The organism is Agrobacterium sp. OT33 (genome assembly GCF_017313365.1).
In the GTDB taxonomy this organism is placed as follows: domain Bacteria; phylum Pseudomonadota; class Alphaproteobacteria; order Rhizobiales; family Rhizobiaceae; genus Agrobacterium; species Agrobacterium rhizogenes_A.
Map to the genome: position 1 here is coordinate 1 of NZ_JAFLMZ010000011.1, position 57671 is coordinate 57671.

Annotated in this window: 48 protein-coding genes and 1 pseudogene (1 of these 49 running past the window's edge); 13 read left to right on the forward strand and 36 right to left on the reverse strand. The window is 60.4% G+C overall.

What is annotated here, in order from left to right:
• Window positions 1–364 precede the first annotated feature (364 nt).
• The gene (locus JZX88_RS22940) at window positions 365–2311 is read left to right on the forward strand and encodes a M23 family metallopeptidase (RefSeq protein ID WP_065116401.1); all 1947 of its coding nucleotides are present in this window, start codon (window positions 365–367) and stop codon (window positions 2309–2311) included.
• 73 nt (window positions 2312–2384) lie between these two features.
• Here the strand turns inward: JZX88_RS22940 and clpB are convergent, their stop codons facing one another.
• The 7 genes from clpB to JZX88_RS22975 all read right to left on the reverse strand — a co-directional run bounded on the left by clpB (window position 2385) and on the right by JZX88_RS22975 (window position 12254).
• Window positions 2385–5009 (reverse strand): ATP-dependent chaperone ClpB, encoded by a 2625-nt coding sequence (gene clpB / locus JZX88_RS22945; RefSeq protein ID WP_206914862.1) that lies wholly within the window; start codon window positions 5007–5009, stop codon window positions 2385–2387.
• Between the two features lie 142 nt (window positions 5010–5151).
• Window positions 5152–5358, reverse strand: a complete 207-nt coding sequence (locus tag JZX88_RS26220) for a hypothetical protein (protein WP_246753541.1) — start codon at window positions 5356–5358, stop codon at window positions 5152–5154.
• Window positions 5359–5379: 21 nt separating this feature from the next.
• Window positions 5380–6165, reverse strand: a complete 786-nt coding sequence (locus JZX88_RS22955) for a DUF4167 domain-containing protein (RefSeq protein ID WP_110759163.1) — start codon at window positions 6163–6165, stop codon at window positions 5380–5382.
• A 395-nt stretch (window positions 6166–6560) separates the two neighbouring features.
• The gene (gene prmC / locus JZX88_RS22960; protein WP_206914863.1) at window positions 6561–7427 is read right to left on the reverse strand and encodes a peptide chain release factor N(5)-glutamine methyltransferase; all 867 of its coding nucleotides are present in this window, start codon (window positions 7425–7427) and stop codon (window positions 6561–6563) included.
• The gene (gene prfA / locus JZX88_RS22965; protein WP_065116397.1) at window positions 7424–8506 is read right to left on the reverse strand and encodes a peptide chain release factor 1; all 1083 of its coding nucleotides are present in this window, start codon (window positions 8504–8506) and stop codon (window positions 7424–7426) included. The genes prmC and prfA overlap by 4 nt, the downstream gene beginning before the upstream one ends.
• A 28-nt stretch (window positions 8507–8534) precedes the next feature.
• A complete protein-coding gene (ptsP, locus tag JZX88_RS22970) occupies window positions 8535–10802 on the reverse strand; it encodes a phosphoenolpyruvate--protein phosphotransferase (RefSeq protein WP_065116396.1) in 2268 nt (755 codons plus the stop codon).
• Between the two features lie 174 nt (window positions 10803–10976).
• Window positions 10977–12254 (reverse strand): aspartate kinase, encoded by a 1278-nt coding sequence (locus tag JZX88_RS22975; RefSeq protein WP_065116412.1) that lies wholly within the window; start codon window positions 12252–12254, stop codon window positions 10977–10979.
• 390 nt (window positions 12255–12644) lie between these two features.
• Between JZX88_RS22975 and JZX88_RS22980 the strand changes: the two genes are divergently transcribed.
• Entirely contained in the window at window positions 12645–14495 is a 1851-nt protein-coding gene (locus tag JZX88_RS22980) for a DEAD/DEAH box helicase (RefSeq protein WP_142858725.1), read from the forward strand.
• Window positions 14496–14595: 100 nt separating this feature from the next.
• On the opposite strand, the gene JZX88_RS22985 is transcribed toward JZX88_RS22980, so the two are convergent.
• The gene (locus JZX88_RS22985) at window positions 14596–15045 is read right to left on the reverse strand and encodes a hypothetical protein (RefSeq protein ID WP_110759197.1); all 450 of its coding nucleotides are present in this window, start codon (window positions 15043–15045) and stop codon (window positions 14596–14598) included.
• Between the two features lie 104 nt (window positions 15046–15149).
• Between JZX88_RS22985 and JZX88_RS22990 the strand changes: the two genes are divergently transcribed.
• Entirely contained in the window at window positions 15150–15791 is a 642-nt protein-coding gene (locus JZX88_RS22990) for a TetR/AcrR family transcriptional regulator (RefSeq protein ID WP_206914864.1), read from the forward strand.
• Window positions 15792–15856: 65 nt separating this feature from the next.
• Here the strand turns inward: JZX88_RS22990 and JZX88_RS22995 are convergent, their stop codons facing one another.
• Together JZX88_RS22995 and nspC are read right to left on the reverse strand one after the other, a co-directional pair.
• Entirely contained in the window at window positions 15857–17095 is a 1239-nt protein-coding gene (locus JZX88_RS22995; RefSeq protein ID WP_206914865.1) for a saccharopine dehydrogenase family protein, read from the reverse strand.
• Between the two features lie 59 nt (window positions 17096–17154).
• Window positions 17155–18252, reverse strand: a complete 1098-nt coding sequence (gene nspC, locus JZX88_RS23000) for a carboxynorspermidine decarboxylase (protein WP_065116391.1) — start codon at window positions 18250–18252, stop codon at window positions 17155–17157.
• 281 nt (window positions 18253–18533) lie between these two features.
• Between nspC and JZX88_RS23005 the strand changes: the two genes are divergently transcribed.
• From JZX88_RS23005 to galE, 3 genes are all read left to right on the forward strand, one after another.
• Complete coding sequence (locus JZX88_RS23005) at window positions 18534–18878, forward strand: YqjD family protein (protein ID WP_020009943.1); 345 nt, start codon at window positions 18534–18536, stop codon at window positions 18876–18878.
• A gap of 11 nt (window positions 18879–18889) precedes the next feature.
• Window positions 18890–19327 carry a hypothetical protein gene (locus JZX88_RS23010; protein ID WP_065116390.1) on the forward strand — a complete coding sequence of 146 codons (438 nt, stop codon included), beginning with the start codon at window positions 18890–18892 and terminating at the stop codon, window positions 19325–19327.
• Window positions 19328–19498: 171 nt separating this feature from the next.
• A complete protein-coding gene (gene galE / locus JZX88_RS23015; RefSeq protein ID WP_142858717.1) occupies window positions 19499–20482 on the forward strand; it encodes a UDP-glucose 4-epimerase GalE in 984 nt (327 codons plus the stop codon).
• Window positions 20483–20584: 102 nt separating this feature from the next.
• On the opposite strand, the gene JZX88_RS23020 is transcribed toward galE, so the two are convergent.
• Window positions 20585–21160 (reverse strand): PRC-barrel domain-containing protein, encoded by a 576-nt coding sequence (locus JZX88_RS23020; RefSeq protein WP_110759153.1) that lies wholly within the window; start codon window positions 21158–21160, stop codon window positions 20585–20587.
• 238 nt (window positions 21161–21398) lie between these two features.
• Here JZX88_RS23020 and JZX88_RS23025 point away from each other — a divergent pair, with 238 nt between their 5' ends.
• On the forward strand, window positions 21399–23117 hold the full coding sequence (locus JZX88_RS23025) for a sensor histidine kinase (RefSeq protein WP_206914866.1): 1719 nt from the start codon (window positions 21399–21401) through the stop codon (window positions 23115–23117).
• A gap of 273 nt (window positions 23118–23390) precedes the next feature.
• On the opposite strand, the gene JZX88_RS23030 is transcribed toward JZX88_RS23025, so the two are convergent.
• Entirely contained in the window at window positions 23391–24374 is a 984-nt protein-coding gene (locus JZX88_RS23030) for a sensor histidine kinase (RefSeq protein ID WP_206914867.1), read from the reverse strand.
• A 101-nt stretch (window positions 24375–24475) separates the two neighbouring features.
• The gene (locus JZX88_RS23035) at window positions 24476–25270 is read right to left on the reverse strand and encodes a response regulator (protein ID WP_065116385.1); all 795 of its coding nucleotides are present in this window, start codon (window positions 25268–25270) and stop codon (window positions 24476–24478) included.
• A 138-nt stretch (window positions 25271–25408) separates the two neighbouring features.
• Between JZX88_RS23035 and JZX88_RS23040 the strand changes: the two genes are divergently transcribed.
• Both JZX88_RS23040 and JZX88_RS23045 read left to right on the forward strand, forming a co-directional pair.
• Window positions 25409–25615: a NepR family anti-sigma factor gene (locus tag JZX88_RS23040; RefSeq protein ID WP_065116384.1), complete on the forward strand. Its 207-nt coding sequence runs from the start codon at window positions 25409–25411 to the stop codon at window positions 25613–25615.
• The gene (locus JZX88_RS23045; RefSeq protein WP_003508744.1) at window positions 25615–26181 is read left to right on the forward strand and encodes an RNA polymerase sigma factor; all 567 of its coding nucleotides are present in this window, start codon (window positions 25615–25617) and stop codon (window positions 26179–26181) included. The genes JZX88_RS23040 and JZX88_RS23045 overlap by 1 nt, the downstream gene beginning before the upstream one ends.
• Window positions 26182–26429: 248 nt before the next feature.
• On the opposite strand, the gene JZX88_RS23050 is transcribed toward JZX88_RS23045, so the two are convergent.
• Window positions 26430–26900 carry an Lrp/AsnC ligand binding domain-containing protein gene (locus JZX88_RS23050; RefSeq protein WP_003522526.1) on the reverse strand — a complete coding sequence of 157 codons (471 nt, stop codon included), beginning with the start codon at window positions 26898–26900 and terminating at the stop codon, window positions 26430–26432.
• Window positions 26901–27075: 175 nt separating this feature from the next.
• Here JZX88_RS23050 and putA point away from each other — a divergent pair, with 175 nt between their 5' ends.
• Window positions 27076–30750: a trifunctional transcriptional regulator/proline dehydrogenase/L-glutamate gamma-semialdehyde dehydrogenase gene (putA, locus tag JZX88_RS23055; RefSeq protein WP_206914868.1), complete on the forward strand. Its 3675-nt coding sequence runs from the start codon at window positions 27076–27078 to the stop codon at window positions 30748–30750.
• A 40-nt stretch (window positions 30751–30790) separates the two neighbouring features.
• On the opposite strand, the gene JZX88_RS23060 is transcribed toward putA, so the two are convergent.
• The 4 genes and pseudogenes from JZX88_RS23060 to JZX88_RS23070 all read right to left on the reverse strand — a co-directional run bounded on the left by JZX88_RS23060 (window position 30791) and on the right by JZX88_RS23070 (window position 34310).
• Window positions 30791–31612 (reverse strand): ABC transporter ATP-binding protein, encoded by an 822-nt coding sequence (locus JZX88_RS23060; RefSeq protein WP_206914869.1) that lies wholly within the window; start codon window positions 31610–31612, stop codon window positions 30791–30793.
• 8 nt (window positions 31613–31620) lie between these two features.
• Window positions 31621–32400, reverse strand: a complete 780-nt coding sequence (locus JZX88_RS23065; RefSeq protein WP_206914870.1) for an ABC transporter permease subunit — start codon at window positions 32398–32400, stop codon at window positions 31621–31623.
• 15 nt (window positions 32401–32415) lie between these two features.
• Window positions 32416–32517 (reverse strand): annotated as a pseudogene (locus JZX88_RS26470) (sulfonate ABC transporter substrate-binding protein); the annotation flags it as partial.
• A 263-nt stretch (window positions 32518–32780) separates the two neighbouring features.
• Complete coding sequence (locus JZX88_RS23070) at window positions 32781–34310, reverse strand: aldehyde dehydrogenase family protein (RefSeq protein ID WP_077768042.1); 1530 nt, start codon at window positions 34308–34310, stop codon at window positions 32781–32783.
• Between the two features lie 201 nt (window positions 34311–34511).
• Here JZX88_RS23070 and JZX88_RS23075 point away from each other — a divergent pair, with 201 nt between their 5' ends.
• Window positions 34512–35414, forward strand: a complete 903-nt coding sequence (locus JZX88_RS23075; protein ID WP_206914871.1) for a LysR family transcriptional regulator — start codon at window positions 34512–34514, stop codon at window positions 35412–35414.
• A gap of 12 nt (window positions 35415–35426) precedes the next feature.
• Here the strand turns inward: JZX88_RS23075 and JZX88_RS23080 are convergent, their stop codons facing one another.
• Window positions 35427–36407, reverse strand: coding sequence for a glutathione S-transferase family protein (locus tag JZX88_RS23080; RefSeq protein WP_206914872.1), 981 nt, complete (start codon window positions 36405–36407; stop codon window positions 35427–35429).
• 104 nt (window positions 36408–36511) lie between these two features.
• A complete protein-coding gene (locus JZX88_RS23085) occupies window positions 36512–37399 on the reverse strand; it encodes a DMT family transporter (protein WP_065116377.1) in 888 nt (295 codons plus the stop codon).
• A gap of 381 nt (window positions 37400–37780) precedes the next feature.
• Here JZX88_RS23085 and JZX88_RS23090 point away from each other — a divergent pair, with 381 nt between their 5' ends.
• On the forward strand, window positions 37781–39112 hold the full coding sequence (locus tag JZX88_RS23090; protein ID WP_174032880.1) for a UDP-glucose/GDP-mannose dehydrogenase family protein: 1332 nt from the start codon (window positions 37781–37783) through the stop codon (window positions 39110–39112).
• An 85-nt stretch (window positions 39113–39197) separates the two neighbouring features.
• Entirely contained in the window at window positions 39198–40220 is a 1023-nt protein-coding gene (locus JZX88_RS23095) for an NAD-dependent epimerase (RefSeq protein WP_206914873.1), read from the forward strand.
• Window positions 40221–40222: 2 nt separating this feature from the next.
• On the opposite strand, the gene JZX88_RS23100 is transcribed toward JZX88_RS23095, so the two are convergent.
• The 16 genes from JZX88_RS23100 to JZX88_RS23175 all read right to left on the reverse strand — a co-directional run.
• Window positions 40223–41269, reverse strand: coding sequence for a glutathione synthase (locus JZX88_RS23100; protein WP_206914874.1), 1047 nt, complete (start codon window positions 41267–41269; stop codon window positions 40223–40225).
• Between the two features lie 10 nt (window positions 41270–41279).
• Window positions 41280–43157, reverse strand: a complete 1878-nt coding sequence (locus JZX88_RS23105; protein ID WP_206914875.1) for a flavohemoglobin expression-modulating QEGLA motif protein — start codon at window positions 43155–43157, stop codon at window positions 41280–41282.
• Entirely contained in the window at window positions 43154–43984 is an 831-nt protein-coding gene (locus tag JZX88_RS23110; protein WP_206914876.1) for an N-formylglutamate amidohydrolase, read from the reverse strand. Before JZX88_RS23110 ends, JZX88_RS23105 begins: the two co-directional genes overlap by 4 nt.
• A 372-nt stretch (window positions 43985–44356) precedes the next feature.
• Window positions 44357–46693, reverse strand: a complete 2337-nt coding sequence (locus JZX88_RS23115) for a glucose/quinate/shikimate family membrane-bound PQQ-dependent dehydrogenase (protein WP_142858694.1) — start codon at window positions 46691–46693, stop codon at window positions 44357–44359.
• Between the two features lie 104 nt (window positions 46694–46797).
• Window positions 46798–47139, reverse strand: a complete 342-nt coding sequence (locus JZX88_RS23120; RefSeq protein ID WP_206914877.1) for a hypothetical protein — start codon at window positions 47137–47139, stop codon at window positions 46798–46800.
• A 75-nt stretch (window positions 47140–47214) separates the two neighbouring features.
• Entirely contained in the window at window positions 47215–47520 is a 306-nt protein-coding gene (locus JZX88_RS23125) for a hypothetical protein (protein WP_206914878.1), read from the reverse strand.
• Between the two features lie 155 nt (window positions 47521–47675).
• Window positions 47676–48716 (reverse strand): helix-turn-helix domain-containing protein, encoded by a 1041-nt coding sequence (locus JZX88_RS23130; protein WP_210347589.1) that lies wholly within the window; start codon window positions 48714–48716, stop codon window positions 47676–47678.
• A 123-nt stretch (window positions 48717–48839) separates the two neighbouring features.
• Window positions 48840–49625, reverse strand: coding sequence for a 3-hydroxybutyrate dehydrogenase (locus JZX88_RS23135; protein ID WP_206914879.1), 786 nt, complete (start codon window positions 49623–49625; stop codon window positions 48840–48842).
• Between the two features lie 4 nt (window positions 49626–49629).
• Window positions 49630–51585 (reverse strand): acetoacetate--CoA ligase, encoded by a 1956-nt coding sequence (locus JZX88_RS23140; RefSeq protein WP_206914880.1) that lies wholly within the window; start codon window positions 51583–51585, stop codon window positions 49630–49632.
• Window positions 51582–52466 (reverse strand): 3-hydroxyisobutyrate dehydrogenase, encoded by an 885-nt coding sequence (gene mmsB, locus JZX88_RS23145; RefSeq protein ID WP_206914881.1) that lies wholly within the window; start codon window positions 52464–52466, stop codon window positions 51582–51584. Before mmsB ends, JZX88_RS23140 begins: the two co-directional genes overlap by 4 nt.
• A gap of 13 nt (window positions 52467–52479) precedes the next feature.
• Entirely contained in the window at window positions 52480–54075 is a 1596-nt protein-coding gene (locus JZX88_RS23150) for a GMC family oxidoreductase (protein ID WP_206914882.1), read from the reverse strand.
• A gap of 74 nt (window positions 54076–54149) precedes the next feature.
• Complete coding sequence (locus JZX88_RS23155) at window positions 54150–55157, reverse strand: branched-chain amino acid ABC transporter permease (protein WP_110759126.1); 1008 nt, start codon at window positions 55155–55157, stop codon at window positions 54150–54152.
• A 1-nt stretch (window position 55158) separates the two neighbouring features.
• Window positions 55159–56046 carry a branched-chain amino acid ABC transporter permease gene (locus tag JZX88_RS23160; RefSeq protein ID WP_065116364.1) on the reverse strand — a complete coding sequence of 296 codons (888 nt, stop codon included), beginning with the start codon at window positions 56044–56046 and terminating at the stop codon, window positions 55159–55161.
• A 2-nt stretch (window positions 56047–56048) separates the two neighbouring features.
• Window positions 56049–56750 carry an ABC transporter ATP-binding protein gene (locus JZX88_RS23165; RefSeq protein WP_206914883.1) on the reverse strand — a complete coding sequence of 234 codons (702 nt, stop codon included), beginning with the start codon at window positions 56748–56750 and terminating at the stop codon, window positions 56049–56051.
• 1 nt (window position 56751) lies between these two features.
• Entirely contained in the window at window positions 56752–57537 is a 786-nt protein-coding gene (locus JZX88_RS23170) for an ABC transporter ATP-binding protein (protein ID WP_206914884.1), read from the reverse strand.
• Window positions 57538–57562: 25 nt separating this feature from the next.
• Window positions 57563–57671 carry the 3' end of an ABC transporter substrate-binding protein gene (locus tag JZX88_RS23175; RefSeq protein ID WP_206914885.1) on the reverse strand. The gene runs 1100 nt beyond the window's last position, so 109 of the gene's 1209 nt are visible here — the last part of the coding sequence; its start codon lies off the right edge, out of view — the gene reads right to left on this strand; its stop codon occupies window positions 57563–57565.

The window sequence follows — 57671 nt, forward strand, 5'->3', positions numbered from 1 at the left end:
TCACCTCAAACAAGTCAACAGCACAAATCACAAAAAATAAGAAAATTAGGCAAGTTATTGGTTTTTAAATGTAATTTCGTTTTCATAAGCGCAATGACATAAAAAGGACCCACCGCGCCTCCGGTTTTGCACAGGAGAACGCGGCCCCCGGCAGCAAGGTGGGGTTCACGCCTTCTTTTGGCCCGGTTCCTCGCTAATTGCTTTGCCAACGAAACGTTAATACGGGCATGCCCATGCGTGTCCCTAATATAGCGTGTTGCGACATATCTCCGGCTGCGTCGATGGATTTGACTCGGGGCTTTGAAAGTTGCACACCTTCGCCTGAAGTTTCTGGAGAGCGCATGACCGACGGGGCACAGCTGGTATGACTGCGGATCGCAACGTGATCCGGTCGCTAGGCACGGAGCCGCCAATTCTGGCGGAAGGGCGCCGTGCACCCGATCGTCGCGAGATTTCGCTGCGATGGCTTTCCGGCACGTTCCTGACCGGCATTACCTCTTCCATATTGATGGGCGTGGCTCTTTTCGCGGCCCTTGACGGCCGCCAGCAGCTGGCCATTCCCGCCGAAGCCTTCGCAAAGGCGGATATGGGCAACAACGCCACCGAAGCTGCCCGCCGCGGAACGCGCCTCGTTGCCCCCAATATCGCGGCACGACCGTCCGACCGCTCGATCATGGAAGTCTCCACCGTCATCAATGAGGGCGACAAGGAAGTGGTCCGCAAGGTCCCCTTCTCCCACGTCAAGATTCCGCTGGCGGCGAATTACGCCAAGCAGGACGATTATCCCGCTTTCGACCCCTTGAATATTTTCGCGAGCAATGACGACAAGGACGCGGCGGCACCGGCGCCAAGCCGCACCGGAACGATCTACGGCTCCGAAGTTGAGTCCGAAGTCAGCCTGAAAACCGTCGCCTTTCCCGTCCAGCACTCCAAATATGCCTTCGCCGGCTCCTTGAGCTTCGACGAGGTCGAGGAAGCGGTTCGCTCCAACGGCTCGATCCTGACGGACGGCAATGAGCAGCTTGCCGCGCTTTATTACATCGATCCCCGCCGCTTCGACAATGACGAAGGCGACGTCGACATCACCGCCGGCCTTGCCGCCCGTGTCGTCGAACAGAACATGTCGGTATCGACCCCGCAATCGGCCACGGTTCCGGTCAAGGAATATGCCGACGACGTGATCCCTGCGCGCCAGACCGAGACCATCGAGGCCGCCCTGTTCGGCGCGGGTTATTCGAAGGCGCAGTCTTCCGAAATCGCCGGGCTGCTCTCACCGCAAATCCAGTCCAACAATGTCGAAAGCGGCGATGTGCTGCGCGTCGGCATTCTCCAGGAAGACGAAAAAAGCGATATCGTGCGCGTGAGCCTTTACCGCAAGGGCCGCCACATGGTGACCATGGCCGTCGATGACCGCAAGCGTTTCATCAAGGCCAGCGAACCACCGAAGCTCGACGCGGTCGCGACCGCCTTCGACAGCGCGCCCGCACCTGCGGCCGGCCGCGATCTGCCGAGCGTCTATGACGGTGTCTACCGCGCCGCTCTCGCCTATGGCATGAACCAGAGCATGGTCTCCCAGCTTATCAAGCTTCTGGCCAGCAGCGTCGATTTTCAGGCGCAGCTGAAGCCGGCGGATACGCTGGAGGCTTTCTTCTCCGTGGAAGATGCGGACGGCAAGGCCACCGACAAGTCTGAGCTGCTTTACGTCAACGCCAAATTCGGTGACAACGAGACGCGGTTTTACCGGTTCCAGAATCCGGAAGACAACAGCATCGACTATTTCGACGAAAACGGCAAAAGCATCCGGCAGTTCCTGTTGCGCAATCCCGTTCCGAACGGCCGCATGACATCCGGTTTCGGCATGCGCCGCCACCCGGTCCTGAAATTCAGCCGCATGCATACCGGCACCGACTGGGCTGCCGCCCGCGGCACGCCGATCATCGCGACCGGCAACGGCACAGTCGAGAAAGCGGGTTGGGCCTCGGGCTACGGCAACCAGACCCTGATCCGCCATGCCAACGGTTATGTCTCTTCCTATAATCACCAGAACGCGATCGCCAAGGGCGTCACGGAAGGCGCAAAGGTAAGACAGGGTCAGGTGATCGGTTATGTGGGATCAACCGGCCTTTCGACCGGCGCGCATCTGCATTACGAGCTGATCGTCAACGGCACCAAGGTTGACGCCATGAAAGTGCGCCTGCCTGGCGGCAAGTCGCTTTCCGGCGACGCGCTGGCGCGTTTTTCCGATGAAAGAAAGCGGATCGACAATCTGCTGAATATTGACGAAAAGCCCAATCAGATGGCGAGCCGCTGATCCGCAACAGATTGCGGCCGTTCCTGCAATCCCGCCATATGAAAAAGGGCTCCGTTTCCGGAGCCCTTTTGTTTTATGCGGCATCGGCTGTTTCGGCCTCGGCCTCGCCCTTCGGCGGCTTGACCTTGAACAGCAGCCGGTCGGTACCCGACGTCACCTTGACCCGCGAACCATCAGGAACTTCGCCGCCGAGGATCATTTCGGCAAGCCGGTCCTGAACCGCCTTCTGGATCACCCGCTTCAGCGGACGTGCGCCGTAAGCGGGATCGTAACCCTTGTTGGCAAGCCAGCTGCGGGCATCCTCATCCAGTTCGAGCGAAATCTTGCGATCGCCGAGCAGCGAAACAAGCCGCTTCAGCTGGATTTCCACGATGGCACCCATTTCGTCGCGCCGCAGGCGATGGAAGAGGATGATATCGTCGATACGGTTGAGGAATTCCGGACGAAAATGCGACCGCACCCGCTCCATCACCAGTTCGCGAACCGACTCCACATCGTCATTGTCGCCCATCTGCGTCATGAATTCCGAACCGAGGTTCGAGGTCATGATGATGATGGTGTTCTTGAAGTCGACAGTGCGGCCCTGGCCATCCGTCAGACGACCATCATCCAGCACCTGCAGCAGGACGTTGAAGACGTCAGGATGCGCCTTCTCGATCTCGTCGAACAGCACGACCTGATAAGGCCGGCGACGAACCGCTTCCGTCAGGGCACCGCCCTCCTCATAACCGACATAGCCGGGAGGTGCGCCGATCAGCCGGGCAACGGAGTGTTTCTCCATATATTCCGACATGTCGAGGCGAACCATCGCGGTTTCGTCGTCAAACAGGAAGCGGGCCAGTGACTTGGTCAACTCGGTCTTGCCCACGCCCGTCGGGCCAAGGAAAATGAACGAGCCGATCGGGCGGTTGGGATCCTGCAGGCCGGCACGCGAACGGCGCACCGCCTTGGAAACCGCCTGAACGGCCTCACCCTGTCCGACAACGGACTTGGCAAGCTCGTCTTCCATGCGCAGCAGCTTTTCGCGCTGACCCTCCAGCATCTTGTCGACCGGAATGCCGGTCCAGCGGGAAACGACATGGGCGATATTATCCGCCGTCACCACTTCCTGAACCATCGAGCCGGCACCGCTGCTGTCACGCGCTTCCGCCGCAGCGAGTTCCTTTTCGATGCCCGGAATGATGCCGTAGGTCAACTCGCCGGCGCGCTGGAACTGGCCGTTGCGCTGGGCGATCGCCAGTTCGTTGCGGGCCTCGTCCAGCCGCTTCTTGAGATCGGCGGCGTGGCCGAGCTTCTGCTTTTCCGCCTGCCAGCGGGCCGTCAGCGCATCTGCCTTTTCTTCCGTATCGGCCAGTTCGTCCTCGAGCTTCCTCAAGCGATCGACCGAGGACTGGTCCGTCTCCTGTTTCAGCGCCTCGCGCTCGATCTTGAGCTGAATGATGCGGCGATCCAGTTCGTCCAGTTCTTCCGGCTTGGAATCCACCTGCATGCGAAGACGCGAAGCGGCCTCGTCCATCAGGTCGATTGCCTTGTCGGGCAGGAACCGGTCGGTAATGTAACGGTTGGAAAGCGTCGCAGCCGCAACCAGGGCCGAATCCGAGATACGGACCTTGTGGTGCTGTTCGTATTTTTCCTTCAACCCGCGCAGGATCGAAATCGTGTCCTCCACGGTCGGCTCATCCACCAGAACGGGCTGGAAACGGCGGGCAAGAGCCGGGTCCTTTTCCACATGCTTGCGATATTCATCGAGCGTGGTGGCGCCGACGCAATGCAGTTCACCCCGGGCAAGGGCGGGCTTCAGGAGGTTGGAGGCATCCATCGCGCCATCAGCCTTGCCGGCGCCGACCAGCGTGTGCATCTCGTCGATGAACAGGATGATGCCGCCATTTTCAGCCTGCACTTCATTAAGTACGGCCTTCAGGCGCTCTTCGAATTCACCGCGATATTTCGCACCGGCGATCAGCGCGCCCATATCGAGCGCCATCAGCTTCTTGTCCTTCAGGCTTTCCGGCACGTCGCCATTGACGATGCGCAGCGCAAGGCCCTCGGCAATCGCCGTTTTACCGACGCCCGGTTCACCGATCAGCACGGGATTGTTCTTGGTGCGGCGCGAAAGGACCTGAATCGTGCGACGGATTTCGTCGTCACGGCCGATCACCGGGTCGAGTTTACCCTCACGGGCTTCTTCCGTCAGATCGCGCGCGAACTTCTTCAGTGCGTCAAAACCCTGTTCGGCATTGGCGCTATCGGCCGTGCGGCCCTTGCGGATGTCGTTGATGACCTGGTTGAGCGCCTGCGCTGTTGCGCCTGCCTTCTTCAACGAAGCCGAGGTGGACGCCGAACTTTCAATCGCAAGCGCCTGCAGCAGACGCTCGACGGTGACGAAACTGTCGCCGGCCTTCTTGGCAAGATCTTCCGCAGTCGAAAACACCTTGGCGAGCGGAGCCGTGAGCGACAGGCCGCCATTACCGCCGGAAACCTTGGGCAATTTCGCCAGCGCAGCATCATTGGCAAGGCGCGCTTCTTTCGCATCGCCGCCTGCGCGCTCGATCAGGGATGCAGCCATGCCCTGCTCGTCATCAAGCAGGACTTTCAGAACGTGCTCCGGCGAAAACTGCTGATGGTTTTCCGCAAGCGCAAAGGTCTGCGCCGATTGCAGAAAACCGCGAACACGTTCGGAGTATTTCTCAATATTCATAGTCGAACCTCCATTGACCGGCCCGCCCGCTTTCGGCACGGCACCGGGTGTTAGGGTTGAGGCTCCCTCAAAGGCAAGCCCCGCTACGACAGTCGCGCTTAAAGGATTTCACGATCGCCGCCTCTCGATGGACCGTTACCGCTCAATGCGGCTTCCGTCCTTCCTGCACGGATATGGGAGGCATTTTCACTGGTTTAAAGGGGAGGAACACCACCGTTCCAGAAATTTTAGCCGGATTTGACGGACGCCAGCGTCGCATCGTGCATTCGCCTCCTTCGGCCACCGGCAAGCTACGCGCAAATACACCCGAAAAACAAAAAACTCCGGCAAGCCGGAGTTTTTCGATCATCTGTCGATTTGAAATCCCTGCTTATTCAGCAGCATTTTCAAGAGTGGCGGGTGCTTCCTCGCCGGCCGGCGCGTCTTCACCCTCGGCACCTTCCGCGGCTGCGGCGCGGCGCGGACGCCGCGGACGCGGGGTGGCGGCACGGCGGGTCTTCGGAGCACGTTCGGTTGCGGGCGCTTCCGCCTGCTGCTGCTCTTCTTCCACCGCCACTTCCATCGGCGTACCTTCGATCACCGGCTGCGGCGCCTGGCTGGCGTCATAGACCGGCGGTTGCTGTTCGGCGGAAACCTGCGGCTGGCGCGGCTGGCGTTCCTGCCGCTCGCGGCGATCCGGGCGCTCCCGGCGGTCCTGACGAGGCTCGCTCCGCTCGGCGCGCTCCTGGCGCTCCGGCTGCTGGCTGCGCTCCGCCTGTTCGGCAGGCTGCTGCGATGCAACGACGCCGTCGTCGCCATCATTCACATCCATGTCGTCAGAATCCGCAGCATTGTATTCACCACGATCGTCACGCTGGAAACGTTCCTGCATCTGGGCCTGAGCCGTGGCAATGATGCGATTGTAATGCTCTGCGTGCTGCAGATAGTTCTCCGCGATCACGCGGTCACCAGAACTCTGCGCATCCCGGGCAAGGGCGGCGTATTTTTCCGCTATGTGCTGGGCTGTACCGCGAATCTTAACATCGGGGCCGGAACTGTCATAAGTCCTGGTGAGCGGATTGCCGCCCTTGCGGTTGAAGTTGTTGTTACCGCCACCATTGTTATTGTTGTTGTTTCCACGCCCCCGGCCGCGCTTGTTTTGCTGTCCTGGCCTCATCAATTGCTCACCTGAATTCTGTTTTGCTGACAATCTGGTTGTTTTCATGCAATTCCGGACGGAAAACCGCTGGAAATTTTTCCTGAAATTGCTCCGTCACGCGTCCTGCCGAAGATAACCCCGGACAAGACCTCGCGAATGACGACCGGTCGCGCAAATGCTGCACCGAGCCGCCTGCGAACAAAGTTTACTGATTCACATGCCGGAAACGCCCAGCCTTTCAGGGCTCTCAAAAGAACCCGCTTCGGGACTGACCCATACCCTGACGAATCTGCGTTCGTCCTCAGCCACCCGGCATGTGGCCGCAAACTATCCCGCTTCCCGCGGAAATCCAAGCCTTTTCTTTTGCTGTGCAAAATATCCCTGCAAAAAATCCGCAGCCATATCGTGAAGAACTATCTCCGGAAGATCAAAACTCTGTCGTTGCCGCCATAATCCTTCACGGCGTCCAGAAGAGAGAAACCGTGGGAAGCAAATATGGCGGAAACATCAAGCCTTTGATCGAAACCGATCTCCACACCGACGATCCCGTTTTCCACAAGAAAACGACCTGCATCGGCAGCAATAAGGCGGTACGGTGCAAGGCCGTCCTGACCTCCGTCCAGCGCCGCCATCGGATCATGATGACGAACCTCTCGGTCGAGCGTTGTAACGATATCGCTTCTTATATAAGGCGGATTCGACACAATTATGTCAAAGCGGCCAGAGATTTTTTCGAACCAGTCGCTCTGCCTGATCTCGAAACGCGCTTCGAGCCCGTTTCTGGAAGCGTTTTTCGCAGCCGTTTCCAGCGCGTCAGCGGAAATATCGCTGCCGATACCGGTCGCTCCGGGGGATTCCTTCAAAAGCGCGAGGCAGATCGCCCCCGTGCCCGTGCCCAGATCCAGCACGCGGGCGCTGCCCTTTTGGGAGACCGCCTCTTTTAATGCCGGCAACACCGTGTCAACGAGAACCTCCGTATCCGGACGGGGCTCAAGCGTCTCTTTCGACAGCAGAAGATCGAGACCATGAAACTCCCGGTGGCCGAGGATGCGATGAACCGGCTCCCCCCCGGCCCGCCTTTCGACCATGGCAGCGATGCGGGCCTGCTCTTCGCACGTAACCGGATGGTCGGGCTTCATCACGAAATCGGTCAATGAAAAACCGATGATCTCCGCGATCAACAGACGCGCATCGAGAAACGGATCGGACACGCCCGCCGCCTGCAGCCGTTTGCGGGCGGCGGCAAGTTCGGCCGAAACGGTTCCTTCAGCGCCGCTCAAGGCTGCTGTTCGCCAAGAAGTGCGAGCTGGCCGGCCTGGTAATCGGCGATCAGCGCATCCACAAGCTCATCGATTTCGCCTTCGATCATCCGGTCGAGCTTGTAGAGGGTGAGGTTGATGCGGTGATCGGTGACGCGCCCCTGCGGGAAATTATAGGTGCGGATGCGCTCGGACCGATCACCCGAACCGACCTGGCTCTTGCGGTCGGCCGAACGTTCGCTGTCCACCTTCTGGCGCTCGATGTCGTAAAGGCGCGAACGCAGAACCTGCATGGCCTTGGCGCGGTTCTGGTGCTGGGATTTCTCCGAACTGGTGACGATCAATCCCGTTGGAAGATGGGTGATACGAACCGCGGAGTCGGTGGTGTTGACGTGCTGGCCGCCAGCGCCGGAAGCGCGCATGGTATCGATGCGGATGTCTTCCGGGCGGATCTCGATGTCGATGTCTTCCGCTTCCGGCAGCACCGCAACCGTGGCGGCGGAAGTATGGATGCGGCCGCTCGCCTCCGTTTCCGGCACACGCTGAACGCGGTGCACGCCGGATTCGAATTTCAGCTTGGAGAACACCCCTCGCCCGCTGATCGTGGCGATGATTTCCTTGTAACCGCCCGCTTCACCTTCGCTGGCGGAAAGAACTTCCACCTTCCAGCCCTTGGTCGATGCGAAGCGCTCATACATGCGGAACAGATCGCCGGCGAAAAGTGCCGCCTCGGAGCCGCCGGTGCCGGCGCGGATTTCAAGGATCGCGCTTTTTTCATCGGCCGCATCCTTGGGAAGCAGCAGGACCTGCATGTCCTTCTCAAGCTCGCCGATGCGGATCTCGATCTCCGGCAGTTCCATTTCCGCCAGATCGCGCATGTCCCTGTCGGTTTCCCTGTCGGCAAGCAGCGCCTCAAGATCGGCAGCCTCGGCAATTGCCTTCTCATAATCGCGGATCTTGTTCACCACCGGCTGGAGTTCGGAATATTCCGAGGCCAGCTTCACATAGACATCCGCTGCCGGGCCGGCCGACATCCGCGCTTCGATCTCTCCGAAACGCCTTTCCAACTCGCGCATTTTTTCGACGGGAAGCTTCGCCACCAGTCACTCCGATAATGAAATAAGTCTTTTAAATGGGAATGGAATGCGTTGCGGCAAAGCGTAACAACACCTCGCGCCCGCTTTCCAGCGAATTATGATCGTCGAGCACGGCATTCAACTCATCGGCCAGACGCGCGGCGTCGAGACCGAGCAGCATGGCCTTGACCGGGCCGATTGCCGTTGGCGACATGGAAATCGACCGGAAACCGAGACCGATCAGCGCCATGGCGGTCAGTGGCTTGCCCGCCATCTCGCCGCACAGCGTGACCGAGGTGTGATGCCTTTCGCCGGCCCGGACGATATCGCGCAGAATGCGCAGGAACGGCTTGCCGAGATTGTCGAAACGATCCGAAACCCTTGCATTGCCGCGATCGACCGCCATGGAGAACTGGAACAGGTCGTTCGAACCGACGGAAACGAAATCCACCTCCTGCATCAGCTCGTCGAGCTGCCACATCAGCGAAGGCACTTCCAGCATCGCGCCGAACTGCAGCTTTTTCGGCAGCGCATGGCTGAACTTCGAAAGATGCTGCACTTCCTTCTGCAGAAGATCGCGAGCGGCGCGGATTTCGGACACTTCCGTCACCATCGGCAACATCATCCGCAGTTCCGCTCCGGAGGCAGCCCGCAGCAACGCCCGCATCTGCGTGCGCATGAGGCCCGGCCGGTCGAGCGACAGGCGGATCGCCCGCCAGCCCAGCGCCGGGTTTTCCTCTTCCTGGCCGCGCATATAAGAAACGACCTTGTCGCCGCCGATATCCAGCGTGCGGAAGGTGACGCTCTTGCCCTTCGCCTGCCGCAGAACGGAGCGATAGAACGCCTCCTGCTCCTCGCCCTTCGGCATGTTGGAGGCGATCATGAATTGCAGCTCGGTGCGGAACAGGCCAATGCCGTCGGCGCCGGATTCGTCAAGCTGCGGCAGGTCTACCAGAAGGCCCGCATTCATCTTCAGATTGACCTTCTGGCCATCCTTGGTGATCGGCTCGACATTGCGCAGCGCGCGGAACTGCTCCTGCCGCCGGGCGCGAAGCCGCACTTTTTCCTCATAGGCGCGCTGCAGGTCCGACATGGGGCGCAGATGCACCTGACCGTCATCGCCATCGATGATGATGGGATCGTTGTTTTCGGCGAGTGCGACAATACCGGTCGCCTGGCCGATGATCGGAATGCCCATGGCACGCGCCACGATGACGACATGGCTCGTCACCGCGCCATCTTCCAGCACCAGACCGCGCAATTTTTCACGCGGATAATCGAGCAACTCGGCAGCGCCCATGGCGCGCGCAAGCACGATGGCGTCGAGCGGGAAATCCTGCTCCGGTCCACGTCCGCCGAAACCGATCAGCTGCCGCAGCAGCCGGTTGGCGAGATCGTCGAAATCATGCATGCGCTCGCGCAGATAAGGATCGGTCAGGCGCATCATGCGCGCCTTGGTGTCGCTCTGCACCTTCTCGACCGCCGCTTCCGCCGTCAGGCCGTTGCGGATCGCCTCTTCCATGCGCCGCACCCAGCCCTGATCATGGGCGAACATGCGGTAGGTCTCGAGAACCTCGCGGTGCTCGCCTTCGGTCGGCACGTCGCGGCGCTGCAACATGTCGTCGATGGAGAGCCGCAGCGAACCGATGGCATCGGCAAGACGCCGGATTTCCGTATCCGCATCTTCATTGAGCAGATTGGTGACGACGATGCGGGGATCGTGCAGCACGACGTGACCAAGACCGATACCCTCACCATAGGCGTCGCCATCGATGGAGACGGCGCGCGTCAGGTCCAGCTCCACGCCGGGGCGGGTGATCTTCTTCAACTCGCCGCTCGCCACTATTTCAGCGATAAGCATCGCGGTTGTCTCGAGCGCTTCAACTTCATCCTCCCGGTACGTTCGGCTGGCCTTGTTCTGGACCACAAGAACGCCAAGAGTGCGACCGGAGCGCAAAATCGGCACGCCGAGGAAGGAATGATAAATTTCCTCACCGGTTTCAGGAAGATAGCGGAAAGCGGGATGCGCCTGCGCATCGGAAAGATTGAGCGGCTGGGCGGAAGCGGCGATGGTGCCGACAAGACCTTGCCCCATTTTCAGCTGGGCAAGATGCACGGCATCCTTGTTGAGACCTTCGGTGGCGTAAAGCTCCAGCACGCTGTCGGAACGCAGCACGTAGACCGAGCAAACCTCCGCCACCATGTTGCTGGCAATCTGACGGACGATCTGGTCCAGACGATCCTGCGGTTCAAGGTGCTCCGCCATCATTTCGCGCAGCCGCTTGAGCAGGACGCGCGGACCTGCGGAAAGGTCTCTCATCGCGTTTGCTCCCCGACACTTCCGATCCGAATGTCATAATATTCGAGAATCGAAACGTCATTTAAAAATTTATAGCGCCAGAAGCGCGTCCCGCAAGGGACACGCTTTCATGAAACGCCACATCGGAAGAACGCAACTCCGAAGAATCGGAGTATCGGGAACCGATGTCTCGGCTTAGCTCTTATCGAGACCGTAGGCGGAATGCAAAGTGCGAACCGCAAGTTCGGCATAGGCGCCGTCGATCAGGATCGAAATCTTGATCTCCGACGTGGTGATGGCCTTGATGTTGATGTTCTTCTCGGCAAGTGCCTTGAAGGCGCTTGCGGCAACGCCGGCGTGGCTGCGCATGCCGATACCGATGACCGAAACCTTGGCGAGACCCGTCTCGTTCTGCGCGACATCGAAACCGATCTGGGCCTTGTTGTCTTCCAGAACCTTGAGCGCCTTGGCAACGTCGCCCGAAGGAACGGTGAAGGTCATGTCGGTGCGCGAGCCGTCTTCGGAGATGTTCTGCACGATCATGTCGACATTGATATGCGCTTCCGCGAGCGGACCGAAAATCGCGGCGGAAACGCCCGGACGGTCTGCCACGCGGCGCAGCGAGATCTGTGCTTCATCCTTGGCATAGGCGATGCCGGTTACGACTTCCTGTTCCACGATTTCATCCTCGTCACAAATCAAAGTACCGGGCGGGTTGATGAGGTCGCCCATGCCCGGCGCATCGGGATCCTCGAAACTGGAGCGAACGAAGGTGCGCACCTTGTGTACCATGGCAAGCTCGACTGAGCGAACCTGCAGAACCTTCGCGCCGAGAGAGGCCATTTCGAGCATTTCCTCGAAGGCGATCTTCTTCATGCGGCGAGCCTTGGGCTCGATGCGCGGATCGGTGGTGTAGACGCCGTCGACATCGGTATAGATGTCGCAACGGTCCGCCTTGACGGCCGCGGCGATGGCGACAGCCGAGGTGTCCGAGCCGCCCCGACCGAGCGTCGCGATGCGATTATCCGGGCCGATGCCCTGGAAACCGGCAACGACGGCGACCTGTCCCTCACCCATGCGCTTGACGATATCAGACCCGTCAATCTCGAGAATACGGGCGGCGCCATGCGCATTGTCGGTACGGATCGGGATCTGCCAGCCTTGCCAGGAGCGTGCATTGATGCCCATGGATTGCAGGGTGATCGCCAGCAGACCGGAGGTGACCTGCTCGCCGGATGCGACAACCGCGTCATATTCGCGCGCATCATAAAAAGAGGCGGCGTTGGTGCCGGCCACTTTCGCAGCATTCTGCACCCAGTCCACCAGCTCGTTGGTTTTGCCGGACATGGCGGAAACGACCACGGCCACTTCATGGCCGGCATCCACTTCGCGTTTCACATGCCGTGCGACATTGTGAATGCGTTCGAGGTTCGCGACGGACGTGCCGCCGAATTTCATGACAATGCGAGCCATAGCCTTGACCAGTACCATCCCATTTTCCCGCCGGCTCGTTCAAAGAGCGGACGGACAAGAACAAACCCAGTCGGCCCTTCCTGACAAAGAGCCTCAAGTTGCGGGTCTCTTAGCGAAAAGGAGGGGGGCACGCAATGCCGTTTATGAACCATGCGGTACGCCTTTTTCGCAGCGGCGGGCGTGAACAATGGCGCGATGAAAACGGCGGGCGGATAAAGCACCCGTAAAAGAGCGTACCGCAGTGCACTGTACAAACCGGCCCATTCGCAGTATGAGCGCGGCAATGCAACCGGCCAGATGGCCGAAATGGCCTGTATCGGCTGCCCCGGAGACTTTAGGACCTATTGGTTTCGGGCGGATGCGGGCAGCTTCATATCCGAAAGACGGTAGATGACAGACACCCAGGGTATCGCCCCGGCGATCGCGCAGGCGTTGGAAAAACGCGGCTATAAAGACTTGACCCCCGTGCAGAAGGCCATGCTTGCGCCGGAACTGGCCGAAAAGGACGCGCTGGTTTCCGCGCAGACCGGTTCCGGCAAGACGGTCGCCTTCGGCATTGCACTGGCGCCGACCCTTCTGCCGGAGAATGGCCGCTTCGGTCAGGCTTCCGCACCGCTGGCGCTTGCCATCGCGCCGACCCGCGAACTGGCCATGCAGGTGAAGCGCGAGCTGGAATGGCTTTACGAATTCGCCGGCGTCTCCATCGCATCCTGCGTCGGCGGCATGGATATCCGCACCGAGCGCCGGGCGCTGGAGCGTGGCGCCCATATCGTCGTCGGCACCCCCGGGCGTCTGTGCGACCACATCAAGCGCGGCGCGCTTGATCTCTCCTCGATCCGCGCCGTGGTGTTGGACGAGGCGGACGAGATGCTCGATCTCGGTTTCCGCGAGGATCTGGAATTCATTCTGGAGGAATCCCCGGAAACCCGCCGCACCCTGATGTTCTCGGCCACCGTGCCGCGCAGCATCGCCAAGCTGGCCGAAAGCTACCAGAAGAACGCAGTACGCATCGCCACCGCTTCCGAACAGAAGCAGCACGTGGATATCGAATATCGCGCCATGCTGGTAACGCCGGCCGACCGCGAGAACGCCATCATCAATGCGCTGCGCTTTTACGAAGCCCGCAACGCCATCGTCTTCTGCTCCACCCGTGCGGCAGTGAACCATCTGACGGCGCGGCTCAACAATCGCGGCTTTGCCGTCGTTGCTCTCTCCGGCGAACTCACCCAGAACGAGCGCACCCACGCGCTACAGGCCATGCGCGACGGCCGCGCCCGCGTCTGCGTGGCGACCGACGTTGCCGCCCGCGGCATCGACCTGCCGGGTCTCGAACTCGTCATCCATGCCGACCTGCCGACCAATTCCGAAACGCTTCTGCACCGCTCCGGCCGTACCGGCCGCGCCGGTCAGAAGGGCGTCAGCGCCATCGTCGTGCCGGTCAACCAGCGCCGCAAGGCAGAACGCCTGCTGGACGGCGCCAAGGTCAGCCCGGCATGGGTACGTCCGCCTTCCGCCGAAGAGATCGTCGAGCGTGATGGCGCCCGTCTTCTGGCCGATCCGTCGCTCACCGAGGCCGTGGCCGAGGACGAACGCGATTTCGTCACCAGGCTGCTCGAGCAGCACGGCGCGGAAAAAGTCGCCGCCGCTTTCGTGCGCCTTTACCACGCCGGACGTTCCGCGCCCGAAGACATCGCCGAAGTCTCGCTGGACAACAGCCGCAAGCCGCGCCGCGACAGTTTCGAGACGGTCGAAAACAACGCGCCGCGCCGCGAACGCTCCGATTTCGCTGACAGCGCCTGGTTTTCGCTGTCCGTCGGCCGCAAGCAGAGCGCCGAGCCCCGCTGGCTAATCCCCATGCTCTGCCGTTTCGGCAAGATCACCCGCCAGGATATTGGCGCGATCCGCATGCAGCAGACAGAGACCTTCGTGGAACTGGCGGCCGATGCCGTCGATCGCTTCACCTCCGCCATCGGCAAGGACATGACGCTTGAGAAGGGCATTCGCCTGAAGGCGCTCGAAGGCAAGCCGGAAATGACCGGCGGCTTCCGCGAAGACACGCGCCCGGCAAAGGCGCAGCGCAAATTCGGCAAATCGGACCATGCCGGCGGCGAACGTGACGACCGCAAGGGTGGTGACGACAAGCCCTGGAAAAAGAAGAAGCCCTTCGGCGACAAGCCGAAATACGAGGGCAAGAAGGACAAGCCCTTCGAAAAGCGTGGACCGAAGCCGACGAAGGGCTGAGGACGCCCCGGCTTTCAGGTTTATCGAGATAAAGGTCCCGTTTGCACGGGACCTTTTTTATTGCGCCATCGCAACACGACCGCTGCCGGCACTCCTGCGATCAGTCTTTGGTTGTCACTTCGACAAGAGCCGTGACCGGCTTGCCGTCGACCAGAACGGGCCGGTGGTGGTCATCTGCCAGCAGAATACCGATGACGTGCCGGCCGGTCGGGCTTGGGCAATGTCCGAACCTTGCCTTGATGAGATCACCGCCGAAGTCGCTGTTCATGCTGTTATAGGCCCGGCCGGGAATGTTGCATGTATCGCCCGAAGGGTCGATTTTCATATGCACATGGCCGCATTGGCCGTCTCCTCCACACTGCCCGGCGGGAAGCAGCTTGAAGCTGCTTTTCACGACGACGCCGATGGCCCGTTCGGGATCATGGCCCAATTCGATGACATCGCCCGCTTGCGGCCACACGATTTCCAGCTTCGGGCTGTCCTGCGCATGGGCGGCGGCGATCGGGAAAAATGCAAATGCGAGAGTGATTTTTAAAACCGGGTGCACCATTGAAATCTCCATATCTCAATGTAATCGATGCTTACATCAAGCTTCATTTCGACGCAATAAAATAATCAGTGATTACATATCGATTTGGTGCTACCCCAAGGCTTATGGAAAAAGCTCAGGACAAGAAGACGGCGCGCGACAGGCCCTACCACCACGGCAACCTTGTCGATGAGCTTGTTGCGGCAACGATCGCAATCATTGAGGAACGGGGCGCTGAAAATGTTTCCGTCCGTGAGGCCGCCAAGCGTGCCGGCGTCTCGCCAGGAGCGCCGTTCAGGCATTTCCGTTCAAAAGCGGCCTTGATGACCGCTGTTGCGGAGCAGGCCATGAACCGGCTGACGGAATCCGTCGAAACCGCGAGAGCGCAGGCCGGCGATGAGGACCCGCTTGTCGCCTTCGAAGCCATTGGCCACGGTTATCTGCGCTGGGCGCTGGCCAACCCGACGCATTTTGAGGTCATAAGTTCGCGAACGCTGATCGACTTCAATTCGTCCGATATTTTACGTGAGCAGAACGACGCCATAAGGCGCCTGATGATCAGCCTGTTGATGCAGGCGCGTGAAAACGGCCAGCTCCCCCACGGCCTCGATCTGGATCAACTCGTGCTGGGCGCCCGCGCGCTGGTCTATGGCCTTGCCCGCATGGCAATCGATGGACATTTTCCAGAATGGCATGTTGCCGAGCCCCCTTCGGAGGCAATGCACAAAACGCTGCATCTGTTCATAGGGCAGCTCACCAGAAGCTGAGGCCGCCATTAAAAAGCCCCGCTTTCGCGGGGCTCCATTGTCTCGACAGATCAGAGCACCATCACTCAGAATGTGAGCGCGCGGTCGCCGTTCTCATCCTTGATGCGGTTCGGCAGGCCGATCCTGTTCAGGAGGTTGAGGAACGGCTTCGGCGGCAACTCTTCCACATTGGCCATCTGCTTCACGTCCCATTCGCCAGTCGCGATGAGCATGGCAGCGGCGACCGGCGGAACGCCGGCGGTGTAGGAAATGCCCTGCGAGCCGACTTCTTCGTAGGCTTCCTTGTGGTCGGCCACGTTGTAGATGAAGACTTCGCGCTCCTTGCCGTCCTTGATGCCCTTGACGATATCGCCGATGCAGGTCTTGCCGACGTAATCGGGCGCCAGCGAAGACGGATCGGGCAGCACGGCCTTGACGACCTTCAGCGGCACGACTTCGAGACCTTCAGCCGTCTTGACCGGCTTTTCGGACAGCAGGCCGAGGTTCTTCAGCACGGTGAAGACGTTGATATAGTGATCGCCGAACCCCATCCAGAAGCGCACATCCGCGCCGTCCATGTTCTTGGACAGCGAATGCACTTCGTCATGGCCGGTCATATAGGCCTTCTGCCTGCCGACGACCGGCAGGTCGAATTCCTGGCCGACTTCGAACATCTGGTTCGTCTGCCACTCACCCTTTTGCCAGGAATAGACGACGCCGGTGAATTCGCGAAAGTTGATTTCCGGATCGAAATTGGTCGAGAACCAGCGGCCGTGGCTGCCGGCATTGATATCGACGATATCGACCGAAGTGACCTTGTCGAAATACTCGTCCTTGGCGAGACGCGCATAGGCGTTCACCACGCCCGGATCGAAGCCAACGCCGAGAATGGCGGTCACGCCTTTTTCCTTGCACTCTTGCGCGCGCTTCCACTCGTAGTTTCCATACCACGGCGGCGTCTCGCAGATCTTGGTCGGATCCTCGTGGATCGCCGTATCCATATAGGCAACACCCGTGTCCATGCAGGCACGAAGAACGGACATGTTGACGAAAGCCGAACCGACGTTGATGACGATTTCCACGCCGGTTTTCCTGATCAAGGCCTTCGTCGCCTCGATATCCATAGCGTCAAGCGCATGGGCCTCAAGTTTCACATCTGTCTTGAGGCTCTTCTTTTCGCGTACGGACTCGACAATCTTGCGGCACTTTTCCAAAGTCCGTGACGCAATATGAATGTCTCCCAATACATCGCTGTTCTGGGCGCATTTATGCGCCACGACCTGTGCTACGCCACCGGCGCCGATGATCAGAACGTTCTTCTTCATTTCAGGTGATGCCTCCTTTTCCCCGCAGGGATGAGCTTCGTTTCATGTTAAAACAGGGTTTAAGACAGGCTTTGCTCGAAATCGGCAAAGTCAAATTCACGAACGGCGCGAACGGTGCCGTCCAGTTCCTTGATGGCGATCGCCGGCATCTTCACGCCGTTGAACCAGTTCTTCTTGACCATGGTATAGCCGGCCGCATCCTGGAAGGAGATGCGGTCGCCGACCTTCAATTCCTTGTCGAAGCGGAAATCGCCGAAAATATCGCCGGCAAGGCAGGACTTGCCGCAGACCATATAGGGATGCTCGCCCTCGTTCGGCGAAACCTTGGCGGTTTCGCGATAGATCAGCAGATCGAGCATATGGGCTTCGATGGAACTGTCGACGATGGCCAGATTCTTGCCGTTGAACAGCGTGTCGAGAACCGTCACTTCCAGCGTCGTGCTCTTCGTAATCGAGGCTTCGCCCGGCTCCAGATAGACCTGCACGCCGTATTTTTCCGAAAACGCCGCCAATCGGTCGCAGAACTGGTCGAGCGGATAATTGTCACCGGTGAAGTGGATGCCACCGCCGAGGCTCACCCATTCGGCGCGCGACAGCAGCGATCCGAACTTTTCCTCGATCTGCGTCAACATCCGGTCGAACAGGGAGAAATCGCCGTTTTCGCAATTGTTGTGGATCATGAAGCCGGAAATGCGGTCCATGACCTTGTCGACCTTGGCCACGTCCCATTCGCCCAGCCGGCTGAACGGGCGCGCGGGATCGGCAAGATCGAAGCTTGAGGAGCTGACCTGCGGGTTGAGGCGCAGACCGCGTGTGATGCCGGAAGCCTTGTCGGCGAAACGCTCCAGCTGACCGATCGAATTGAAGATGATCTTGTCGGCATTCGCGATCACCTCGTCGATTTCATAATCGGCATAGGCGACGGAATAGGCATGGGTCTCGCCGCCGAATTTCTCGCGGCCGAGACGCACCTCGTAAAGCGAGGACGAGGTGGTGCCATCCATATATTGCGACATGAAATCGAACACCGACCATGTGGCGAAGCACTTCAGCGCCAGCAGCGCCTTGGCGCCGGATTTTTCCCGCACATAGGCAATCTTCTCCATGTTGCGAAGAAGTTTTGTCTTGTCGATGAGGTAATAGGGCGTCTGGAGCATGTCGTTTCACATATTGATTGAAGTCAAGGTACGTCTCGATGATGGGCCTTATAGGATGCTTGTGACAGGAAAACAAATGTCCGGCACCGAATTCCCGGAAAATCGCCCCCGAGCCGAAATGCCTGTGAAGAAAACACCTCCCCTTGCGGAACCAAGCCGGCATGGGTGCGTTTGAATGGCGGACAGGCGGGTGTTCAGCCGCCGTAACGAAGGTTCGCGAGCGGCGGCAGTCTGTAACATGCCGCCATTCCCATCAACGATGTTCAGGAAGGACTTCACCTATGGCAAGCGTGCGTAGCAGCGTGAATGACAAGATCCAGCAATCCCTCGAAAACGGTGATGCGGCCGATGTGGCAGCGCAGCTCGCCCAGCTTCGCGAAGATCTGGCAAATCTTGCCAAGAGCGTGAAGGCGCTCGGCGTCGGAGCATCGCACGAACTGAAGGCGCAGGCAGCCCGGGTGGCCGATGATGCGCTCACCGCTTCCGGAGAGATGGCCGACAGCGTCCGCAGCGAAATCTCCACGCTGAACGACAATCTGACAGACCACGTCCAGAAAAATCCGCTCCAGTCCCTCGGCATCGCCGTCGGCGTCGGTTTCGTGCTTGCCCTTCTCACACGTCGATAAGGCGGCCGCTCATGCTTGAGGCATTGCTGGTCTATCTGGGAGACACCCAGCGCGAAGGACGCGTGGTCACACGGCGCCTGCGCGCCACCATCATCCTCTGGGTGTTGACCGCGGTCTTTTTCCTGATCGCCTTTGTGGCCGCGGTGGTGGCGGGGTCCATTTACCTCGCGCATCATGTCGGGGCTGGCCCGGCGGCGCTGGTCGTTGCAGGCTCGGCCTTCCTGCTTGGCGTCATCATGCTGGTGGCGCTGGCGATCGTTAAACGCCCGAAAGCCTATGCCGCAAGACCGGTCGCGCCGCTGACGGCCGCTGCTCCGCTAACGGCAGCGCCTCTGGCCCTGCAGTCGCTGCTGACCCTTGCCATTCAGGCACGGCCCTATGCAACGCTCGCCGTGGCTGTCGCTGCCGGTTTTCTGGCCACCAGGGTCAATACGAAAAAGCCCAAGTAACTTCTTGGCGGCATGACAGGGCAAACCGCGCATCCACAGCATGGATGCGCGGTTTTTTTTATGTTACCGGCGAAGGATAGATTGGTTGATGGCATCCTGCGCCACGCCGCCCTTATTTGAACAAAGTGACATACAGTCTCGGCGCGTCCGTAATTTTCTGAAAGGCGATTGATGAAGAAGAAAGTCCTTGTCGTCGGCGGTGCCGGCTATATCGGTTCGCACACCTGCCTTCTCCTGTCTGAGCGAGGATATGAACCGGTCGTTTTCGACAATCTGTCCAACGGGCATGAGGAATTCGTCCGCTGGGGGCCCTTCGAACAGGGCGATATCCGCGACCGGGCGCGGCTCGACGAAGTCTTCGCCAAACACCGGCCGGAAGCCGTTCTGCACTTCGCCGCGCTGATCGAAGTCGGCGAATCGGTCAAGCAGCCCGTCGCCTTCTACGACAACAACGTCATCGGCTCGCTCAACCTGCTCTCGGCCGCCATCGATGCCGGCGTCACCGCCTTCGTGTTTTCCTCCACCTGCGCCACCTACGGACTGCCGGAACAGGTGCCGATCGACGAGACGCACCGGCAGGCGCCGATCAACCCCTATGGCCGCACCAAATGGGTGGTGGAGCAGGCGCTGAAGGACTACAGCACCTATAAGGGGCTGCGTTCGGTCATGCTGCGCTACTTCAATGCCGCGGGCGCGGATTTCGAAGGCCGGATCGGCGAATGGCACAAGCCCGAAACCCATGCGATCCCGCTGGCCATCGAGGCGGCTCTCGGACGGCGTCAGGGCTTCAAGGTGTTCGGCACGGATTACGACACGCGCGACGGCACCTGTGTGCGTGACTACATTCACATTCTCGACCTTGCCGATGCGCATGTGCGGGCGGTGGATTATCTGCTCGCCGGCGGCGAAACCGTGGAACTCAATCTCGGCACCGGCACCGGCACCACGGTAAAGGAACTGCTGGCAGCAATATCCGAGGTTTCCGGCCGCCCCTTCCCGGTCGAATATACCGGGCGGCGCGACGGCGATTCCACCACCCTTGTCGCCAATAATGACAAGGCGAGAGAAGTTCTCGGGTGGGAACCGCGTTATTCGCTGTCGGATATCATCAGATCCGCCTGGGCATGGCATTCCTCGCGCAACGCCGGAGATTGAGCAGCCCGCAGGCCAAAACAGAAAGACACCGGCCGAGGGCCGGTGTCTCCCGCGGGACGGCTTTTAAGAGCCCGGTCCCGCTCCTGCCTCCCAGGTATGGGATCAAGGCTTGGTCGCGGATGTCGTCGTGCTGTCGGGCGCCGCCGGAGTTGCCGCATTCTTCTCGCTGGCCTTCTGTTCCAGCGTCTTGAATTCAGGCGCAGCCTTCAGCGTTTCCGCCGTTTCCGTGGTCGTCAGACGGATGGTACCGTCCTGCGCATTGCGGGTCATCGTCACCTTGTCCATCGGCACGGCCACATCCTTTGCACCGATGCCGAGGAAACCGCCGACACCGATCACGGCCGCGACGAGGCCGCCATCTTCTTCCATGATGAGATTGGTGACGTTACCTATGCTCTCATCGGCTGCGGTGTAGACCGACTTGCCGATATAGTCATTGGCGCTGATCTGGGTTTCGCCCTGCTCGGTTATATAGGCGCCGCCGGTGGTCGTGGCAGCGCTGTCATTGGCCGAAGGGGCGGCAGGCGTCATCGGAGTTGCAGGCGGCGTTGCCGGCTCTGTCTGCGCGCCCGGATTTGCCGGTGCGGGCTGGGTGGTGCCCTGAGCGATGGCCAGCGGCGCGAAAGCCGTCGTGCCCATCAGGGCGGCGGTGACGAGTATCGTGAGTTTCTTTGTCATTTCGTACCTTCCTTTCATCGTTCTCAACTGGCCGGGCGATGATTGATTTTACTTTCGCTCCCGGGCCGGTTCGTTTTGCAAACGGGCTCGTCGTTGAAATAGTTCCGATTTTTTCGGGTCACGCCGATGCAATTGTCGCGTGTTGCAACAACCGAAGGTAAAAAACAGGCATTGCTAACGGGGGACAGCGCGCTATTATCCCTGCCGTAACAATGCCATAACTGCCGGAGTTTTTTGTATGCCTCCACCCGGCGACAGACTGAAAGACATGATCTCGGCTTTGCGTCGGCGCAGCGCGAATTTTTTCCCGACCGCCTCAATCGGCACCTATCTGGTGGTGATGGCAACCGTCATCACCCTGCCGCTGATTCTTTTCGTCGGCTATCTGATGCTGCGGCTTGAAGCCGAAAAACGCGACGACCTGCAGAGGGAAACCATCGAGGATGTCCGGGTCGTCAGCCGCAACATCGACCGTCGCCTGCAGGAAATGGCCACCTCGCTCAACCTGCTGTCGCAGTTTCCCGAGCTTGAGAGCGGCAATCTCGCGGCGTTTCAGGGGCGTGTCGCCGAAAGCCTGAAAAGGGAGGGCCTTTACGCCCTTCTTGCCACCAAGGACGGCCAGCAGCGCCTCAACACCCGGCTGCCCTATGGCCAGCCTCTCGGCAAGGTGCCGGCCGAGGCAAATCTGGCCAAGGCGATCGATTCCGGCCGTATCACCGTTTCCGACATGTTTTTCGGCTCCACCAGCAAGGAATGGGTATTCAACGTCACCATGCCGCTCGATCCGGACCTCGGATCAGCCGGCGACGCGCTGATCCTGACGCAGAATGCCAGCGATCTCAGCCGGCTCATTCCCACGGAAAACCTGCCGCGCAACTGGGCGGTCGCCATCATCGACGGCACCAACCGCGTCGTCGTTTCCAGCGCACAGGATGAGGCGGAAGTGGGCAAGCCCTTTGTCAACCCCGCCATACTTTCGGAAATGCAGGCCTTCAGCGGCAATTTTTTCGATGGCAAGGGCAATCTCTATGCCTATGCGCAATTGCCGGGCTGGCAATGGAAGACCGTGATGTGGGGACCGCTGGCCGCAAGCCAGGCGGCGCTGATCGACACCTGGCGGCAGATGATGATCGGCAGCCTTGTGCTGGTGCTGATCGCCATCGGCGGCGCCTATCTGGTCGGGCGGCAATTGCGCAGCTCCATCCGCGATCTGACCCACATGGCCGAGCGTATCGGTGAAGGCGAGATCGTGGCCCCCGTCGATACCAAGATAAAGGAGGCCAACCAGGTCGCCATCGCGCTTTCCAACGCCTCATTCGACAGGAGCCAGTCGGAAGAGCGGCTGCAACTGCTGCTGCACGAACTGGTTCACCGCTCCAAGAACATCCTGACGCTGGTTCAGGCGATGATACGGCAACTGGGCCGGGAAAATAAAAGCATTCCGGAGTTCCAAAAGGAGGTCGACCACCGCCTGCGCGGTCTCGGCATGTCCATCCGCGCACTGGCGGAGGTTCAGTGGCAGGGCCTGCCGATCCGCAAGCTGATCGAGACCCATCTCGACGTTTTCGGCACCGTGGCCGAACGTGTCGTGCTGGCGGGAGAGGATTTCATGCTTTCGCCGGAAGCGGCGCAGAATTTCGGGCTCGTGGTGCATGAGCTGACGACGAACTCCATCAAATATGGCGCCCTTTCGGTTCCGGCCGGAAAGATAATTGTAAGCTGGAAGCCGCTCGAAAAAGACGGTCGGCAGATGCTGCATCTCGTCTGGACGGAAACAGGCGGGCCACCCGCGACCGAGCCGAGCCGCAAGGGTTTCGGTACCACCGTCATCAAACGACATGCGGAAGGCGCGTTCGGCGGGCATGTGACGACGGAATATCGCGACACCGGTTTTGAATGGTCTCTGGAAGCGCCGATGCGCTATTTCGCCCCCAAGCGGCCCGAGCAGACGCATTGAGGCGTCCTCTCGCGGGCCGCTTGAATTTGGCCCCTGAATTTGGCGATTGTCAAAAAAAATGCATTTTCCGGGAACCGAATGCGGCAGTGCGCATTTTTACTGCAGGCCAAGCGATTCCCCCGTCCCCGCCTGAAGCTTGGCTGAATATAAACGGGTTTCGCCCCTGAAAACCCGTCATAAAATAGCACGGCTCTCCTATGGGCCGTGCTTTTTTATTATGGTCCTGCGCTATGGGAGACGGGCGCCCGGCATCATCCACGCCCCGCAATTCTGTCAGGAATCCGCGCCGTCACCCGAAGGGAACTTCAGGCGGTAGACGATCCGCTCCGGTGTCAGCTGGTATTCGGCGCTCCCTCCGAGGGCGGAAGGCACCACCTTTTCCAGCACCACGCTGCCGAAGCTGCCGCGCCGGACCTCCACCGGTTCCTTCGACGGCATCATAGGCTCGTTCCACTCGACGATATAAAAATCGCCGTCCTGCCGACACTGAAGAGAGATCGGCGGATGATAGGCGAGATTGCCACTGTGGCTGACGGTATTGACCACCAGTTCGTGAAAGGCGAGCCCGATATAAAGCGCCCCGTTCGGGTTGAGCAGAAGGTTCTCGCCTTCCATGTGGATGAGGTTGGGATATTCCGGCACATAGAGATCGAATTGCTGCCGCAGAAGCTCGAATATGCGCGCGCCGCGCCAGTCCGAATCCGTGATGAGATCCTGGCTCTGGGCAAGCGCGTGCAGCCGGCCCCGGAACTTGCGCAAAAAATCATCCTTGGTGAGGCTGAATCGGGCCGTCTGGCCCGCAAGGCTCTGGATGATCGCCAAAAGGTTCTTGGAGCGGTGGCTGACCTCGCGCAGCAGTGAGCGCAAAAGCTGCTCGCGCCGCCTTTCCGCCGTCACTTCGCGAATGGTGGTTTTCATCACCATCTGGTTTGACTGATTGAAGGTCGAATGGACCTGGAACTGGAAGACACGGTCCTTGCCGGCATTGACTTCCAGCATGCCACGGCTGCCCGCCGTCACCATATCCTTTTTCAGCTCGGCAAGCCGGACCGACAGGTCATTGCCGAACAGAATTTCATCGGTGGGATGGGAATCGGCTGGCAGCTTCCAGACATCGGGAAGATTGGCAACGAATATATAGTCGCGGTTCCAGTCCTGGAGCAGGACTGTCTCACCCGAATCGAGCAAGGCAAGGATAAGCGAATCGTGCAGCTCGCCCTCGTCCCTCTCCGCGTTATGCCATGCCAGCCGATGCAAATTCGTCTCCTTGCAGAAAGCCGCGGGTCAAGCCCACGACCGTAACCGCCAACGCCCGGGGACCGTACTGGTTCCCGGCCCGCCCGCAGTTTCGGCAAATTTCACGCTGCGACGCGAGAGCTTTCGTTGAAAAACAGGGCCTGGCTGATAAGCGCTTTCACCATGTCCGGATTGAAGGGTTTCGTCACAAGGAATGTCGGCTCGGGCCGCTCGCCCGTCAAAAGACGCTCGGGGAAGGCCGTGATGAAGATGACCGGGAGGGTGGTCATCTGCAGGATGTCCTTCATCGCGTCGAGACCGGAACTGCCGTCCGCAAGCTGAATATCGGCAAGGATCATTTTCGGCTGGGTGCGGTGGAAAAGGTCGAGCGCCTCGGTATGCGTGCGGGCGATGCCCGTGACACGGTGGCCGAGATCGGTGACCATCTGTTCGATATCCATGGCGATGAGGGGTTCATCCTCGATGATCATGATATCGGTCGCGACCTGGCGGGCGATTTCGGAAGCCGCTTCGTCGATCAGTCCGCCGACCTGGTCTTCCGACACTTTCAGAACCTCAGCGGCCTCCGAAGGCGTGAATTCCTCGACCGTCGTCAGCAGGAAGGCCTGACGGGCAAGCGGCGGCACGGCGGAGAGGTTCGCGGAAGCGCGCTTTTCCCATCCCGACAGGTTTTCGTCGGCCTTAATATTGATCGTGACGGAACTAAAGATCGATACGAACAATTGATAGAGCGAAACGCGATCGCTGGTTGTCTGCGGGAAGATGCTGATATCGGCGATCAGAGCTTCGAGTGTTGCCGCAACATAGGCATCGCCCGTGGATTGTGAGCCGCAAACGGCACGCGCGAACCTGCGCAGATATGGCAGGTGCGGTGCGATGCGTGTAGAAACTGACATGGAATTCTCCCCTTTCATGCGGTCTGCAACGCAAACCCAAGATAGCAACGTGCGCATCGCAAAAAAAGTTCCGGGCCGCCGGAACTATTTTTTTCACCGCGCATTCTTTGCCACGACACAAAAGGAATACCGGACGTTATGAGCATATTTCAATCGGACCAAGACCAGCCGGATAATTCGGCCGCCCCCCAGGTTCCGCACTCCGGGCGGGCGGTGATTTCCCGCAAGCTCAGGGAGCTTTATGATGCCGTTCAGGATGAAGGCATCCCTGACAAATTCCTCGACCTTCTCGAAAAACTCGATGAAGCCGAAAGCAAAGCCAAAATGAAGGCTTCGGAGGAATGATGGCGAAAGAGCCGGAGCAGACAGAATACAATTTCAAGCGGGAAATGCTGGCGGCGCTGCCGAACCTGCGCGCCTTCGCGATTTCGCTCATCCGCTCGCGGGACCGTGCCGACGACCTCGTGCAGGACACGATCATGAAGGCATGGGCGAAACAGGACAGCTACCAGCCGGGCACCAATATGCGGGCATGGCTGGTGACAATCCTGCGCAACGAATTCTACAGCCAGATCCGCAAGTCGGGACGTGAAGTGCAGGATACGGATGGGGTCTATACGTCGCGCCTTTCAGTGCCGCCGGAACAGCATGGTTCCGTGGACCTTCAGGATTTCCGCGCCGCGCTCGCAAAGCTGCCGGATGACCAGCGGGAAGCGATCCTGCTGATCGGCGCCTCGGGTTTTGCCTATGAGGAAGCCGCCGAGATTTGCGGTTGCCCTGTCGGCACGATCAAGAGCCGCGTCAGCCGCGCAAGACTGCGCCTGCAGGAATTGCTCGGCATCGAAAACGAAAACGAATTCGGTCCGGACGCGCAGATGAGCGCGGTCACCGCCGCCGCCACGGCGCGCTGAGAGCGCTGAATTCGAACAGTGGCGAACGGGCAGGCCTGCGTCTGCCCGTTAAAACGATGACAAAGGCCGCAAACCTCTCCTCCGTCATGCCGGACTTGATCCGGTATCCAGCCACGGCGCGTCTGCGCCGTGAAAGGACTCTCTCGCGATCAATGACTTGATCGCACTGGACCCCGGATCTAGTTCGGGGTGACGGTGTGCGGATGATACGGCGAGCGCGCGCCAACCACTGTCTCCGTGTTACCCCTTCAGATACCCGTTTCCTTGACCGATTGCATGACCACGAAGGTGGAGGTATTTGCGACCGATGGCAGGCTCGAGATCTTCTCACCGAGCACCCTTCGGTACTTGCGGATATCGCTGGTGCGCACCTTCAGGAGATAATCGAAGGCGCCGGCGATCATGTGGCACTCCTCCACCTCCTTGATCTTGCGCACCGCCGCGTTGAACTCCTCCAGCGCCTTTTCGCGCGTATCGGAAAGCTTTACCTCGGCGAAGGCGATGTGATCGACACCGAGCTTCTGCGGATTGAGCATGGCGCGGAAGCCGAGAATATAGCCCTCATCCACCAGCCGCTTCAGCCGTGTCTGGCAGGGCGTCTTGGAAAGGCCGACCCTTTTCGAAAGCTGCAGCACGGACATGCGCCCGTCTTCGCTCAGCGCCTCGAGGATCTTGAGATCGAAGTGATCCAAATCATCTGTTTTTTGACTATTAGCCATGCGATTTTACGCCATATCTCAAAAATAAAAGTTCATATTGCCTGTTTTATCCTGAAAATAGGGCCATAGCAATTTCTGCGGTGATGATATTGTCTGCCACAGGATGACAAGCGGCGGGCGGAGGACACGCGGCCGCCGAAGGTCTGTCTTCAACAGCGTTTTCAGGATTTTCAGAATGGCCGATGGTGCAAGCAACGCCGGTGTAGTGGCGAACGGTATCTTCCAGAATTTTGCGCCGCCGGTGCGCGAGCAGAGCCTGCTGCGCAAGGCGATCACCGCCGCCTATCGCCGCCCGGAGGAAGAATGCCTGGCGCCGCTGATCGAGGCGGCGACGGTGACGGCTGAGGAGGCGAAAGCCATTCGCGACACCGCCCGCAAACTGATCGAGGCTCTGCGCGCCAAGACCAGGGGCACCGGCGTCGAAGGGCTGGTGCAGGAATATTCGCTTTCCAGCCATGAGGGCGTGGCGCTGATGTGCCTTGCCGAAGCGCTGCTGCGCATTCCCGACACCGCCACCCGCGATGCGCTGATCCGCGACAAGATCGCGCGCGGTGACTGGAAGTCCCATATTGGCGGCGGGCGCTCGCTCTTCGTCAACGCCGCCACCTGGGGCCTCGTCATCACCGGCAAGCTGACCTCGACGGTCAATGACAGCGGCCTTTCGGCGGCGCTGACCAAGCTGATCGCCCGCGCCGGCGAACCCGTCATCCGCCGTGGCGTCGATATGGCCATGCGCATGATGGGCGAGCAATTCGTGACCGGCGAAACAATCGGCGAGGCGATCAAGCGTTCGAAGCCACTGGAAGAGCAAGGCTTCCAATATTCCTACGACATGCTGGGCGAAGCCGCGACCACCGCCAAGGATGCGGAGCGTTATTACAAGGACTACGAAAACGCCATCCACGCCATCGGCAAGGCGTCTGCCGGCCGTGGCATCTATGGCGGCCCGGGCATTTCCATCAAGCTTTCGGCGCTGCATCCGCGTTACGCCCGCGCGCAGGCTGAGCGCGTGATGGCGGAGCTTCTGCCGCGCGTCAAATCGCTGATGCTGCTCAGCAAGAAATACGATATCGGCCTCAACATCGATGCGGAAGAAGCCGACCGGCTGGAACTGTCGCTCGATCTTCTGGAGGAGCTGGCGCTAGACAGGGACCTCGCCGGCTGGAACGGCCTCGGTTTCGTGGTGCAGGCCTATGGCCGCCGCTGCCCCTTCGTTCTGGATTACATCATCGATCTCGCCCGTCGCTCGGGCCGCCGCATCATGGTGCGTCTCGTCAAGGGCGCCTATTGGGATGCTGAAATCAAGCGCGCGCAGGTGGAGGGGCTGGAAGACTTCCCGGTCTTCACCCGCAAGGTGCACACCGATGTTTCCTACATTGCCTGCGCCCGCAAGCTGCTCGACGCGCGCGATCTGGTCTTCCCGCAATTTGCGACCCATAACGCGCAATCCATGGCGACGATCTACCATCTCGCCGGCCCCGGCTTCAAACTCGGCGACTATGAGTTCCAGTGCCTGCATGGCATGGGCGAACCGCTTTACAGCGAAGTCGTCGGCAAGAAGAAGCTTGACCGGCCGTGCCGTTTCTACGCTCCCGTCGGCACCCATGAGACGCTGCTGGCCTATCTCGTCCGCCGCCTGCTGGAAAACGGTGCGAACTCTTCCTTCGTCAACCGCATTGCCGATCCCGCCGTGCCGGTGGATTCGCTGCTGGAAGACCCGGTCGTCGTGGTCAAGGCCTATACCGTACCCGGCGCGCGTCACGACCGCATCGCCGCACCCGAAGGCCTGTTCGGCCCGGAACGGAAAAATTCCGCTGGCCTCGATCTTTCCAGCGAAACGACGCTCGCCGCATTGGACAAAACCCTGAAGGCTGGTGCTGCGACGGAGTGGAAAGCGTCGGCACCGCAGGCAGGTGGCAACACGCGCCCGGTTCTCAACCCCGGCGACCACAATGATATCGTCGGCCATGTGAGCGAGCCGACTGAAGACGATGTCGAAACGGCCATGCAGCGGGCAGCGGCCTCAAGCTGGCCCTCCACCCCGGTGGAAGAACGCGCCGCCTGCCTGGAGCGGGCCGCTGACGCCATGCAGGCGGAAATGCCCGCCCTGCTCGGCCTCATCATGCGCGAGGCGGGAAAATCCATGCCGAACGCCATTGCCGAGGTGCGCGAGGCCATCGACTTCCTGCGTTATTACGCGGCGGAAGCCCGCAGGAACTTCAAGACCGGAGAAACCCCGCTCGGCCCGGTCGTCTGCATCAGCCCATGGAATTTCCCGCTCGCCATCTTCATCGGTCAGGTGACGGCGGCGCTGGTTGCCGGCAATCCGGTTCTGGCAAAACCCGCCGAAGAAACGCCGCTGATCGCGGCGCAGGGCGTGCGCCTGCTGCATGAGGCCGGCGTTCAGCAGGATGCCGTGCAGCTTCTGCCGGGCGACGGCAAGACGGGTGCCGCACTTGTTGGCTCAGCCCTTACAGCCGGTGTGATGTTCACGGGCTCGACGGAAGTGGCGCGGCTCATTCAGGGCCAGCTTGCCGGCCGGGTTCTCGCCAATGGCCAGCCGGTGCCGCTGATTGCCGAAACCGGCGGCCAGAACGCCATGATCGTCGATTCCTCCGCACTTGCCGAGCAGGTCGTCGCCGATGTCATCGCATCCGCTTTCGACAGCGCCGGCCAGCGCTGCTCGGCATTGCGCATCCTCTGCCTGCAGGAAGATGTGGCGGACCGCACGCTGACCATGCTGAAAGGCGCGCTGCATGAATTGCGCATCGGCCGCACCGACAGGCTTTCCGTCGATGTCGGCCCCGTCATTACCGCCGAGGCGAAGGGCATCATCGAAAAGCACATCGAGGGCATGCGCGGGCTCGGCCATCGCATCGAACAGATCACGCTTGCCGGCGAAACCGGCAAGGGCACCTTCGTGCCGCCGACCATCATCGAGATGAAATCGCTCGCCGATCTGAAACGCGAAGTCTTCGGTCCGGTGCTGCACGTCATCCGCTTCAAGCGCGACAATCTCGACCGGCTGATCGATGAGATCAACGCCACCGGTTACGGCCTGACCTTCGGCCTGCATACCCGTCTTGACGATACGATCCAGCATGTGCTGTCACGCGTCGCGGCCGGCAATCTTTATGTGAACCGCAACATCATCGGCGCGGTCGTCGGCGTGCAGCCCTTTGGCGGACGCGGCCTTTCCGGCACCGGCCCCAAGGCCGGCGGTCCGCTCTATCTCGGCCGCATGACACAGGTTGCCCCAAAGATAGACCGGGTTGCGAGCCAGCAGGATCAGGCCGCGGTCGATCTTGCCCGCTGGCTGGATGAAAACGGCGAAACCGTTGCGGCCGAAGCCGCACGACAGACGGCAGTTCTTTCCGGCCTCGGCTTCGAAACCGAGCTGGCGGGTCCCGTCGGCGAGCGCAATGTCTATGCGCTGCATCCGCGTGGAAAGGTTCTGCTGGTTCCGGCGACCGAACAGGGGCTTTACCGCCAGCTTGCGGCAGCGCTCGCGACCGGAAACGCTGTTGTCATCGACAATGCTTCGGGACTGGAAAAGTCGATCTATGGCTTGCCGGCAACCGTGACCTCTCGCATCGTCTGGGCGGATGACTGGTCGAAGTCCGGTCCCTTCGCCGGCGCGCTGGTCGAGGGCGATGCGGAGCGTATCGTGGCCGTCAATAAAAAGATCGCCGCCCTGCCCGGCCCGCTGGTTCTCGTTCAGGCCGCGACGACGGAAGTGCTTTCCGGGGAAAGCCAGCCCTATAATCTCGACTGGCTGGTCGAAGAAGTCTCCGTCAGCGTCAACACCACGGCCGCCGGCGGCAATGCCAGCCTGATGAGCATTGGTTAAAACAGGTTCCGGCGGGGTCTCGGCCCTGCCGGTTCATGCCTCATCCGTTGCTGTCGCCACGGCCGAAGAGCTGGTTCAGAACCTGCTCTTCCAGCCTTGCGAATTCCGCCGTGCCATGACGGCGCGGACGCGGCAGTTTCACATCGAGATCGAGCGCGATGCGCCCTTCATCGATGACGACAATGCGATCCGCAAGCGCCACGGCCTCCGAGACGTCATGGGTGACGAGAACGGCGGTGAATTTCTGCTTGCGCCAGATACGTTCCAGCAGAAGCTGCATTTCAATGCGGGTGAGCGCATCGAGCGCGCCAAGCGGTTCGTCCAGCGCCAGAATCTGCGGATGGGCCACCAGCGCGCGCGCCAGGGCCACGCGCTGTTTCTGGCCGCCGGAGAGCACATAGGGCCATTCGCCAGCCCGGTCCTTCAGTCCCACCTCGTCGAGAATGGCAAGCGCCTGTTCCTGCGCCGCCTCGCCCTTGGCGATGCCGGTCAGCCCCACGGAGACGTTGCTCGCGATACGCTCCCACGGCAGAAGGCGCGGCTCCTGAAACATCATGCGGGTGCGGCTCGATACATCCTTCGAGACGGTTCCGGTCGTCGGCGTGTCGAGGCCGGCCAGAATACGTAAAAGCGTGCTCTTGCCACAGCCGCTCTTGCCGATGATGGCCAGAAACTCGCCTTCCCGCACATCGAGATCGATGCCGCGCAGAACCGGTTTGTCGCCGAAGCTCTTCACCACATTGCGGAAGCTGAAGGCGACCTTGCCTTCGGTCGTTTTCTCGCCTTGTTCGATTTTCCCCTGCGACGGGAGGGATGGCGAGGCATCCGGGCGTCTCAGCGTCGTCACATTGCCGGTCGACATGGGTTACCTCAGACTTTCTTGAAGGCTGGATGCCATTGCAGGAAGATGCTTTCGAGGAAGCGGGCGAAACTGTCGGCCAGCTTGCCGAGAAGCGCATAGATGAGGATCGACAGAACCACGACGTCGATCAGCAGGAACTCACGCGCCTGCATGGCCATATAGCCGAGGCCGGACGAGGAAGAGATGGTTTCGGCCACGATGAGCGTCAGCCACATGATGCCGAGCGCATACCGCAGGCCGGTGAAAATGGCCGGCAGCGCGCCGGGCAGGATGACCCGCCGGAACAGCGTGAAGGGCGACATGCCATAGGTGCGGCCCATTTCCACCAGTTGCGGATCGACACCCTGAATGCCGAGCAGCGTGTTGATGTAAATCGGGAAAAACACCCCGAGCGCGACGAGGAAAAGCTTCGCCTCCTCATCGATGCCGAACCAGAGGATGACCAGCGGAATAAGCGCCAGATGCGGAATGTTGCGGATCATCTGCAGCGTCGTGTCGGTGAAACTGCGGGAGAATTTCGAGAGGCCATTGGCCAGCCCGAAGATGAAGCCGATGGAACCGCCGATAGCGAAACCAGCCAGTGCGCGGGCGGAACTGACGCCGATATTGGCGACAAGCTCCCCCGAGAGCAGAAGTCGCCAGAAGGCTTCCGCGACGGCGGAAGGGGCCGGCAGCACATTGGCGGAAATCAGACCGGCACGCGCCGCCGCCTCCCAGCCTGCAAGAATGAATGCGGGGAGCAGCCAGCCCGTGGCTCCGTCAATCCCGATGCGCTTTGTGGTGCTCACGACGTTTCCTCCGGCTCAGTTCGTCGTGCCCGGCCAGACGGCATCCTTGATGCTGATCTGTTTCGGGATCAGGCCGAGACCATAAAAGCGATCGGCGGTTTCCTGCTGGCGGGTGATGGCTGGCATTTCATCTCCTTGTCACCAGCCCCTCTGGCCAGCCTGCGATATGGAGCAATGCTAGGTTTTTCTATTAAAACGATAGAGAGACGATAATTCAATGTGAGCAATGTTGCGGGAATAAAATTTCGCGCAAATGCATCTTTTCCGCAAATCGTCGTGAACGTTCCCGCCTGAGCCATCGCATGGAAATGCCGGCGCGGATGACGCCGCGCCGGCATGATGGATCAATTTCTCTATCGCCGATGCGATTGGCGGGGCGATTATTCGATATCGAAGGAAACGCCCTGCGCCAGCGGCAGAGCCTTGGAATAATTGACCGTGTTGGTGGCGCGGCGCATATAGGCCTTCCACGCATCCGAACCGGACTCACGGCCGCCACCGGTTTCCTTCTCACCGCCGAAAGCACCGCCGATCTCCGCGCCAGAGGTGCCGATATTGACATTGGCAATGCCGCAATCGGAGCCTTCCGACGACAGGAACCGTTCCGATTCCTGAATGTCGCGGGTGAAGATCGACGACGAAAGGCCGGCGGCGACGGCGTTATGGGCGTCGATTGCCTGATCGAGATCGCTATATTTCATGACGTAGAGGATCGGCGCGAAGGTCTCTTCCAGCACAGGGCCAACCTGCTTCGGCATTTCGACCAGAGCGGGCTTCACATAATAGGCATCCGCCGCGCCGGTATCCACGCGGCCGCCGCCATTCACCACGCCGTCATGGGCTTTCGCCGCTTCGAGCGCCTTCTGCATGCCATCGAAAGCCGCCTTGTCGACCAGCGGGCCGACAAGGGCCGATGTTTCCAGCGGGTTGCCGACGGAGACGGAGGCATAGGCCTTTTTCAGGCGCGGCACGAGCTGGTCGTAAACGCTGTCATGCACGAAGAGACGGCGAAGCGTGGTGCAGCGCTGGCCGGCCGTGCCCATGGCGCCGAAGGCGATGGCGCGCAGCGCCATGTCGAGATCGGCGGAAGGGCAGACGATGCCGGCATTATTGCCGCCGAGTTCCAGAATGGCGCGGGCAAAACGTTTCGCCAGACGCGGGCCGACATCGCGGCCCATGCGGGTGGAGCCGGTGGCCGAGACGAGCGGCACCTTGGGATTGTCCACCAGAGCTTCACCCACGGCGCGATCACCGATCAGCAGCTGGGACAGACCTTCCGGCGCGTCGCCGAAACGGGCGGCGGCGCGTTCGAAGATGCCCTGAACGGCAAGCGCCGTCAGCGGCGTCTTTTCCGAAGGCTTCCAGACCACCGAATTGCCGCAGACGATGGCGAGCGCTGCATTCCACGACCAGACGGCGACGGGGAAGTTGAAGGCCGAGATGACGCCGACGACGCCGAGCGGATGCCAGGTCTCCATCATGCGGTGGCCGGGACGTTCGGTGGCGATGGTGAGGCCATAAAGCTGGCGGGAAAGACCGACGGCGAAATCGCAGATGTCGATCATTTCCTGCACCTCGCCGAGACCCTCGGACGGGATCTTGCCCGCTTCCAGCGACACGAGACGGCCGAGATCGGCCTTGAAGGCGCGCAGCTCTTCGCCGAGCAGCCGGATCAACTCACCACGACGGGGTGCCGGCACGTTGCGCCACTGCTTGAAGGCGGCATCGGCCCGGTCGACCACGGCTGCGACACCTTCAACCGAAACGGTCTTGAGACTGGCTACCTGCTCACCCGTCACCGGGCTGAAGGACGCCATATCGCCACCGGTATAAAGATCACGGGCAACGCCCATCCTGTCGAGCAGGGCGGCGGCTTCCTGTTTCACGTCAAGCTTCGTGGTCGCATCCATGTCCATGGTCCTTTTGGTTGAAAGGGGAGGAAAGGCCGTTTCGATACGGCGCTTTCAACTCCCGTCACTCGTCTTTCCCCGAATTTGTCATTCGTTATGTGAAACTGGCGTTTTGCACCGTTCCATTCTTTCCCGTAATCATATATGGCCATAATGACCCTTTTCCAATGAGGAAAGCGGGTAAGTTGATGCGAGAATGGAATGGATCCGCGCAGAAGACTGGTCCCTGACATCGTCACCCTGCAGGCGTTCGAATGCGCGGCACGGCATGGCAATTTTACGCGTGCGGCGGAAGAACTCAACCTCACGCAGAGCGCGGTGAGCCGGCAGATCGGCGAACTGGAAGCACAGACAGGAATGCAGCTGTTCGAGCGCATCCGCAGGCGGGTCGTGCTTTCGGAGGCGGGGCGCAAATTCCTGCCGGATGTGCGGCGCCTGTTGCAGCAATCCGAGCAGCTGATGGTGCGCGCGGTGTCGGCCGGAACATCGCACGCATCGCTTTCCGTCGCGACATTGCCGACATTCGGCAGCCGCTGGCTGATGCCGCGCCTCCACCGCTTCATCGATGCCAACCCCGACATGACGATCACCATCGGCTCGCGCTCCCATCCGTTCGATTTTGACGAAGAAGGTTTCGATCTCGCCATTCATTATGGCCAGCCGGTCTGGGCGCATGGCACCTGCACGTTTTTGTGCAACGAGGTGATTGTCCCCGTCGCCAGCCCGGCCCTGCTCAGCCGCGCCGGCGTGAGCGGCGTACAGGATCTGGCCGGACAGTCGCTGCTGCATGTCACAACGCGGCCAAAGCTATGGACGGAATGGCTGGAGATGAACGGGGTAACGGCGGAGAATGCCTATCAGGGCAGCCGTTTCGACCAGTTCTCGATGATCATCGAGGCCGCCGCAAGCGGCATCGGCTTTGCCCTTCTGCCGAAATATCTCATCGAGGCGGAGATCGCCTCCGGCCGCCTCGAAATCGTCTTCGACATTCCCCTGCAGACTGACAAGAGCTATTACGTCGCCCTGCCGGAAGGACGGCAGGACAACGCGCTGGCCCGCGCTTTTCAGGCCTGGCTGCTCGATCAGGTCGGCAAACCGGTATAATCCATCATCCGCTCAGTTCGAAGGGCGGAGGGAAACATCGTCAAGTCCCGGAAGATCGGGGCCGACCGGCACGATCCGAGCCGGATTGAGCGCCTTGATGGAATAATAACCGCGTTTGATATGGTCGATATTGACCGTGTCTCGCACGCCCGAAATGTTCAGCACCCGCATCACATAGGCCTGCAGCGCAGGATAATCGGCGATACGGCGAAGATTGCATTTGAACAGGCCGTAATAGGCGGCATCGAAACGAACCAGCGTCACGAAAAGCCGAACATCCGTTTCGGTCAGCAGATCGCCGAACAGGAAAGGCCCGCCTGAGACCAGGCGCTTTTCGAGTTCCTGAAGTGTTTCGAACACATCGGCGAAGGCCTCTTCATAAGCAACCTGCGTGGTGGCGAAACCGGTTCTGTAAACGCCGTTGTTGAGGCGCGGATAGATGCGATCATTGAGAGCATCGATCTCATCCCGCAGCGCTTCTGGATACAGGTCCAGGCTATTGTCGGCCAGATCGCCGAAACCGGAATTCAACATGCGCAGAATATCGGCGGATTCGTTGTTGACGATAGTTTTCGTCTTTTTGTCCCAAAGCACGGGCACGGTGGCGCGGCCGGTATAATGGGGATCCGCGCTGGTATAGACCTCATGCATATAGGTGAAGCCGTTGAGCGTATCGCGATCCGAGCCCGGATAGTCGCCGAATTTCCAGCCCTCGTCGGAAAGCGCCGGCTCGACAACGGAAACGGAAATCACCTCTTCCAGCTTCTTCAGCTTTCGGCCGATCAGCGTGCGCGATGCCCAGGGGCAGATCAGCGCGACGTAAAGATGATAGCGGCCGCTTTCGGCCGCAAAACCGCCCGCACCCGTCGGCCCCGCCGAACCGTCAGGCGTTACCCAGTTGCGGAAGCCGGAGGTCTGACGGACGAAGCCACCCTTCCTGTCGGTCGCCTGCACCGGATGCCATTCGGCGGTCCATTTTCCATCCACGAGCATTTGCGGCTCCCCGTTCATCTAAAGATGAAAGCCTTATGGGCCGGGTTGCCGCCGCTTCACAAGCCGCGCTTCGGTTGACGCACTGTTTCCGATCAAGGGTGAATTCAGAGGCGATTGCGGAAAAACGGGTTCCAGCGCACGGTGCCCAGCCTCACCTTTTCGCGGATCATCGTCAGCAGTCCCGATGCGGCGATGACGGCCAGGCCAAGCACGGCGACCGCATCCGGATATTCGTGGAAAAAGGCCATGCCAATCGCCACGGCCCAGAGGATTTGCGAATAATGCGACGGCGCGATCTGGCTTGCCGGCGCGATGCGGGTGGCGACCAGAAGGGTGATCTGCCCCGTTGCCGTGCAAAGGCCGATGAAGGCGAAGGCCAATAGCTGATGCAGGTTGGGCATGACGAAATCGGGAATGGCGGCGATACCATTGAAGGTGAGGCCGTAGATCAGCAGCACGCCCATGATCGAGGTGCGCTTTTCCTTGCCCGCAAGCGAGCGCAGCAAAACGATGGTCATCGCTGCCAGGAACGCAACGCCGATGGCGGCGAAATGCCCGAGTTCCAGCGTCTTGAAGCCCGGCCGCACGACGAGGATGACACCGACGATGCCCGCCAGAACCGCCGCCCAGCGCCATGGGCCGATATTCTCCTTCAGCACCACGGCGGAAAGGACGGTGACGAAGAGCGGCGACAGGAAGATCAGCGCATAGGCTTCCGCCAGCGGAATGGTGGTGAAGGCATAGATGCCGAAAATACCCGCGAAAAGGCCGGAGATCGCGCGCCCGTGCACGGCGAAGGGCCGGCTCATGCGCCAGAATTCACGCCACCTTTCCTCACGCGGCTTGCTGAAGAAGATGAAGATGCCGGAGAAGAGGATGCTGAAGAAGCCGATTTCGAAAACGCTGATCTGCGATCCAAGCGACTTGATGGTGGCATCGCCCATGGAAAAGGTCGCATAAGCGAACAGACCGAGCAGAAAACCCTTTTGCATTTGACTTCCCCGAACACCGACCGCAACGCAAAGCTTCTCCCGGCCGCGTTAAACGCGACCCGGACGCCCCTTTGTGGGACAGACAGTCTGGCAGATTTGATCCTCACCCTATGGCTAGACCCGGCTACCTATGAGTGCAAGCCGGAAAAACCGCAAAATGGCCCGATTGAACACGACCGGTGCAAATGGCTGCAAGGTGCGGCAAATTTGTCCCGCCACGGCCATCACATCCCCGTCATGGAAAGAGGTTAGCCGGTGTTGATCGTGGCGCTTGGCGACGGGCATGAAGGCGGCTAAATATTATCGTGTGTTTTTCGCCCGCCGATTTCCCCGGCCGGTATTGCCGCGTTAACATGGCCTCGCTAACCGAAAGGAAAAAGAATGCGGATTGTGATGATCGGTTCGGGTTATGTCGGCCTCGTGTCCGGCGCGTGTTTTGCGGATTTCGGCCATGACGTGGTCTGCGTCGACAAGATGCCGGAGAAGATCGAAGCCCTGAAAAACGGCCATATCCCGATCTTCGAGCCTGGTCTCGATGTCATCGTCGCCAACAATGCCAAGGCCGGCCGGCTGAGCTTCACCACAGACCTTTCCGCAGCCGTTGCCAATGCCGATGTCGTCTTCATCGCGGTCGGCACGCCCTCGCGGCGCGGCGATGGCCATGCCGATCTCGGTTATGTCTATGCGGCGGCGAAGGAAATCGCCCATGCGCTTGATGGTTTCACCGTCATCGTCACCAAATCCACCGTTCCCGTCGGCACTGGCGACGAGGTGGAACGCATCATCCACGAGGAAAACCCCTCGGCCGATTTCGCCGTCGTTTCCAACCCGGAATTCCTGCGCGAAGGCGCCGCCATCGAAGATTTCAAGCGGCCGGACCGCATCGTCGTCGGCCTTTCGGACGAGCGCGCCCGCCCCGTCATGACCGAGGTTTACCGCCCGCTTTACCTCAATCAGTCGCCGCTGCTCTTCACGACGAGGCGTGCTTCCGAACTGATCAAATATGCCGCCAATGCCTTTCTGGCGATGAAGATCACCTTCATCAACGAAATGGCGGACCTGTGCGAAAAGGTCGGCGCCAATGTGCAGGATGTTTCGCGCGGCATCGGGCTGGATGGCCGCATCGGTTCGAAATTCCTGCACGCCGGCCCCGGTTATGGCGGCTCCTGTTTCCCGAAGGACACGCTGGCACTTGCCAAGACCGCGCAGGACTATGATGCGCCGGTGCGGCTGATCGAGACCACCATCGCCATCAACGACAACCGCAAACGCGCCATGGGCCGCAAGGTCATCAACGCCGTGGGTGGCGATGTGCGCGGCAAGAAGATCGCCGTGCTTGGCCTCACCTTCAAGCCGAATACCGACGACATGCGCGACAGCCCGGCAATCGCCATCATCCAGACCCTGCAGGACGGCGGCGCGAAAGTGGTGGGTTATGATCCGGAAGGCATGGCGAATGCCCGCCATCTGATGGAAGACATCGAATACGCGGCCGGCCCCTACGAAGCGGCGGAAGACGCCGACGCCGTGGTGATCGTGACGGAATGGAACCAGTTCCGCGCACTCGACCTGCCGCGCCTGAAGGCAATCATGAAAAGCCCTGTTCTGGTGGACCTGCGCAATATCTACCGCACGGATGAGGTCGCCGCGCATGGCTTCATCTATGCCGCGGTCGGTCGCCCGCACGAAGGCGGTTCCGGCAACGACGCTTAAGGGTTTCGCTTCGCAATTTCATTAAAAGGTTTTTTGCGCTTCGGTCAGACCGCAAACGCACCAACGGATTCGGGATATAATCATCATGCGTTATCTGGTTACCGGCACGGCTGGCTTCATCGGCTTTTACGTCGCAAAGCGGCTGCTGGATTCCGGCCATTTCGTGACCGGCTTCGACGGCATGACGAAATATTACGATGTCAGCCTGAAAGAAAAACGCCACGCCCTTCTTTCCCGCTCCAACGGTTTCCGGGCCGAAATCGGTATGCTGGAAGATACGGATGCGCTGAAGCGCGCGGCTGAGGCCGCCGAACCTGAGATCATCATCCACCTCGCCGCACAGGCGGGTGTCCGTTACAGCCTTGAAAATCCGCGCGCCTATATCGATTCCAATCTCATCGGCTCGTTCAACATGCTGGAGCTCGCCAGAAGCCTTGAGGTCAAGCACCTGATGCTGGCGTCCACCTCCTCCATCTACGGCGCCAACGAGAAAATACCCTTCGCGGAGAGCGATAAGGCCGACGAGCCGATGACGCTTTATGCCGCCACCAAAAAATCGATGGAGCTGATGGCGCACAGCTATGCCCATCTGCACAAGCTGCCCACCACGGCCTTCCGTTTCTTCACGGTCTACGGTCCATGGGGACGGCCGGACATGGCGCCGATCAAATTCGTCGACGCCGTTTCCAACGGCCGACCGATCGATATTTACGGGCAAGGCAATATGAGCCGCGATTTCACCTATATCGATGATCTCGTGGAAGGCATCGTCCGGCTGAGCGCGGTCATCCCTTCCGAGGAAAACCGCGTCACGCAGGAAGGCGTCACCGACACGCTCTCGCACCACGCGCCCTTCCGCGTGGTCAATATTGGCGGCGGCCAGCCGGTGGAACTGATGCATTTCGTCGAGACGGTCGAAAAGGCGGTCGGGAAACCGGCGATCCGCAACATGTTGCCGATGCAGCAGGGCGATGTGCCCCGCACCTTCGCCTCGCCGGATCTGCTGAGAGCCCTCACCGGTTACGTGCCGCAAACCCCGGTCGAGGAGGGCATCAAGGCCCTCGTCGCCTGGTATCGCGAGATGCACCCGGCCGAATTACGGGAATAACCTCATAGCGTCGCTAGTAGCCGGTTGGATATGGTGCCGCCGGAAGCGCTCTGCATGGTGATCTTGGTTTCCACGGCCTCGATGATCGTGTCGCTGAAATCCATCTCGGTAAGATCGCGGATATTGGAAAGTCCGCCCGGCGAAAACACGTTCACCTCCAGTATCTTGTCGCCGACGATATCGAGCCCGACGAGGAACATGCCGTCCTCCACCAGCTTCGGTCGCACCATTTCGGCAAGCGCTACGATCTCGTCCGTCACCTTCACGGCCTCGGCGGTGCCTTTGGCATGGATGTTTGAGCGCAGATCGCCCTTGGCCGGCACGCGGCGAAGGGCGGCATATTTGCCTTCACGCATCAACGGGCGGCCATTCATCATGAAGAAGCGGATATCGCCATCCTTGGCGGCCGGCAGATAGGCCTGCGCGATCAGATATCCCTCAAGGCTCACCGCCTCGAAAATCTGGTTGAGATTGGTCTCCTTGCTGGAACCGATCTTGAAGACATTCTTGCCGCCGGAGCCCTGTAGCGGCTTGACGATGACACCCTTGGGGTGCGCATCGGCAAAGGCGCGGATTTCCTCGACATTGCGCGAAATGATCGTGGTCGGGCGGACAATTTCGGGAAAGCTCTGGAAATAGAGCTTGTTCTGCGCCAGCGCCAGACCTTCGGGATCGTTCAGCACCACGACGCCACGCTGTTCGGCAAGCCGCCCGAACAGGATGCCGGCATGCACCGCCCATGGCCGCGTCGTCTGGTCGAGTGAGGGGTCGTTGCGCAGCATCAGCGCATCGATTTCCTCGACATCCATGGTGCGCCGCTCCAGCGCCTTGTCCTGAAGCGTGGAATGGAACGTCTCTCCTTTCTTGATTTTACCCTTCGGCAGCACGGTGGCATGAATGGTCAGGCTGTCGTCCGAGCGTAAAGTGAAATCGCCGGGCGTCAGATAGACCACCTCATGGCCGCGATTGAGTGCGGCCATGGCCAGCAGGCCGGTGGCGTAGTTCGGCCCCTCGGTTTCGATGGAATTGACGAAAAATGCGATACGCATGAAGCCCCTCCTATAATGTCGCCAGTTCGGCAATGGATAATCCCGCCCGTATTTTTTCCAACCGCTCATTGGCCTTGGCGGACAGCAGGAATGCGGGTCTGACGCCCGGCGGGCGAAGCAGGCCGCGCAGGGCAAGCTCCTGCATCACCGGGAAATGGGCGGCGGCGATCTTGCCCATCCAGAACGGATCGAGCGCCCCGCCCCTGCGCAGATGGTCCAGCACTTCAGCCAGCCCGCGCAGATAGATCGCGTCTTTGGAAAGACCGCCGCCGCGATAGATGCGCAGCACCATGTTGAAGGCCCCGGCCTCATCGAAACCGTGATCGCGGGTCATGGTGCGGAAGGTCTCCACGAAGCTTGCCCCATCCAGCATGGCGGCGCAGCCGATAACGCGACCGGCGATCAGCCGCAGGCGCTCCCGCGTCATGCCGCCGGCCAGATGTTCCGCCAGCACCGCCAGCCCCTCCTGCACGCCTTCGTAACCGGAAAGGCCGGTGCGGAAGAGGCGCAGCCCCTGAAACGAACCGTTGAAATAGGTAAGAAGATGCACGCCGATCTCATGCGACAGCAGCGCCTCCACACGGCGCTGTTCCATGACGGTGTGGCGGGAGATCAAAAGCTTCTCGCCCGTCACCATCAGGCCCGGCGGCAGGTCGTCGCGGATTTCGACGCGCGCCTTGAACTCCGGGTCTTCCGCAAGATAGGTCTCGACCATCTCCCGCGACTTCTTGGCGACGGCGTAACAATCGACCATGGCGATTTCGTCGCCCTCCTCCCTGCGCGGGCAATCCGCAAGCACACGAAGCGCCAGTGCCAGGAGCGCCGGTTCGACCGCACCGTACAAGGCACGCGAAAAATCGGTGAAGGTGCGATGATGCAGGTTCGCGAGCATCGTCAGCTGCAGGTCGATTTCCTGCTGTTTTTCCCGGTAGAGATGATAGAGCACGGGATCTTCCAGATGATCGAAAACGACGGAATAGAGCTTGCGTTTCTGCTCCTCGACATCGACGCCGAGCGGTCGGTAAAGCAGGCGGGGCGCGAACTGGAAGCCGCCGTCGCGAAATTCCTCGAAGGCCCGGCGGGCGTTGATGGGCGTGACGGACAAAAGAAAATCGAAGGATGAGACAATGTCGTCGATCGACCGGTCAGCGCGTCTGACGGCGTCGACAAAGGCTTTGCGGCCAAGCGCCCGGTGGCTGGTGACCTTCAGCGCATCCATACCGGAAGAGAAGGACGAGAAGGCCTGCAGACCCGCATCGAAAAGATCGGCGATCATCGTCTCGCGCAGACCGGGATAATCGGCACCGGATTCCGGCTGGCGATAGATCGGCGCAAACCGCACGCTGATGCAGGGGAAATCCAGACCGGTATTCTGAAACCTGAGGATCGGATCAGATTCCGGCTCCGGCCGGGTGATGCGCGGCGTGCGAAAGCGCACTTCGGCATCGCAGACCGCCTTGATGAAGATCCGTCGTGCTTTCTGCGTTTCCGGTTCCAAGGTCGCCGAAACGGAAACCTCATAATGTGGAAGGAAAGGCGAGTCGTCCGCCAGCAGGATATCGTGTTCCAGCTCGCCGATATCGAGAACGATGAAGGCGCCGAAACGCTGCCGCATGGCAGCGCCAACCGCCTCGATCAGCGGTGCGGCCTCCTGAATGGTGGAAGCGATGAGATAGGAGGCATGGGCAGCGGCGATATCGCGCGCGGCGAGATCTTTCGTGCCGCCGGTCAGATGCAGACAGAGGAACGGCAATGGCCGGTCGATATGCAGCCGGCCGTCCTTTCCGAGATCACGGCGGATCGCCTTGCCCGACGCCAGGCAGGACACGACATCATCCACCAGATCGGCAAGGGGGGCAGGTGCGCTGCGAGCGGAGGAAACGCTCATCGCCGCGACCTCAGGCATTCTTCGAGAACCGGCTGAAGGGCTGCGATCGTATCGCCGATATCCGCGATCACCCGCATATCCGGCTCTCCCGTCCATTCGTCCATGAAGAATTTCTTGAACTCAATCGCAATGGCGCAGCCATTTTCGGCAAAGCGCTCATGGATGAAACGGGTCTGCTCACCCTTGCCCTGAAAGGCGACATTCTCGCGAACATCGAGACGGCGTCCGCCGATGGTCGCCGAGGCGAAATAGCGCCCGACCGCGCTCACAATATCGCCCCAGCGGCTGCGATCCATGGAAAAGGTGCCGATATTGATGTCGGGCGCCTCCGCCTGTGCCGTCGGCGGCGCGGCAGCGCCCTGCCGGCGATGATTGTAGCTGTGCACATCCAGCACCACGAAAGCGCCGTGCCGCCGCTCGACAGCTGAAAGAACCGCTTCAAGCATCGCGTAATAATCCGCATGAAAATCAAGCGATTGCCGGACCGCCTCTCGCGATGGCTCCTCCTTCCAGACCTCAAGCCCCCAGGATTGTTCCGGCTTCAGATAGACCGCCTGATCGGCGGCACGGTTGAGATCGATTTCGAAACGGGAATGGTGAACGACGAGACGGTTCGTCAGCCCCGCGATCATCTGTCCGGTAAAGGGGTCTTCCTCCCGCAGCCGTTCGTCGGCGGATAGAGCCATGCGGCCGGCTATGTCGGGGCGGATGAAATGACCGTCGTGAATGGCCGTTCCGACAACGGGCGAATGGCCGAAGTCGATCGACCAGAAACCCCTGTGTTCATCGTTGCCTGTGTATTCACCGCCGCTCTGTCTGGCTGTCATGCCGCCTCCCCTGCATCAGGGGTAAGCCACCCCTGCATCGCGGATAAAACAGCGCGACTTGCCCGTTTGTTCCGGTAAAAATTGCGCGCTATTCATTTGCGCCCGGCGATGACACCCCTTGAAAAACTGCGGAACCACACCGGAAAGCTGACGTCGTTATGGGAGAAACGCCGTGTCAAACGGAAGCGATGGCGCTGAAGGACATCGGGATTTTTCCGTTTTCTCTGGGTGGCTCCGGCAAACGGGGGCGCGTCAGGACCTCGGTCAATGCCGCCGCCCGGAAAAAGGCGGCGTGAGGCCATTCAGGACATGCAAAAGAAAAACCGGAATGGTCACCCATTCCGGTTTTTATTGTCTTGAAGCCGGTGAAAATTACGGCAGCGTGTAGGCGATCACGTAATCGCCCGGCTTGGTTCCAACCGAACCGTGGCCACCCGCAACCATAACGACATATTGCTTGCCGCTATCCAGCGCGTAGGTCATGGGGGTGGCCTGTCCGCCGGCCGGCAGACGCGCTTCCCACAGCTGCTTGCCCGTGGTGAGGTCATAGGCGCGCAGGTAGTTGTCGACGGCAGCGCCGAGGAAAGCCACGCCGCCCTTGGTGATCATCGGACCGCCAATGCCCGGCACGCCAACCTTGAAGGGCAGCGGCAGCGGTGTCATGTCATAGACCGTGCCGTTCTTGTGCTTGTAGGCGATATCGCCGGTGCGCAGATCGGCACCCGCGACATAACCCCATGGCGGCGCCTGGCAGGGGATTTGCAGCGGACCGAGGAACGGCCCCATGAAGACGCCATAGGGCGCGCCATCATTACGGTTCAAGCCCTGCTCGCTGCCTTTCTCATCCTGCCCCTTCGGCGGGATCTGATCGCGCGGAACGAGCCTGGAGGTGAAGGCAAGATATGTCGGCATGCCGAACATGACCTGCCGTTCCGGATCCACCGCCACGCTGCCCCAGTTGAACGTGCCGAAATTGCCCGGATAGATGATCGAGCCATTGAGCGAGGGCGGCGTATAGCGACCCTTGTAGTTCAGCTGATGGAAACGGATACGGCAGGCAAGCTGGTCGAACATGGAGACGCCCCACATGTCCTTTTCCTGCAACGGCGCCGGCTTGAAAGACAGGGCCGTCGTCGGCTGCGTCGGGGAGGTGAAGTCCTCCGGGATCGCCCCGCCCGGTGCCGGTTCTTCCGTGATCGGCAGAAGCGGCTCGCCGGTGCGCCGGTCCAGCACATAGATGTCGCCCTGCTTGGTGGGTCCGACAAGGGCCGGCACGGTCTGGCCGTCCTTGGTGATGTCAAGCAGCACCGGCTGAGCCGGAACATCCATGTCCCAGAGGTCGTGATGGACCGTCTGGCGCACCCAGCGGTCCTTGCCCGTGTTGATGTCGAGCGCGACAATGGAGGAGGAGTATTTCTCCACATTCTCGCTGCGGCCCATACCGAGCTGGTCCGGCACCTGATTGCCGAGCGGAACGTAAACGAGGCCAAGGCCCTCGTCATAGCTCAGCACCGACCAGCTGTTCGGCGAGTTGGTGGTATAGGTCTCGCCCGCCGCAATCGGCTCGGTCTTTTCCGGATTGCCGGAATCCCAGTTCCAGATCAAGGCACCGCTGTTCACATCGAAAGCACGGATGACGCCAGACTGTTCCTGCGTGGAATAGTTGTCGTTCACCGCGCCGCCGATGATGATCTTGCCCGCCGCGATGACAGGCGGCGAGGTCGAATAATAATAACCGGCAGGATTGTATTTCATGCCCTGTTCGAGATGCAGAACACCCTGATCGGCAAAGGAGGTGCAGACCTGACCGGTCGCGGCATCAAGCGCGATCAGCCGCGCATCCGAGGTCGGCAGATAGACGCGCTCGGCGCATGCCGTGCCTTGGGCCGCATTCGGCTCGGCATAATAGGAAACCCCACGGCACGTCTGGTGCTGGCGGTCCGGATTGAGACCGACATTCGGGTCGTATTTCCACTTTTCCTTGCCGGTTGCCGCATCGATGGCAATCGCCCAATTATGCGGCGTGCAAATATAAAGCGTGTTGCCGACCTTCAGCGGTGTCACCTGATAGGTGGTTTCGCCGACATCGTCAGGCAGCTTCACATCGCCCGTCTGGTAACGCCAGGCTTCCTTGAGCTGCGAGACATTGTCGACATTCACCTGGGTCAGCGGTGAATAACGCTGGCCATAGGGCGTGCGGCCATATTGATGCCAGTCGCCGTCGGGCACGTTGCCACCATAGGCCGGCGCCGCGGACGCCGTCTCCTGAGGCAGGGAACCCGCCTGATCATGCGGATCCTGCGTCATGGAATATCCCGCCACCACGATGGAAGCGAGAACCGACAGCGCAAGCGGCCAGGCATTGGGACCGTAATTCAGGCCGGTCGGGCTCGCAAAACCAAGCGGCCTTCTCACCCACGGGACCAGAAGCCACAGGCCAATGAGAATGATGAGGCCGCCACGCGGGCCAAGCTGCCACCAGTCGAAGCCGACTTCCCAGACAGCCCAGACGAGCGTCGCCACAATGAAGACAGCATAGACATGGAGTGCGGCGCGATTGCGCTTGAACAGCAGAATGGCCGTCAAAAGGAAGGCCAGTCCGGAAAGGACATAATAAAAACTGCCGCCCAGCATCACCAGCTGGGAGCCGAAACCGAACAGCGCAAGGCCGATCAGCGTGAGAACAACTGCAGTGACGGTGACTGCCATGAATGAAACCCCCGATTCCTGTCACTTTGCGTGAAATGAAATCGGGGCCAATCTGGTTCCATACAAACTGTTCATTTGTCGTGAAAAATTTCACGCCATGGTCGTTACGGATTCTGCGGCGCCCCCGTCGAGTCCTGACGCGAGGGGTTTGCGTCCGTCGAGGCGGGCGGCGAAGCGCCGCCATTGGCGGGATTGTTGTCGAAGCTTCCCGCTCCGGAAGGCTGCTGCGGCACGGGCGCAGTCTCGGTCTGCGTGTTTTGCGGGCGGTTTTCATCCGGTTCGAAAACCGAATATTCGACGACCGCCCAGACCACCAGCGCAAGAAGAAAGCTGACAATCAGGATCACAAGCACCGGGCGTCCGCTGGACCCTCGCCGTGCCCGTGTTGCCGTCTCTCTTTTCGGTGCGTCGCGACCGTGAAGATAGCTGGCATTTTCTCTGGCCATGTCGTTTACTCCCTGTAACCCTGTCGATTTAATCCACAGGGTCACAGTTTGGTTCCAGACAGCCCGGGAACGCCTTCAGTTACATTCTGCCGGATGGCAGCCGACATCCGGATCGCCGCCGGCGGCCATATCGACCGCGCTGAAGTTCTGCCCAAGCCCCAGCCAGGAAAGTGCCTGCCGCGCATCGGCATCTTCCATGTCGGGCAGCGTATCCGGCAAGGTTTCGGTTCCCGCCGCGCCGGCAAAGGCCTGATTTGGTCGCAAAGGCACGCGTGCCGCGCCGAGTTCGAAATGTCCGCCGGCGGCCCGGTATTTTTTTGCCTCAATGCGGCGGCTGCGCCATACCGGCAGCATTTCCAGAAAAGTAAGAATTCTAAACATCATGATTGTCGGAAATAAATATCAACTAAAACAGCGTTCCCACTGTGACATGTTCGCCGGCAATGTGCACCCCCCGTGGCTTCACAACCACAGCGAATGGTCAGATTGTGCCAGCAAACCGGCATAAAGTGTCAGATCAACCGCAAAACCCGTTGTCAGCGGCCAAGCTGCACGATCCATCGCGTCCATTCGGCGCTGTCCGGCTTCAGTATATCCGATGTGGCGTCACGGCTTTCCGACGCGAAATGACGCAGCTGGCGCGGCGACAGACCAAAGGTCTTTTTGAAGGCGCGGCTGAAGTTTTCCGGATTGGTGAAGCCATAGGTCGCGGCCACCTCCGCGATTGTCATATGGCCCGATTGCGGTGACCGCAGGAAATCCATCGCCCGCTCAAGCCGCCGATGGGTGATACATGCCGAAAAACCGCCCAGCGGCTCAAAAAGCCGATAAACGGTGCGGCGCGACACCCCGAATTCGGCCATGACCTTCTCCACTGAAAGGGCAGGATCGAGAAGGTGACTGTCGATATAACGCCGGATGGATGCCCTCAACGCACGCTGGACGCCTTCGGCATTGTCCTCCCGAACGTGATTGTTGATGGCAGCCGCGGCAAGTTCCAGCAGCGGCGAGACCGTGGCCGCGCCGTCGCTGGCGGTCATGACATCGAAATGGCGGTAAACGCTCGTCATCGTTTCCCGCAGCAACGATACCAGCGGCAGACCCGCCGGCAGCACGCGCTCATGATGATTGCCGGAGCCGATGAGCCTGCCCTCCAGCAGACGGCGCGGCACGACAAGGCTCAGGTGATCGTGATCCGTCGTGGCCGTGGCAAGGGGCTGCGCCATGTCGATGATATAGAGATCTCCCGGACCGGCGGTTTCACCCGTTCCGCGCCGCGACATGCTTTGTCCCCGGGCATAAAACTGCAGGAGAAAACCGTCCATGCCGTCGCGGGACAGCTTGTGACGTGAACGGTCGAAATCCTGTGCCGATGACTGGGTGCGGCCGAGCGCGACATTGCCGATGAAAGCGGCGTCCACGCTTGCAGAGAAACCGTCATCCGGCGATCTGCGCAGGCGCGCGTCAAACAGCACGTTGATCGAATCCTGCCACAACGTCAGCGCATCACGTTTCGGCACCTGACGTGTATCGAAGCGCGAGCGCGCCAGCGGCGCTTCAAAAGACCCTGTGTTCATTATTATCAGCTGTTCCGTGAACACGGCGCTGACCCCGCCGTCCGCGAAAACTATACAGGATTGAAATCGCCTAACAATGCCGGATGCCGGCGAGACGGTTCGCCGGCGGCGGGTGCGCGAAAATTATTTCGCGGTCCAGCCGCCGTCGATGGAAATAGTCGTTCCCGTGATCGACCGCGCCATGTCGCCCGCAAGATAAAGCGCCATTTCCGCCACTTCTTCCGGTTGCACAAACCGTCTGGTCGGCTGCGGTGCAAGCATCACCTTTTTCACCACCTCCTCCTCGCTCATGCCATGCACCCGCGCCTGATCGGCAACCTGTGCGGCAACAAGCGGCGTCCAGACGTAACCGGGGCAGATGGCGTTGCAGGTGATGCCGAGTTCGGCCACTTCCAGCGCCACGCTTTTCGTCAGCCCCACCACCGCATGTTTGGTCGCGACATAAGGCCCCTTGAAGGGCGAGGCGCGCAGGCCGTGGGCGGAAGCGATGTTGACGATGCGGCCCCAGCCCCTTTCCTTCATGCCCGGCAAGGCCGCATGGATGGTGTGAAACGCGCTGTCGAGCGAGATAGCGACGATGCGGGAAAAATCGGCGAAATCGAACTCGTCGATCGGCGCGACCTTCTGGATGCCGGCATTGTTGACCAGCACATCGATGTGGCCGAATTCGGCGATGACGGTTTCCGGCAGATGGACGCTCTCGTCGTAGTTTGCGAGGTTGGCCGAAAAATAGACCGGCCTGTGCCGCGCCACCTTCGCAACCATCTCCAGGGCCTGCGTCGCCTCTTCCGGCGTCTCTATGCCATGCACCGCGACCAGATACCCCGCCTCGGCGAAACGTTTTGCGATGGCGAGCCCGATGCCGCTGGTGGAACCCGTGACGAGCACGGTTTTCGGTTGATCCTCCATCGGCCTAGTCCTTCAGCTGCGGCAGGTTGCGGTAAAGTTCGAGCGCTTCAGGATTGGCAAGCGCATCGGCATTCTTCACCGGCCGGCCATGGATGGTGTCGCGCACCGCGATTTCGGAAATCTTGCCGGAGCGTGTGCGGGGAATGGCGCTGACGGCAATGATCCTTGCCGGCACATGCCGCGGCGTTGCGCCCGAGCGAATGCGACTGCGGATGGTCTTTTCCAATTCCTCCGTCAGGGCCGCACCTTCCTTCATGCGCAGGAAAAGGATGACCCGCTGGTCGCCGTCGATATCCTGCCCCACGGCAATGGCTTCCTCGACCTCTGGCACGGTTTCCACCTGCCGGTAGATTTCGGCCGTGCCGATGCGAACACCACCGGGATTGAGCGTCGTGTCCGAACGGCCATGGATGACATAACCGCCGGATGGGCGCATTTCGGCAAAGTCGCCATGCGCCCATATGCCCGGAAACCGGTCGAAATAGGCGGCCCGATACCGCGATCCATCCTCATCGCCCCAGAATTTGACCGGCATGGACAGATGCGCATTGCGGCAGACGAGTTCGCCGGCAACGCCGCGAACGGAACGGCCCTCGTCATCAAGCGTGTCGATATCCATGCCGAGCATCGCACCCTGCAATTCGCCGCGATGCACGGGCTGCAACGGATTACCGCCGAGGAAACAGGCGCAGATATCCGTGCCGCCGGAGATGGAGGCGAGGTGCACGTCGGCCTTCCAGTCGCGATAGATATAATCGAAGGATTGCGGGATGAGCGGCGAGCCGGTGGAGAGAATTGTCCTCAGCGACGAAAGATCGTGGCTTTCACGCGGCTTCAGCCCCGCCTTCAGGCAGGCATCGATGAATTTCGCCGACGTGCCGAAAGTGGCGATCCGTTCGGCGTCGATGAGATCTATCAGCCGCGCGGGGTTGGGATAACCGGGATTGCCGTCATAGGTGACGAGCGTAGCGCCGAGCGCCAGACCGGAGACCTGCCAGTTCCACATCATCCAGCCGCAGGTGGTGAAATAGAAGAAGCGCTCCCCCTCCTGAATATCGCATTGTAGTTTCAGCTCCTTCATGTGTTGAAGAAGCAAACCGCCGCCGGAATGGGTGATGCATTTCGGCTTACCTGTCGTGCCGGAGGAATAAAGGATCGCCAGCGGCGCCTTGACGGGCAGACGGTTGAAGGCAATCTCGCCCGCCGCATAGGGCGCGACGAAATCCGTAAGCGTCACACAGCCGAGATTAGCAAGGCTTGCGGGAACGGCGTCGCCGATCAGCACGATCTTTTCAGGAGCCGCACTTTCCGCCACGGCGCGGATGGTGGGACCTACGTCGATGCGTTTGCCGGCATAACCATATTCCGGCACGGCGATGAGGATTTTCGGGCCGATCTGTGACAGGCGGTCGGAAGCTCCCGCCGGGCCGAAATCCGGCGAGCACGAAGACCAGATCGCCCCGATGGCGCTGACAGCCAGATAGCTGACGATCGCCTCGATATCATGGGTGACGATGGCCCCGACGCGGTCGCCTTCCTTCACGCCGGCATGGGTAAGCGCCTGCACCATACGGGACACTTCGGCGTATAGCTGTCGGCGGGTAATCTCGCGCCGTGTGCCGTCGTCGCGATGGGCGATGATGGCCAGCCGTTCATCTGCATCGCGCAGCAGGTTTTCGGCGTAATTGAGCCTCGCGCCCGGATAGAACTCGGCCTCCCGTATGGTCTTGCCGGGCTTGAATGCCGTATCGTCGCGCGTACCGACAATGCCGAGTTCGTCCCACAGCGCATCGTAAAACTCATCCGGCGCGTCGATGGACCAGCGCAGCAGGCCGGCATAGTCATCGGCGGCCTGCCGGTGCAGCTTTGCCGTTTTCGTCGCGAAGGCGAAAAGCGCCGAACGCTCCAGCCTCTTCTCCGGCGGCACCCATAAGATGTCGGATGGCGCGGCGTCCGTCATGCTTCGCCCCCGCGCAGCATTTCGACGATGGCGGAAAAATCACGTCCGCCGCCCCCTTCGCCGACAAAGTTCTCATAAAGCGTCGATGCCGCTGCGCCGAGCGGGGTGGAAGCCCCGGCTCCATTGGCGGCCTCCTGCGAGAGCTTCAGATCCTTGAGCATCAGGGCCGCCGCAAATCCGGGCTGGTAATCCTTGTTGGCGGGCGATGTCGGTACCGGCCCCGGCACCGGGCAATAGGTGGTGAGCGACCAGCACTGCCCGGAAGAGGTGGAGGCGACATCGAACAGCGCCTGATGGGAAAGGCCGAGTTTTTCGCCAAGCACGAAAGCTTCGGAAACGGCGATCATGGAAATGCCGAGGATCATGTTGTTGCAGATTTTCGCCGCCTGGCCGTTGCCGCCCTTGCCGCAATGCACGATCCTCTTGCCCATCGCCTCCAGCACCGGCCTTGCCGCAGCGAAAGCCTCCGCCTCGCCGCCGCACATGAAGGTCAAGGTGCCCGCCGCCGCCCCACCCGTGCCGCCGGAAACGGGAGCATCGACCGAGGGGCAACCGGCGGAAGCGGCCAGTTCATGCGCCTTCAGCGCGCTTTCCATATCCACCGTCGAGCAATCGATAAGGAGCGTGTCGGCGGGGATTTTCCGAACCAGATCGCCATAGACGGAAACGACATGTTCGCCCTTCGGCAGCATGGTGATGATCACCTCGGCCGCTTCGATAACCTCGGCGGAATCTGCCGCTACGGGAATGCCCGCCTCTCTCGCCGCCGTGCGGCAGGCTTCGGAAAGATCGTAACCCTGAACGGCATATCCGGCCTTGACGAGATTGGCGGCCATGGGCAGGCCCATATGTCCCAGCCCGATAAAAGCGACGGTCTTCATGGAAGCGCTCCTTTCAGCGATTATCCGCAAGGATCATGTCGGCGGCCTTTTCGGCAATCATGATCGTCGGCGAATTGGTATTTCCGGATGTGATGCGTGGCATCACCGATGCGTCGGCGACGCGCAGCCCGGCAAGCCGGCGGAATTTCAGCCTGTTATCGACAACGCTTTCCACATCCGACCCCATGCGCAGCGTGCCGACAGGGTGGAAGATGGTGGTGCCGATATCGCCCGCCGCCCTGGCAAGATCATTGTCGTTTTCAAAGGAGGGACCCGGCTTGTATTCCTGTGGCTTGAACCGGGCAAAGGCCGGCTGGGCGACGATGCGGCGCGTCAGCCGCATGGAATCGATGGCCACCTGGCGGTCGCCTTCCGTGGAAAGATAGTTCGGGCGGATTTCCGGCTGCATGGCGAAATCCGGTCCTTTCACATGCACTGAGCCGCGGCTTTCCGGCCGCAGATTGCAGACACTTGCGGTAATGGCCGGAAAAGTGTGAACCGGATCGCCGAACTTGTCGAGAGAAACCGGCTGGACATGATATTCCAGATCGGCGGTTTCCTTTTCCGGCGAAGAACGGGTGAAGACACCGAGCTGGCTCGGCGCCATCGACATCGGTCCGGAGCGCGTCAGCGCATATTCAAGGCCGATCCTCGCCTTGCCGAACAGGGTGGAGGCCCTTTCATTCAGCGTCAGAACACCGGAGACCTTATAGACCATGCGCAGTTGCAGATGGTCCTGCAGGTTTTCGCCCACACCCTGAACCTCGGCCACGGTGTCGATACCGGCGGCCTGAAGCACATCGCCACGGCCGATACCGGAAAGCTCCAGAACATGCGGCGAGCCGATAGCGCCGGCGGAAAGCACCGTCTCGCGCCGCGCCCGCATCTTTTTCAGAACGCCGTCATGGTGGAACTCGACGCCCGTAACCCGACCTTCTTCGATGATAAGCCGCTTGACGTGGGCCTTGGTCAAAACCGTCAGGTTCTTGCGACCAAGCGCCGGTTTCAGGAAGGCTTTCGCCGTGTTCCAGCGCCAGCCGGCCCGCTGGTTCACATCGAAATAACCGGCCCCCTCATTGTCGCCCCGGTTGAAATCATCGGTCGCGGGAATACCGGCTTCGCCCGCCGCCTTCTGGAAGGCATCAAGCACATCCCAGCGCACGCGCGCCTTTTCCACGCGCCATTCGCCGCCGGCGGAATGCATCTCGCTCTTGCCGCGATAAAAATCCTCCGACTTCAGGAAATAGGGCAGGATATCGTTCCACCCCCAGCCCTCGCAGCCGAGCTGCCGCCACATATCGTAATCGCGTGCCTGGCCGCGCATATAGATCATGCCATTGATGGAGGAGCAGCCGCCCAGCACCTTGCCGCGCGGATAGATCAGCGAACGGCCGTTAAGGCCCGGTTCTTCCGCCGTCTTGAAACACCAGTCGGTGCGCGGATTGTTGATACAATAGAGATAACCGACCGGAATATGGATCCAGTGGTAATTATCGTTGCCCCCCGCTTCCAGAAGCAGCACACGGTTGTTCGGGTCCTTCGAAAGGCGGTTGGCGAGGACGCATCCGGCACTCCCCGCTCCGATGACGATATAGTCATATTCGCCCATGCTCTTCTCCATACGCCACCCTTGCCGCGTCGTCCCGGACGCGGGGGAGGCCTTGTCTGTGTTTTCAAAAATATCTAGCCGCGGTGCTGGAAGCCGAGTTTTCTCCCGAGCCGCGATGCGTAAAATTCACCGATCAAACCGCGCCGGAACACCAGAACGCAGGCCATGAACACGAGGCCGGTGATGATGGTGACCGGGAAATCCGATGTCGCGAGATAGTTCTGCAGGGTGACCACGAGGCCCGCGCCAAAAATCGGGCCAATCATGGTGCCGATGCCGCCGAGCAGCGTCATCAGGATCACTTCGCCGGACATCTGCCAGGTCACATCGGTCAGCGTGGCGAACTGGAAGACCAGCGCCTTCAGACCGCCCGCAAGCCCGGCAAGCGCCGCCGACATGACGAAGGCGCCGAGCTTGTAACGCTGCACGCTGTAACCCAGCGAAATGGCGCGCTGCTCGTTTTCGCGGATGGATTTCAGGATCATGCCGAAGGGCGAATTGACGAAGCGCCAGATGACCAACAGCGCCAGAACAAAGGCCGCCAGCACCGTGTAATAGATGTTGAGTGGCGCGTTGAGATCGAGAAGGCCGAAGAGATGGCCGCGCGGCACGCCCTGCAACCCGTCCTCGCCATGGGTAAACGGCGCCTGAAGGCAGAAGAAATAAAACATCTGCGACAGCGCCAGCGTGATCATGGCGAAATAGATGCCCTGACGGCGGATGGCGACAAAACCGATGACGAGCCCGAGAAGGGCCGCCCCCGCCATGCCGATGACAAGGCCGATCTCCGGCGTCACGCCCCATTCCTTCACCGAATAGGCGGTGAAATAGGCGGCACCGCCAAAAAACGCCGCATGGCCGAAGGACAGCAGCCCCGTGTAACCGATCAACAGATTGAAGGCGCAGGCAAACAGTGCAAAGCACAGGAGCTTCATCAGAAAGATCGGGTAAACGAACATCGGCGCGGCGATGAGCACGGCAAGCCCCGCCAGAATGAGCACGGTCTTGATGGTTCCGGCAGTCGTCGAAACTTCCGTCTGCGGCATTGCTCCAGCGGTGGGGCTATGGGTGGCTTTGGACATATCAGGCGTCCTTTCCGAAAAGTCCGGCGGGGCGGATGAGCAGCACAAAGGCCATGATGACGAAGATGACGATGTTGGAGGCCTCAGGGTAAAACACCTTGGTGAGGCCTTCAGCGACGCCCAGCATGTAACCGGTGACGATGGCGCCCATGATCGATCCCATGCCGCCGACCACGACCACGGCAAAGACGACGATGATGAGGTTGGTGCCCATCAGCGGCGAGACCTGATAGATCGGCGCGGCGAGAACCCCGGTGAAACCGGCAAGGCCGGCACCCAGCGCGTAGGTCAGCGTCAGGAGAACAGGCACGTTGATGCCGAAGGCCTGCACCAGCGTCGGGTTTTCGGTGGCAGCGCGCAGATAGGAGCCGAGACGCGTCTTTTCGATCAACGCCCAGGTGGCAAGGCAGGCGACCAGCGAAATGACGACAACGAAGGCGCGATAATTCGGCAGGAACATGAAGCCGAGATTGGTGCCGCCGGCAAGCTCGCGCGGCACCGAATAGGGCTGGCCGGCAGCGCCGTAAAGCCAGCGGAACGTGCCTTCCACCACAAGCGCCAGGCCGAAGGTGAAAAGCAGCCCGTAAAGCGGATCGAGATCATAAAGCCGCGACAGCAGGAAGCGTTCGACGATCGCGCCGAACAGCGCGACGACGAGCGGCGTGACGACAAGCGCCATCCAGAAATTGATGCCGAAATATTGCAGGCCGAGGAAAGCGACGAAAGCGCCGAGCATATATTGCGCCCCATGCGCGAAATTGATGACGCGCAGCAGGCCGAAAATGACGGCAAGGCCGAGCGACAGCAGCGCATAAAACGACCCGTTGATGAGGCCGATCAGCAATTGCCCGAGCAGGGCCTGAATTGGAACGCCGAAGATCATCGTCATCGTTAAACCCCCAGCACCTTGTTGAGTTCGCCCATGCGGCCGGAAAGTTCGCTGACCGGAAAATTGCCGACCATCTGGCCGTGATCCATCAGGTAGAAGCGGTCGGCGATGCGGCTTGCAAACCGGAAATTCTGTTCGACCAGAACAATGGTCATGCCACGGCTCTTCAGCTTCTGCAGCACTTCGCCGATGCGCTGCACGATAACCGGGGCGAGCCCCTCGGTCGGTTCGTCAAGCAGCAGCACCTTCACGCCGGTGCGCAGGATGCGCGCCATGGCAAGCATCTGCTGCTCGCCGCCGGAAAGCTTCGTGCCGGGGCTGGTGCGGCGTTCGTAAAGATTGGGAAACAGCTCGTAGATTTCATCGAGCGTCATGCCGCCGGATGCGACGACGGGCGGCAGCTTCAGGTTTTCCTCGACGCTCAGCGTCGCGAAGATGCCGCGCTCTTCCGGCACGAAACCGATGCCGTATTTCGCCGTGCGATGCAGCGGCACCGGCATCATATCCTTGCCGCCGAGCTTGATGGAACCCTTGCGGTTGCGGATGATGCCCATGATGGTGCGCAACGTCGTGGTCTTGCCCACGCCGTTACGGCCGAGAATGGTGATGGTTTCCCCCTCGCCAACGGTCAGATCGACGCCGTGCAAGGCCTGGCTTTCGCCGTACCAGGATTTCAGGTTGGAGACTTCGAGCATTGCCGCCATATCAAGCCTCCTCCGTGCCCATATAGGCCGTGCGCACACGCGGATCGGCGGAAACGGCGGCATAATCACCCTCCGCCAGAATTTCACCGCGCTGCAGCACCGTGACGTGGTGGCAGATATCGGCCACGACTTTCAGATTATGTTCGACCATCAGCACCGCGCGTGTCTTTGCCACCTCGCGGATGAGTTCGGCGACGTGGGAGACATCCTCACCGCCCATGCCGGCCATCGGCTCGTCCAGCAGCAGAACCTTCGGATCGAGCGCGAGCGTGGTGGCGATTTCGAGAACCCGCTTGCGACCGTAAGAAAGATCGGCCGCAAGCGCATGTTTTTCCCTGACCAGGCCAACCGTCGCGATCAGTTCCTCGGCGCGGGCATTCAGCCTGTCGAGCGAGGAGAGCGGCAGCCAGAATTGCGTTGCGAGGCCATTCGGCCGCTGCAACGCTACCCGCACATTTTCCAGAACCGTCAGATGCGGAAACACCGCCGATATCTGGAAAGACCTGACGAGGCCGAGTCGCGCCACCTTGTCCGGCGGCGTCCTTGTTATGTCCGTTCCCATGAAGGTGATCGCCCCGCCTGTCGGCTGGAGAAACTTGGTCAACAGGTTGAAGACCGTGGTTTTGCCGGCGCCGTTCGGACCGATAAGCGCATGCACGCGGGCATGGTGGACGTCGAGATCGACGTTTTTCACGGCCGCGAATGCGCCGAAGGTCTTGGAGAGACCGCGCGCCGAAAGAACGACGCGAGGTTCGGCCTGCCCGGCAAGGGCGGGAGCGATCGTCATCAAGCTTTCCCCTTTTTATTCTTCTTTACTGCGTTACCAGCGGGCAACCGCTCTTTGCGGGGTCCATGAAGGCTTCCTTGCCGGGGATGGTGGCGAGAACCTTGTAATAATCCCACGGCTGCTTGCTCTCATCC

Excerpts from the sequence above, each read along its gene's own strand:
- JZX88_RS22940 (WP_065116401.1), top strand. The coding sequence starts at position 365 with ATGACTGCGGATCGCAACGTGATCCGGTCGCTAGGCACGGAGCCGCCA.
- clpB (WP_206914862.1), bottom strand. The coding sequence starts at position 5,009 with ATGAATATTGAGAAATACTCCGAACGTGTTCGCGGTTTTCTGCAATCG.
- JZX88_RS26220 (WP_246753541.1), bottom strand. The coding sequence starts at position 5,358 with ATGATCGAAAAACTCCGGCTTGCCGGAGTTTTTTGTTTTTCGGGTGTA.
- JZX88_RS22955 (WP_110759163.1), bottom strand. The coding sequence starts at position 6,165 with ATGAGGCCAGGACAGCAAAACAAGCGCGGCCGGGGGCGTGGAAACAAC.
- ptsP (WP_065116396.1), bottom strand. The coding sequence starts at position 10,802 with ATGAGAGACCTTTCCGCAGGTCCGCGCGTCCTGCTCAAGCGGCTGCGC.
- JZX88_RS22975 (WP_065116412.1), bottom strand. The coding sequence starts at position 12,254 with ATGGCTCGCATTGTCATGAAATTCGGCGGCACGTCCGTCGCGAACCTC.
- JZX88_RS22980 (WP_142858725.1), top strand. The coding sequence starts at position 12,645 with ATGACAGACACCCAGGGTATCGCCCCGGCGATCGCGCAGGCGTTGGAA.
- JZX88_RS22985 (WP_110759197.1), bottom strand. The coding sequence starts at position 15,045 with ATGGTGCACCCGGTTTTAAAAATCACTCTCGCATTTGCATTTTTCCCG.
- JZX88_RS22990 (WP_206914864.1), top strand. The coding sequence starts at position 15,150 with ATGGAAAAAGCTCAGGACAAGAAGACGGCGCGCGACAGGCCCTACCAC.
- JZX88_RS22995 (WP_206914865.1), bottom strand. The coding sequence starts at position 17,095 with ATGAAGAAGAACGTTCTGATCATCGGCGCCGGTGGCGTAGCACAGGTC.
- nspC (WP_065116391.1), bottom strand. The coding sequence starts at position 18,252 with ATGCTCCAGACGCCCTATTACCTCATCGACAAGACAAAACTTCTTCGC.
- JZX88_RS23005 (WP_020009943.1), top strand. The coding sequence starts at position 18,534 with ATGGCAAGCGTGCGTAGCAGCGTGAATGACAAGATCCAGCAATCCCTC.
- JZX88_RS23010 (WP_065116390.1), top strand. The coding sequence starts at position 18,890 with ATGCTTGAGGCATTGCTGGTCTATCTGGGAGACACCCAGCGCGAAGGA.
- galE (WP_142858717.1), top strand. The coding sequence starts at position 19,499 with ATGAAGAAGAAAGTCCTTGTCGTCGGCGGTGCCGGCTATATCGGTTCG.
- JZX88_RS23020 (WP_110759153.1), bottom strand. The coding sequence starts at position 21,160 with ATGACAAAGAAACTCACGATACTCGTCACCGCCGCCCTGATGGGCACG.
- JZX88_RS23025 (WP_206914866.1), top strand. The coding sequence starts at position 21,399 with ATGCCTCCACCCGGCGACAGACTGAAAGACATGATCTCGGCTTTGCGT.
- JZX88_RS23035 (WP_065116385.1), bottom strand. The coding sequence starts at position 25,270 with ATGTCAGTTTCTACACGCATCGCACCGCACCTGCCATATCTGCGCAGG.
- JZX88_RS23040 (WP_065116384.1), top strand. The coding sequence starts at position 25,409 with ATGAGCATATTTCAATCGGACCAAGACCAGCCGGATAATTCGGCCGCC.
- JZX88_RS23045 (WP_003508744.1), top strand. The coding sequence starts at position 25,615 with ATGGCGAAAGAGCCGGAGCAGACAGAATACAATTTCAAGCGGGAAATG.
- JZX88_RS23050 (WP_003522526.1), bottom strand. The coding sequence starts at position 26,900 with ATGGCTAATAGTCAAAAAACAGATGATTTGGATCACTTCGATCTCAAG.
- putA (WP_206914868.1), top strand. The coding sequence starts at position 27,076 with ATGGCCGATGGTGCAAGCAACGCCGGTGTAGTGGCGAACGGTATCTTC.
- JZX88_RS23060 (WP_206914869.1), bottom strand. The coding sequence starts at position 31,612 with ATGTCGACCGGCAATGTGACGACGCTGAGACGCCCGGATGCCTCGCCA.
- JZX88_RS23070 (WP_077768042.1), bottom strand. The coding sequence starts at position 34,310 with ATGGATGCGACCACGAAGCTTGACGTGAAACAGGAAGCCGCCGCCCTG.
- JZX88_RS23075 (WP_206914871.1), top strand. The coding sequence starts at position 34,512 with ATGGATCCGCGCAGAAGACTGGTCCCTGACATCGTCACCCTGCAGGCG.
- JZX88_RS23080 (WP_206914872.1), bottom strand. The coding sequence starts at position 36,407 with ATGCTCGTGGATGGAAAATGGACCGCCGAATGGCATCCGGTGCAGGCG.
- JZX88_RS23085 (WP_065116377.1), bottom strand. The coding sequence starts at position 37,399 with ATGCAAAAGGGTTTTCTGCTCGGTCTGTTCGCTTATGCGACCTTTTCC.
- JZX88_RS23090 (WP_174032880.1), top strand. The coding sequence starts at position 37,781 with ATGCGGATTGTGATGATCGGTTCGGGTTATGTCGGCCTCGTGTCCGGC.
- JZX88_RS23095 (WP_206914873.1), top strand. The coding sequence starts at position 39,198 with ATGCGTTATCTGGTTACCGGCACGGCTGGCTTCATCGGCTTTTACGTC.
- JZX88_RS23100 (WP_206914874.1), bottom strand. The coding sequence starts at position 41,269 with ATGCGTATCGCATTTTTCGTCAATTCCATCGAAACCGAGGGGCCGAAC.
- JZX88_RS23105 (WP_206914875.1), bottom strand. The coding sequence starts at position 43,157 with ATGAGCGTTTCCTCCGCTCGCAGCGCACCTGCCCCCCTTGCCGATCTG.
- JZX88_RS23110 (WP_206914876.1), bottom strand. The coding sequence starts at position 43,984 with ATGACAGCCAGACAGAGCGGCGGTGAATACACAGGCAACGATGAACAC.
- JZX88_RS23115 (WP_142858694.1), bottom strand. The coding sequence starts at position 46,693 with ATGGCAGTCACCGTCACTGCAGTTGTTCTCACGCTGATCGGCCTTGCG.
- JZX88_RS23120 (WP_206914877.1), bottom strand. The coding sequence starts at position 47,139 with ATGGCCAGAGAAAATGCCAGCTATCTTCACGGTCGCGACGCACCGAAA.
- JZX88_RS23125 (WP_206914878.1), bottom strand. The coding sequence starts at position 47,520 with ATGTTTAGAATTCTTACTTTTCTGGAAATGCTGCCGGTATGGCGCAGC.
- JZX88_RS23130 (WP_210347589.1), bottom strand. The coding sequence starts at position 48,716 with ATGAACACAGGGTCTTTTGAAGCGCCGCTGGCGCGCTCGCGCTTCGAT.
- JZX88_RS23135 (WP_206914879.1), bottom strand. The coding sequence starts at position 49,625 with ATGGAGGATCAACCGAAAACCGTGCTCGTCACGGGTTCCACCAGCGGC.
- JZX88_RS23140 (WP_206914880.1), bottom strand. The coding sequence starts at position 51,585 with ATGACGGACGCCGCGCCATCCGACATCTTATGGGTGCCGCCGGAGAAG.
- mmsB (WP_206914881.1), bottom strand. The coding sequence starts at position 52,466 with ATGAAGACCGTCGCTTTTATCGGGCTGGGACATATGGGCCTGCCCATG.
- JZX88_RS23150 (WP_206914882.1), bottom strand. The coding sequence starts at position 54,075 with ATGGGCGAATATGACTATATCGTCATCGGAGCGGGGAGTGCCGGATGC.
- JZX88_RS23155 (WP_110759126.1), bottom strand. The coding sequence starts at position 55,157 with ATGTCCAAAGCCACCCATAGCCCCACCGCTGGAGCAATGCCGCAGACG.
- JZX88_RS23160 (WP_065116364.1), bottom strand. The coding sequence starts at position 56,046 with ATGACGATGATCTTCGGCGTTCCAATTCAGGCCCTGCTCGGGCAATTG.
- JZX88_RS23165 (WP_206914883.1), bottom strand. The coding sequence starts at position 56,750 with ATGGCGGCAATGCTCGAAGTCTCCAACCTGAAATCCTGGTACGGCGAA.
- JZX88_RS23170 (WP_206914884.1), bottom strand. The coding sequence starts at position 57,537 with ATGACGATCGCTCCCGCCCTTGCCGGGCAGGCCGAACCTCGCGTCGTT.